58 protein-coding genes (2 of these 58 running past the window's edge) are annotated in these 54806 nt (G+C 72.5%); 36 read left to right on the top strand and 22 right to left on the bottom strand.

The window, feature by feature from the left end:
• Positions 1-1361, bottom strand: the 5' portion of a protein-coding gene (locus tag ACFHPP_RS14190; RefSeq protein WP_437163900.1) for a hypothetical protein. Its footprint begins 475 nt before the window's first position; the window shows 1361 of its 1836 coding nt (coding positions 1-1361); the start codon lies at positions 1359-1361; the stop codon falls past the left edge of the window.
• A 142-nt stretch (positions 1362-1503) separates the two neighbouring features.
• Here ACFHPP_RS14190 and ACFHPP_RS14185 point away from each other — a divergent pair, with 142 nt between their 5' ends.
• The gene (locus ACFHPP_RS14185) at positions 1504-2076 is read left to right on the top strand and encodes a D-sedoheptulose-7-phosphate isomerase (protein ID WP_437163899.1); all 573 of its coding nucleotides are present in this window, start codon (positions 1504-1506) and stop codon (positions 2074-2076) included.
• Positions 2069-2572 carry a D-glycero-alpha-D-manno-heptose-1,7-bisphosphate 7-phosphatase gene (locus ACFHPP_RS14180; protein ID WP_437163898.1) on the top strand — a complete coding sequence of 168 codons (504 nt, stop codon included), beginning with the start codon at positions 2069-2071 and terminating at the stop codon, positions 2570-2572. Before ACFHPP_RS14185 ends, ACFHPP_RS14180 begins: the two co-directional genes overlap by 8 nt.
• A 120-nt stretch (positions 2573-2692) precedes the next feature.
• Here the strand turns inward: ACFHPP_RS14180 and ACFHPP_RS14175 are convergent, their stop codons facing one another.
• Genes ACFHPP_RS14175 through ACFHPP_RS14165 form a run of 3 tightly spaced genes read right to left on the bottom strand, consistent with a single transcriptional unit; the run spans position 2693 to position 4976 of the window.
• Entirely contained in the window at positions 2693-3430 is a 738-nt protein-coding gene (locus ACFHPP_RS14175; protein WP_437163897.1) for an ABC transporter ATP-binding protein, read from the bottom strand.
• Between the two features lie 12 nt (positions 3431-3442).
• Positions 3443-4285 carry an ABC transporter permease gene (locus tag ACFHPP_RS14170; protein WP_437163896.1) on the bottom strand — a complete coding sequence of 281 codons (843 nt, stop codon included), beginning with the start codon at positions 4283-4285 and terminating at the stop codon, positions 3443-3445.
• A 46-nt stretch (positions 4286-4331) separates the two neighbouring features.
• A complete protein-coding gene (locus ACFHPP_RS14165) occupies positions 4332-4976 on the bottom strand; it encodes a glycine zipper 2TM domain-containing protein (protein ID WP_437163895.1) in 645 nt (214 codons plus the stop codon).
• Positions 4977-5274: 298 nt separating this feature from the next.
• On the opposite strand from ACFHPP_RS14165, the gene ACFHPP_RS14160 reads away from it, so the two are divergent.
• The 4 genes from ACFHPP_RS14160 (at position 5275) to ACFHPP_RS14145 (ending at position 8416) form a co-directional block, all read left to right on the top strand.
• Positions 5275-6873, top strand: coding sequence for a transglycosylase SLT domain-containing protein (locus ACFHPP_RS14160; protein WP_437163894.1), 1599 nt, complete (start codon positions 5275-5277; stop codon positions 6871-6873).
• A gap of 7 nt (positions 6874-6880) precedes the next feature.
• A complete protein-coding gene (locus ACFHPP_RS14155; protein ID WP_437163893.1) occupies positions 6881-7498 on the top strand; it encodes an acetyltransferase in 618 nt (205 codons plus the stop codon).
• A gap of 223 nt (positions 7499-7721) precedes the next feature.
• A complete protein-coding gene (locus ACFHPP_RS14150; protein ID WP_437163892.1) occupies positions 7722-8003 on the top strand; it encodes a hypothetical protein in 282 nt (93 codons plus the stop codon).
• A gap of 71 nt (positions 8004-8074) precedes the next feature.
• A complete protein-coding gene (locus ACFHPP_RS14145; RefSeq protein WP_437163891.1) occupies positions 8075-8416 on the top strand; it encodes a hypothetical protein in 342 nt (113 codons plus the stop codon).
• A 1-nt stretch (position 8417) separates the two neighbouring features.
• On the opposite strand, the gene ACFHPP_RS14140 is transcribed toward ACFHPP_RS14145, so the two are convergent.
• Positions 8418-10706, bottom strand: a complete 2289-nt coding sequence (locus ACFHPP_RS14140) for a xanthine dehydrogenase family protein molybdopterin-binding subunit (RefSeq protein ID WP_437163890.1) — start codon at positions 10704-10706, stop codon at positions 8418-8420.
• A 151-nt stretch (positions 10707-10857) separates the two neighbouring features.
• Between ACFHPP_RS14140 and ACFHPP_RS14135 the strand changes: the two genes are divergently transcribed.
• Positions 10858-11679: a polysaccharide deacetylase family protein gene (locus tag ACFHPP_RS14135; protein ID WP_437163889.1), complete on the top strand. Its 822-nt coding sequence runs from the start codon at positions 10858-10860 to the stop codon at positions 11677-11679.
• Here ACFHPP_RS14135 and ACFHPP_RS14130 read toward each other — a convergent pair.
• Entirely contained in the window at positions 11645-12412 is a 768-nt protein-coding gene (locus ACFHPP_RS14130) for a glycosyltransferase family 2 protein (protein ID WP_437163888.1), read from the bottom strand. The two genes, ACFHPP_RS14135 and ACFHPP_RS14130, sit on opposite strands and share 35 nt — an antisense overlap.
• Entirely contained in the window at positions 12412-13215 is an 804-nt protein-coding gene (locus ACFHPP_RS14125; protein ID WP_437163887.1) for a lysophospholipid acyltransferase family protein, read from the bottom strand. Before ACFHPP_RS14125 ends, ACFHPP_RS14130 begins: the two co-directional genes overlap by 1 nt.
• Positions 13216-13360: 145 nt before the next feature.
• On the opposite strand from ACFHPP_RS14125, the gene ACFHPP_RS14120 reads away from it, so the two are divergent.
• From ACFHPP_RS14120 to fabG, 14 genes are all read left to right on the top strand, one after another.
• Positions 13361-14026, top strand: coding sequence for a class I SAM-dependent methyltransferase (locus ACFHPP_RS14120; protein WP_437163886.1), 666 nt, complete (start codon positions 13361-13363; stop codon positions 14024-14026).
• Positions 14027-14034: 8 nt separating this feature from the next.
• Complete coding sequence (locus tag ACFHPP_RS14115) at positions 14035-14700, top strand: class I SAM-dependent methyltransferase (protein ID WP_437163885.1); 666 nt, start codon at positions 14035-14037, stop codon at positions 14698-14700.
• Positions 14691-15569, top strand: a complete 879-nt coding sequence (locus tag ACFHPP_RS14110; RefSeq protein ID WP_437163884.1) for a MipA/OmpV family protein — start codon at positions 14691-14693, stop codon at positions 15567-15569. Before ACFHPP_RS14115 ends, ACFHPP_RS14110 begins: the two co-directional genes overlap by 10 nt.
• Before the next feature lie 131 nt (positions 15570-15700).
• Positions 15701-15994: a phosphopantetheine-binding protein gene (locus tag ACFHPP_RS14105; RefSeq protein ID WP_437163883.1), complete on the top strand. Its 294-nt coding sequence runs from the start codon at positions 15701-15703 to the stop codon at positions 15992-15994.
• Between the two features lie 5 nt (positions 15995-15999).
• A complete protein-coding gene (locus ACFHPP_RS14100) occupies positions 16000-16479 on the top strand; it encodes a hypothetical protein (protein ID WP_437163882.1) in 480 nt (159 codons plus the stop codon).
• Positions 16469-17761, top strand: coding sequence for an AMP-binding protein (locus ACFHPP_RS14095; protein WP_437163881.1), 1293 nt, complete (start codon positions 16469-16471; stop codon positions 17759-17761). The genes ACFHPP_RS14100 and ACFHPP_RS14095 overlap by 11 nt, the downstream gene beginning before the upstream one ends.
• Positions 17758-18045, top strand: coding sequence for a hypothetical protein (locus tag ACFHPP_RS14090; RefSeq protein ID WP_437163880.1), 288 nt, complete (start codon positions 17758-17760; stop codon positions 18043-18045). The genes ACFHPP_RS14095 and ACFHPP_RS14090 overlap by 4 nt, the downstream gene beginning before the upstream one ends.
• Entirely contained in the window at positions 18027-18947 is a 921-nt protein-coding gene (locus tag ACFHPP_RS14085) for an LpxL/LpxP family acyltransferase (protein ID WP_437163879.1), read from the top strand. The genes ACFHPP_RS14090 and ACFHPP_RS14085 overlap by 19 nt, the downstream gene beginning before the upstream one ends.
• Positions 18944-19507 (top strand): LolA-related protein, encoded by a 564-nt coding sequence (locus ACFHPP_RS14080; protein WP_437163878.1) that lies wholly within the window; start codon positions 18944-18946, stop codon positions 19505-19507. The genes ACFHPP_RS14085 and ACFHPP_RS14080 overlap by 4 nt, the downstream gene beginning before the upstream one ends.
• Positions 19504-21789: an MMPL family transporter gene (locus tag ACFHPP_RS14075; protein WP_437163877.1), complete on the top strand. Its 2286-nt coding sequence runs from the start codon at positions 19504-19506 to the stop codon at positions 21787-21789. The genes ACFHPP_RS14080 and ACFHPP_RS14075 overlap by 4 nt, the downstream gene beginning before the upstream one ends.
• Entirely contained in the window at positions 21789-22973 is a 1185-nt protein-coding gene (locus tag ACFHPP_RS14070; protein ID WP_437163876.1) for a beta-ketoacyl-ACP synthase, read from the top strand. The genes ACFHPP_RS14075 and ACFHPP_RS14070 overlap by 1 nt, the downstream gene beginning before the upstream one ends.
• A 202-nt stretch (positions 22974-23175) precedes the next feature.
• Positions 23176-23961, top strand: a complete 786-nt coding sequence (locus tag ACFHPP_RS14065) for a beta-ketoacyl synthase chain length factor (protein ID WP_437163875.1) — start codon at positions 23176-23178, stop codon at positions 23959-23961.
• Complete coding sequence (locus ACFHPP_RS14060; RefSeq protein ID WP_437163874.1) at positions 23961-24386, top strand: phosphotransferase; 426 nt, start codon at positions 23961-23963, stop codon at positions 24384-24386. Before ACFHPP_RS14065 ends, ACFHPP_RS14060 begins: the two co-directional genes overlap by 1 nt.
• Positions 24383-25108: a 3-oxoacyl-ACP reductase FabG gene (fabG, locus tag ACFHPP_RS14055; protein WP_437163873.1), complete on the top strand. Its 726-nt coding sequence runs from the start codon at positions 24383-24385 to the stop codon at positions 25106-25108. Before ACFHPP_RS14060 ends, fabG begins: the two co-directional genes overlap by 4 nt.
• Positions 25109-25215: 107 nt before the next feature.
• Here the strand turns inward: fabG and ACFHPP_RS14050 are convergent, their stop codons facing one another.
• Positions 25216-25410 (bottom strand): hypothetical protein, encoded by a 195-nt coding sequence (locus ACFHPP_RS14050; protein WP_430670464.1) that lies wholly within the window; start codon positions 25408-25410, stop codon positions 25216-25218.
• A 43-nt stretch (positions 25411-25453) separates the two neighbouring features.
• A complete protein-coding gene (locus ACFHPP_RS14045; protein ID WP_437163872.1) occupies positions 25454-26761 on the bottom strand; it encodes an NAD(P)/FAD-dependent oxidoreductase in 1308 nt (435 codons plus the stop codon).
• Between the two features lie 77 nt (positions 26762-26838).
• On the opposite strand from ACFHPP_RS14045, the gene ACFHPP_RS14040 reads away from it, so the two are divergent.
• From ACFHPP_RS14040 to ACFHPP_RS14030, 3 genes are all read left to right on the top strand, one after another.
• Positions 26839-27189 carry a DUF3140 domain-containing protein gene (locus ACFHPP_RS14040; RefSeq protein WP_437163871.1) on the top strand — a complete coding sequence of 117 codons (351 nt, stop codon included), beginning with the start codon at positions 26839-26841 and terminating at the stop codon, positions 27187-27189.
• Positions 27190-27253: 64 nt separating this feature from the next.
• Positions 27254-28345 (top strand): acyltransferase family protein, encoded by a 1092-nt coding sequence (locus ACFHPP_RS14035; protein WP_437163870.1) that lies wholly within the window; start codon positions 27254-27256, stop codon positions 28343-28345.
• A gap of 92 nt (positions 28346-28437) precedes the next feature.
• Positions 28438-29559: an acyltransferase family protein gene (locus ACFHPP_RS14030; protein WP_437163869.1), complete on the top strand. Its 1122-nt coding sequence runs from the start codon at positions 28438-28440 to the stop codon at positions 29557-29559.
• A gap of 24 nt (positions 29560-29583) precedes the next feature.
• Here ACFHPP_RS14030 and ACFHPP_RS14025 read toward each other — a convergent pair whose 3' ends face one another.
• Positions 29584-30603, bottom strand: coding sequence for a YeiH family protein (locus tag ACFHPP_RS14025; RefSeq protein ID WP_437163868.1), 1020 nt, complete (start codon positions 30601-30603; stop codon positions 29584-29586).
• Between the two features lie 150 nt (positions 30604-30753).
• On the opposite strand from ACFHPP_RS14025, the gene ACFHPP_RS14020 reads away from it, so the two are divergent.
• A complete protein-coding gene (locus ACFHPP_RS14020) occupies positions 30754-31938 on the top strand; it encodes an MFS transporter (RefSeq protein ID WP_437163867.1) in 1185 nt (394 codons plus the stop codon).
• Between the two features lie 4 nt (positions 31939-31942).
• On the opposite strand, the gene ACFHPP_RS14015 is transcribed toward ACFHPP_RS14020, so the two are convergent.
• Positions 31943-32281, bottom strand: coding sequence for a winged helix-turn-helix domain-containing protein (locus ACFHPP_RS14015; RefSeq protein WP_437163866.1), 339 nt, complete (start codon positions 32279-32281; stop codon positions 31943-31945).
• A gap of 83 nt (positions 32282-32364) precedes the next feature.
• Between ACFHPP_RS14015 and modA the strand changes: the two genes are divergently transcribed.
• From modA to modC, 3 genes are read left to right on the top strand one after another with little or no spacing between them, the layout of a single operon-like run.
• Positions 32365-33135 carry a molybdate ABC transporter substrate-binding protein gene (gene modA / locus ACFHPP_RS14010; protein ID WP_437163865.1) on the top strand — a complete coding sequence of 257 codons (771 nt, stop codon included), beginning with the start codon at positions 32365-32367 and terminating at the stop codon, positions 33133-33135.
• 11 nt (positions 33136-33146) lie between these two features.
• Complete coding sequence (gene modB, locus ACFHPP_RS14005; RefSeq protein WP_437163864.1) at positions 33147-33833, top strand: molybdate ABC transporter permease subunit; 687 nt, start codon at positions 33147-33149, stop codon at positions 33831-33833.
• A 1-nt stretch (position 33834) separates the two neighbouring features.
• A complete protein-coding gene (gene modC / locus ACFHPP_RS14000) occupies positions 33835-34926 on the top strand; it encodes a molybdenum ABC transporter ATP-binding protein (protein ID WP_437163863.1) in 1092 nt (363 codons plus the stop codon).
• On the opposite strand, the gene ACFHPP_RS13995 is transcribed toward modC, so the two are convergent.
• The 6 genes from ACFHPP_RS13995 to ACFHPP_RS13970 all read right to left on the bottom strand — a co-directional run bounded on the left by ACFHPP_RS13995 (position 34923) and on the right by ACFHPP_RS13970 (position 42039).
• Positions 34923-35900, bottom strand: coding sequence for an ABC transporter ATP-binding protein (locus ACFHPP_RS13995; protein ID WP_437163862.1), 978 nt, complete (start codon positions 35898-35900; stop codon positions 34923-34925). The genes modC and ACFHPP_RS13995 overlap by 4 nt on opposite strands.
• Entirely contained in the window at positions 35897-36889 is a 993-nt protein-coding gene (locus ACFHPP_RS13990; RefSeq protein ID WP_437163861.1) for an ABC transporter ATP-binding protein, read from the bottom strand. Before ACFHPP_RS13990 ends, ACFHPP_RS13995 begins: the two co-directional genes overlap by 4 nt.
• A gap of 151 nt (positions 36890-37040) precedes the next feature.
• Positions 37041-37973 (bottom strand): ABC transporter permease, encoded by a 933-nt coding sequence (locus tag ACFHPP_RS13985; RefSeq protein ID WP_437163860.1) that lies wholly within the window; start codon positions 37971-37973, stop codon positions 37041-37043.
• Complete coding sequence (locus ACFHPP_RS13980) at positions 37939-38898, bottom strand: ABC transporter permease (RefSeq protein WP_430670450.1); 960 nt, start codon at positions 38896-38898, stop codon at positions 37939-37941. Before ACFHPP_RS13980 ends, ACFHPP_RS13985 begins: the two co-directional genes overlap by 35 nt.
• A gap of 12 nt (positions 38899-38910) precedes the next feature.
• Positions 38911-40701, bottom strand: a complete 1791-nt coding sequence (locus ACFHPP_RS13975; RefSeq protein WP_437163859.1) for a peptide ABC transporter substrate-binding protein — start codon at positions 40699-40701, stop codon at positions 38911-38913.
• A 126-nt stretch (positions 40702-40827) separates the two neighbouring features.
• On the bottom strand, positions 40828-42039 hold the full coding sequence (locus ACFHPP_RS13970; RefSeq protein WP_437163858.1) for a M20 aminoacylase family protein: 1212 nt from the start codon (positions 42037-42039) through the stop codon (positions 40828-40830).
• A 322-nt stretch (positions 42040-42361) separates the two neighbouring features.
• Between ACFHPP_RS13970 and ACFHPP_RS13965 the strand changes: the two genes are divergently transcribed.
• The 4 genes from ACFHPP_RS13965 to ACFHPP_RS13950 are packed head-to-tail and all read left to right on the top strand — an operon-like array spanning position 42362 to position 46476.
• A complete protein-coding gene (locus ACFHPP_RS13965; protein ID WP_437163857.1) occupies positions 42362-43417 on the top strand; it encodes an exopolysaccharide biosynthesis polyprenyl glycosylphosphotransferase in 1056 nt (351 codons plus the stop codon).
• 29 nt (positions 43418-43446) lie between these two features.
• Positions 43447-44232 (top strand): WecB/TagA/CpsF family glycosyltransferase, encoded by a 786-nt coding sequence (locus tag ACFHPP_RS13960; RefSeq protein WP_437163856.1) that lies wholly within the window; start codon positions 43447-43449, stop codon positions 44230-44232.
• 52 nt (positions 44233-44284) lie between these two features.
• Complete coding sequence (locus ACFHPP_RS13955; protein WP_437163855.1) at positions 44285-45541, top strand: hypothetical protein; 1257 nt, start codon at positions 44285-44287, stop codon at positions 45539-45541.
• Complete coding sequence (locus tag ACFHPP_RS13950) at positions 45538-46476, top strand: glycosyl hydrolase family 18 protein (protein WP_437163854.1); 939 nt, start codon at positions 45538-45540, stop codon at positions 46474-46476. Before ACFHPP_RS13955 ends, ACFHPP_RS13950 begins: the two co-directional genes overlap by 4 nt.
• Here ACFHPP_RS13950 and ACFHPP_RS13945 read toward each other — a convergent pair.
• The 4 genes from ACFHPP_RS13945 to ACFHPP_RS13930 form a co-directional block, all read right to left on the bottom strand.
• Positions 46473-47171 (bottom strand): polysaccharide biosynthesis/export family protein, encoded by a 699-nt coding sequence (locus tag ACFHPP_RS13945; RefSeq protein WP_437163853.1) that lies wholly within the window; start codon positions 47169-47171, stop codon positions 46473-46475. The genes ACFHPP_RS13950 and ACFHPP_RS13945 overlap by 4 nt on opposite strands.
• 8 nt (positions 47172-47179) lie before the next feature.
• Positions 47180-49384 carry a hypothetical protein gene (locus ACFHPP_RS13940; protein ID WP_437163852.1) on the bottom strand — a complete coding sequence of 735 codons (2205 nt, stop codon included), beginning with the start codon at positions 49382-49384 and terminating at the stop codon, positions 47180-47182.
• Between the two features lie 97 nt (positions 49385-49481).
• Complete coding sequence (locus ACFHPP_RS13935; RefSeq protein ID WP_437163851.1) at positions 49482-50450, bottom strand: bifunctional riboflavin kinase/FAD synthetase; 969 nt, start codon at positions 50448-50450, stop codon at positions 49482-49484.
• Positions 50447-51040 (bottom strand): TIGR00730 family Rossman fold protein, encoded by a 594-nt coding sequence (locus ACFHPP_RS13930; protein WP_437163850.1) that lies wholly within the window; start codon positions 51038-51040, stop codon positions 50447-50449. Before ACFHPP_RS13930 ends, ACFHPP_RS13935 begins: the two co-directional genes overlap by 4 nt.
• Before the next feature lie 114 nt (positions 51041-51154).
• On the opposite strand from ACFHPP_RS13930, the gene ACFHPP_RS13925 reads away from it, so the two are divergent.
• The 4 genes from ACFHPP_RS13925 (at position 51155) to ACFHPP_RS13910 (ending at position 54700) form a co-directional block, all read left to right on the top strand.
• Positions 51155-52282, top strand: coding sequence for a M20 family metallopeptidase (locus ACFHPP_RS13925; RefSeq protein WP_437163849.1), 1128 nt, complete (start codon positions 51155-51157; stop codon positions 52280-52282).
• Positions 52255-52605: a YnfA family protein gene (locus tag ACFHPP_RS13920; protein ID WP_437163848.1), complete on the top strand. Its 351-nt coding sequence runs from the start codon at positions 52255-52257 to the stop codon at positions 52603-52605. Before ACFHPP_RS13925 ends, ACFHPP_RS13920 begins: the two co-directional genes overlap by 28 nt.
• 9 nt (positions 52606-52614) lie before the next feature.
• A complete protein-coding gene (locus tag ACFHPP_RS13915; RefSeq protein ID WP_437163847.1) occupies positions 52615-53289 on the top strand; it encodes an SDR family NAD(P)-dependent oxidoreductase in 675 nt (224 codons plus the stop codon).
• Between the two features lie 67 nt (positions 53290-53356).
• Positions 53357-54700: a tetratricopeptide repeat protein gene (locus ACFHPP_RS13910; protein ID WP_437163846.1), complete on the top strand. Its 1344-nt coding sequence runs from the start codon at positions 53357-53359 to the stop codon at positions 54698-54700.
• On the opposite strand, the gene ACFHPP_RS13905 is transcribed toward ACFHPP_RS13910, so the two are convergent.
• Positions 54694-54806, bottom strand: partial view of a M20/M25/M40 family metallo-hydrolase gene (locus ACFHPP_RS13905; RefSeq protein ID WP_437163845.1) — the 3' portion only. The gene runs 994 nt beyond the window's last position; the window shows 113 of its 1107 coding nt (coding positions 995-1107); the start codon falls outside the window, past its right edge; its stop codon occupies positions 54694-54696. The genes ACFHPP_RS13910 and ACFHPP_RS13905 overlap by 7 nt on opposite strands.

The raw sequence follows: 54806 nt of genomic DNA, 5'->3' as shown, positions 1-54806 counted from the left end.
GGCTGCCCGCCCAGCGCGTGCCAGCTGTAGGTCGGCATCCAGGTCTCGGCGGAGGCGTCGAAATAGGCCGTGGTGAAGACCGTCCCGTGCCCCAGGCTGCCGGTCCAGCCGAAGGCGGCCTCGATGACGTAGCGGCCGGTGCCGGTCGGCTGGATGGAACCCACGGTGAGGTTGTCGAAATCCTCGATGACCCAGCCGAGATAGCGGTCCCCCGTGTTGGATTCGAAGCGCCACTGGAAGGCCGTGATGCGCTCGACCGAGGCGAGGTGCAGGCCGCCGCGCCCGAAATCATCCCATTCGTCGCCGTCCCAGGCCTGGTCGTATTCCGAGCCCAGCCCCGCACGGCCGCTCGGCGCGCCGCCGAGGACGGTGGCGGAGTAGCTCGGCAGAAGCTGGTTGGCGCTGGCGTCGAAATAGCCGGTGGTGGTCCACACCGTGCCATCCGCGATGACCTGCCCGCCAAGCGCGGCCGCGGTGGTGATGGTGTAGGCGCCATGCGCGGTGGCCAGCGTGTCGCCGGGCGCCCAGGCGGTGGAATGGCCGACCAGCCGGCCGGAATAGGTATCGCCGTTGGTGGCCTGGAAGGTCCAGTTGAAGATGCGATCCGGCAGCCGGTCCGCCTGCAAGGCGCCGCCCTGGCCCACCTGCACCCAGGCGCTGCCGGTCCAGGCGCGGTCCAGCTCGCTGCCCAGGCCGCCATGCCCGGTGGGCCCGGCGCCGCCGCTCTCCAACGGAAAATCGATGCGCGACTGGGCATCGCTGTAGCGGGTGGTGTGGACGGTGCCTTCCGCCCCGGCCTCGGCCAGGTCGCGGCCATAGGGGGTCTCCCCGGTGATGCGGTAGCTGCCATGCGCGGTGGCCAGCGTGTCGCCGATGTCCCAGTCCGCGGTGTCGGCCAGCAGCGTGCCGTACATCACGTCGCCGCTGGTGGCGGTGAAGGTCCAGGTGAACAGGCTGTCCGCCAGGTCGCCCGGGTCGGCCTGGTCGGCGCCGCCCTGGCCGAAGCTGTCCCAGCCCGTGCCGGTCCAGGCGGCGTCGCGCTCCGACCCCAGCCCCGCGCTGCCGGCGGCCGTGGCCTCTCCCAGTTCGGTCAGCATCCAGGCGCCGGTGCTGTCGCGGTACCAGCCGACCGAGATCCAGCCTTCCGCGAACCCCGCCCCGCCGAGGTCCACGCCCTGCGCCACCGCCCCGGTGATGGTGTAGCGGCCATGCGCGGTGGCCAGGATGGAGCCGATGACGTAGCGGCCGGTATCCTCCACCAGCGTGCCGCCCCAGATGTCGCCGCTGTTGGCGGTGAAGGTCCAGGTGAAGATGCTGTCGGTCACCTCCGCGGCGGCGGCCGAAGGCAGGATGAGGGTCAAGCGTGGCTCCATGGCCCTGGGCGGGGCGCCCCGATGATGCAGGAAGGGGGGTGAAACCGCCGTTAACCCGGGTGATGCGCTCGACCCTGCCGCGCCCGCAGGGTAACTGCGCCCGCCCCACCGGTCCGAAAGGTGCCCGCCGATGACCACCCTCGATGCCTGGCTGGCTGACGCCGAGACGGTTCTCGCCGCCACCCGCGCACGCCGGCTGGATGCGGTGATGGATGCGGCGGTGGAGGCCACCGTCGCGTCCCTGGCCGCCGGCCGCACCCTGCTCGCCTGCGGCAATGGCGGGTCCGCCGCCGATGCGGACCATATCGTGGGCGAACTGGTCGGCCGCTTCCTGCGCGAACGTCGCGCGCTGCGCGCCATCAGCCTGTCCGCCAACCCGGCCGTGCTGACCGCCTGGGCCAACGACTACAGCTACGAGACGATCTTCGCCCGCCAGGTCGAGGCCTATGGCGAGACGGGCGGCGTGCTGGTCGGCCTGTCCACCTCCGGCAATTCGCCGAACGTGGTGCGGGCCTTCGAGGCGGCGCGGCGGCTCGGCATGGTGACCATCGCCCTGACCGGGGAGGGTGGCGGCAGGCTGGCGGCGCTCAGCGACCACCTGTTCGCGGTGCCGTCGCGCTGCACGCCGGCGATCCAGCAGGTCCACCTGGCGCTGTACCACTGCTTCTGCGCGGCGGTGGAAGCGCGCATGGCGGATGCCTGAAGCCCGCCCCGCCGCCTTCCTCGATCGGGACGGCGTGCTGATCGAGGATACCGGCTTCCCGCACGACCCGGCCCGGGTGCGCTGGATCCCCGGCGCGGCCCGGGCGGTGCGGCGGCTGAATGCGGCGGGAATGCTGGTCTTCGTCGTCACCAACCAGTCCGGCGTGGCGCGCGGGTTCTATCCCGAGTCGCAGGTCCATGTGCTGCATGGCTGGATGCAGGGCGTCCTGGCCCGCGAAGGCGCCCGGATCGACGCCTTCGAACATTGCCCGCACCACCCGGAGGCGCCGCTGCCGGCCTTCCGCCGCGACTGCCGAAGGCGCAAGCCAAGGCCCGGCATGCTGCTGGACCTGATGGCGGCCTGGCCGGTGGACCCGGCGCGGTCCTTCCTGGTCGGCGACCGCGAGACGGACCTGCAGGCCGCCGCCGCCGCCGGCATCGCCGGGCATCTGTTCCCGGGCGGTGACCTGGACGCGTTCATCGCGCCCCTGGTGTAGGCCTCAGGCCAAATCCCGCAGATCGTGGCCGGCCCGCCCTCAAGTGCCGGCGCTGCGCTTGGCTCGCCGCAGTTGCGGCGGCGGCCGTTCGGCCGCAGGTTCCGATCAATGGGTCTGGTATCAGGCCGCGGCTTCCAGCCCCTCCAGTACCTCCTCGACCGGCCCATCGGCCAGGATGACGCCGCCCTCCAGCCGGATCGCGCGGTTGCACCAGCGCCGCACCACGCTGAAGTCGTGCGTGGCGACCACCAGGATGTCCGCTCCGCCCACCAGCTGCGCCAGCCGTTCCTCCGCCTTCTGCATGAAGGCGGCGTCGCCGGCCAGGAACCATTCATCCATCAGCAACACCTGCGGCTGCATCGCGGTCGCCATGGCGAAGGACAGGCGGATGCCCATGCCGGCGGAATAGGTGCGGATCGGCACGTCGAAGAATTCGCCGAGGCCGGCGAACTCCGCCACCTCCTCGATCAGGCGGGCACATTCGGATTCCGACAGGCCGCGGTACAGGCCGCGCAGCATGACGTTCTCCCGCCCCGTCGCCTCGCCGTCGATGCCCGCGGCCACGTCGATCAGCGCGCCGACCTGGCCCTGCACCGTCAGGCTGCCGGCCACCGGCTCGTATACGCCGGCGAGCGTCCGCAGCAGCGTGGTCTTGCCGGCGCCGTTCGGGCCGACCAGGGCCACGCGCTCGCCGACGCCGATGCGGAAGGACAGGTTGCGCAGCGCGGTGACGACGATGCGGTTGGACGGGTCCGTGTGCAGGCGGGCATTGCCCAGCAGCCGCTTCTTAAGCGACCGCGCGCCCAGGTGGTAGTAGGGAAAGTCGAGGCAGAGCCCCTTTGCTTCGATCAGCGCCACGGCACCGCCCCCCTAGACCCAGAAGGCCACGCGGCCGCGGAAGCGCACGAAGAAGGCGGCCGCCACCATTACCATCAGCGCCGTGTAGATGACCGCCGCCAGCCAGGCGAGCGGCGGGCCGCCACCTTCGACCAGCGGGCCGCGCACCGTCTCGAGGATGGCGAAGAACGGGTTCAGCGGCATCCAGGCCTCCCATTCACCGAGCAGCCTGGGCTTCCACAGGATCGGCGTCAGGAAGAAGGCCAGCTGCATCACGCTGCCGATGATCGGCCCGATGTCGCGGAAGCGCGCGCACAGCATGCCGAGGAACAGCGCCGCCGCCACCGCATTGATCGCGATCAGCACGAAGCCCGGGATGGCCAGCAGCGCCTCCGGTCCCGGCATGTGGCCGCACAGCAGGAACACCAGCAGGATCAGCGGGAAGTTGTGCGCCGCGACGATGCCGTTGCGCAGCACGCAGCGCAGCGAATGCACGGTGTAGGGCAGCGGCATCTGCCGGATGATGCCCTCCGACGCCGTCAGGCTGGCGGTGGCCTCGTTCACCATCTGGGAGATGGCGTTCCAGATCACCAGGCTGACCGCCAAGTGCGGCAGGTATTCCCGCAGCGGCATCTGGAACAGCGTGGAGTACAGCAGGCCGAGCCCGAGCAGCATCGCGCCGGTGCTGAGCGTCAGCCAGAACGGGCCGAGCACGGAGCCGCGATAGCGGTTGCGGATGTCGAGCCAGGCCAGGGTGGAGGCCAGGCGCCAGCGGCTGAGCCCCAGCCGTACATCCTCGATCGCCCGGCGGACCCGCTGCGGATTGGAGGCATCGACATGGTAGGCCGGTGTCGGCGCTGCGGTACGGTCGAGCATCGGCGCCTCATAGCCCGACCGGATCGGGCGAGCCAGTGGGCGGCGGCTACTTCGGCTCGCCCCGATAGCGGACCGGAGCCGAGTCGAAGCCTGCGGAGGGCGCGTAGCCCTGCGGGGCGTAGTCCCGGGGCGGGGCGTAACCCTGGGGCGGGGCGTAGGCTTGGGGCGGGGCGTAGGCCTGGGGCGGCGCGCCGTAGGGTGTCGCGGCGGGCGGGCCACCCGCGGCGCGCGACAGCCGCACCCGGTCGCCGCGCGTGATCACCACGCGGTCGCCCGCCTGCAGGGCCGACTCATTCGTCTGCACCACGGCGATGTCGCCGCCGCCATCCTCGCGCACGATGAATTCAATGGCATTGCCCTGGCTCAGCCCGCCTTCCACCGCCGTGCCGGCCAGGCCGCCGATCAGCGCTCCGCCGAGCCCGGCCAGCAGGTTTGACCGCACGTCGCCACCGATGAAGCTGCCGGCCAGCCCGCCGGCCACCGCGCCGGCGGCCGTGCCGATGCCGCCACCGCTGCCGGCCACCTGCACCGGCCGGGTGCCGACGATGGTGCCGTAGGACACGTAGGCGGCACTGCCCAGGGTGCGGGCGCCCACCGTGCTGCCGGTGGCACGCGGCGCGCAGCCGGGCAGCGCGGCCACCAGGGCCAGCGCCGCCACGGCGGGGATCAGGCGGTTGGTGAGGCGGATCATCGGATTATCCTCGGCGGCCGGCTTCGCGGCGATTCTGTTGGAGCGTGGCGATGCAGATAGGACCGGAGCTAAGGTTAATCCACCACCAAGGCACGATCACGGCAGCGACTGCCATGATCTCGTCCTTGCCTCCGACCCACGCTTTAGGTTAGGCGTTTGCAGGTCAGACTTGGCGCAAGACTTGAACGACGGGACGGAAGTCGGGGTTGGCCTGGGCCGGTGCATCGCATGGGGGCGAGGCACGGGCCGGGGGGGCAGGCCTCGGGATCGTCACCCGCAACCGACGGAGCATCCTCTCATGACCAGGTCCAGCGCTGCGGGCACGGCCCGGCCTCGGGACCCATCCTGGAGGCGTCCGGTCCTGGCCTGCCTGCTGCTCGGCGCGCTCGCCGCCTGCGGCCAGACCCCGCAGCGTCCCACGACGCATGCGGCGCGGATCTCCTCCGGCGACTACGCACGCCCCTCCACCTACGACGCGCCCGGCCCGTCGCACGACCCCTGGGGCCCCTACATCACCCAGGCCTCGCAGCGATTCGATATCCCGGAGCGCTGGATCCGGGAGGTGATGCGCCAGGAATCCGGCGGCCGCGTCAGCGCCACCTCCCGCGTCGGCGCCATGGGGCTGATGCAGGTGATGCCCGGCACCTACCGCGAATTGCAGTCGAAATACGGCCTCGGCCCGGACCCCTACCACCCCTGGGACAGCCTGATGGCCGGCACCGCCTACCTGCGCGAGATGTACGAGCTGTACGGCAACCCGGCCTTCCTCGCCGCCTACAATGCCGGCCCGCGGCGGCTGGAGGACTACCTCTGGTCGAGTCGCGGCCTGCCGGCCGAAACCCGCAACTACGTCGCCCGTATCGGCCCGCGCATCCAGGGCACCAGCCCGAACCGCCGCGCGGCGCCGGAGGTCTATGCCGCCGCCGAGATCCCGCTGAGCATCCCGGCCGGCCCGCGCCGCGGCGATACCGCGACCATGCTGGCGCTGCGCGAACAGCGCAACGCGGTCGATCCCGGCGTGCAGGTCGCCAGCCTGCCGCCCGGCCCGGTGGTGCGGATGGAGCCGATTCCGGACGGCAGCAGCCAAGCCTATTCCTATTCGGCGCCGACGCAGCTGGCTTCCGCCGGCGGCGGCTTCGTCTCGCAGGCCTCCGCCGCGGCGCCCGCCCGCCAGCAGGGCACCGTGATTGCCATGGCACCGGTCGCCAGCCTCGGCGATTTCCAGACCCGGATGGAGCCGATCACCAGCCCCGGCGACCTGCCGCAGGGTGGTGCCTATGTGCCGCCTGCGGCGACTCAATACGCGCCGCCAGCGGCGACTCAATACGCGCCGCCGGCAACGACCCAGCTGGCCATGGCGCCGATCACCAGCCCCGGAGACCCGGGCACCCCCGGCGCCGGCTTCCAGGTCGAATCGCTGCCAGCGCCGCCGGCTGAATTCGCCCGCTATGCATCAACCCGGGTTGCACCGGCCCGGGCCGAGCCGGCGCCTGCCGCCCCGCCCGCTTCCCGCACCGCCGCGGCGCAGCCCTTCGTGCCGGTGATGCCGCCGGGCTTCGCGCAGCCTTCGCCGCGTGGTTTTTCCATCATCGGCCAGGCCCAGGCCAGCACCCTGCCCGCGGCGACGCGGCAGGCCGCCGCACCCGCCCGGGCCGCCGGCAACTGGGGCATCCAGGTCGGCGCCTTCGCCTCGGCAAACCTCGCCCGTGCCGCGGCCGGGGAGGCGCGCAGCACGCTCCGCACCGCCGGCACCAGCGCCCAGGTGCAGCCGGCCTCGCAGGGCCGCAACATCCTGTACCGTGCCCGCGTCACCGGCCTCGCGGACCGGGACGCGGCGGAACAGGCCTGCCAGCGCATGCGCCGCGGTGCCTGCATGGTGGTCGCCCCCGGGGCCTGATGGCCCCGTGGCGATCCTGGTTCTCGGGGCCGGCGGCCACGCCCGCCCGGTGATCGAGGCGATCCGCGCCACGGGCGCCACGGTGGCGGGGCTGCTGGATGACGGGGGCGATCCCGGCCCGGTGCTCGGCTGCGCCTGGCTCGGCGGCACCGGCCAGCTCGCCGCGCTGCGCGCCCAGGGCCTGGCCGAGGCCGTGATCGCCATCGGCGACAACGCCGCCCGGCAGCGCCTCGGCGCGCTGTGCGAGGCCGCCGGCTTCACCCTGCCGCCGCTGCTGCACCCCGCTTCCCTAATCTCCCCCAGCGCCCGCATCGCCGCCGGCGCGCAGGTGATGGCACGCGCGGTGGTGGGGCCGGAGGCGGCGCTCGGCCGGCTGGCGCTGGTCAATACGGGCGCGATCGTCGAGCATGAATGCACCCTCGGCGAGGCCGCCCATCTCGGCCCCGGCGCGGTGCTCTGCGGCCGCGTGTCGCTGGGGGCGCGGGTGCTGGTGGCAGCCGGCGCGGTGGTGCGGCCCGGGGTCGCGATCGGGGAGGATGCGCTGGTGGCGCCTGGCGCGGCCGTTTCGGCGGCGGTTCCGCCCGGTGCGCGCCTTGGCGGAGTTCCGGCCCGCCCGCTCCGCTGAAGGCCGCTTCCTGAAGGACCCGAGGGTTGCATCGGCGGACGCCCCCTGCGCGCCCCGCTGTCTCACGCGTCTCGTCACCTGCCGCAGGCGCGCAGCGCCGGCGGACCGGATTACCGGACGTTGTGAACGACCTGCCGGCTCCCTTGTGCATATGTTACATTCCGAACTGCATACGACTTGCGGGTGGTGGATGAATGGGTGCGGCAGGACGATACTTGCCGGCATGATGACCGAAGCCCGAACCCCCGATGAGCCGCGCAGCCTGCTCGGGCTGCGGCCTCCCGCCGACCTCGCCTCCAGCCCACCGCCGGAGCCCGTCCCGCAACCTTCCCAGCCGGTGGCGCCAAGCCGGCCGGCGCGACCGGACTATCCCGTGGTGTCCTCCGGCTGGGACAGCGAGGATGGCGAGGCCACGTCGAAACGCGCCGACCTGATGACGGCGCTGCGGGCCGGGATCATGCTGCTGCTGGCCATGATCGGCCTGGGCCTGCTCATCACCGGCTGAGGCGCCGCGCCGCTTGACGCGGCGGAGGCTGGAGGCTCCGATCCGCCGCCACCCCCGGCACGGAGTTGCCCATGAACCTGGCCGCCCTCCTGGCCCTGCTCGCCACGCTCGCCCTCGGCATCGCGGCCGGGCTGCTGTGGCTGCAGCGCATCCGCAAGCCGCTGGTGGTGCGCGCACACCTGGTCCTGGCCCTCGCGGCGACCGGGCTGGTGCTGCTGCTGACCATCACCGCGCCCGCCGCCGAAACCGGCCCGCCGCGCGCCCTGCCGCTGCTGCTGGTGGGCCTCGCCGCCGCCGCGGGGTGGAGCGCCTTCCGCTATGCCCGGCGCGGCGCGAAGCTGGTCCTGGCGCTGCACGCCATCGTCGGCGTCGCCAGCTTCCTGGTCTTCATCGCCTGGATCCGCTCGGCCTGAGTCATCCGCTGTTCAGCGCCCGCCACACCCGCTCCGGCGTCATCGGCAGCGCGACCTGCGTGACGCCTTCCCCGGCCAATGCATCCAGCACCGCATTGGCCAGCGCCGCCGGTGCGCCGTTGGTCGGCAGTTCGCCCACACCCTTGATGCCGAGGCGGTTGTTGGGCGAGGGCACCGGCACCATGCCATGCGCAAAGCCCGGCACGGCGTCCGCCCGCGGCATCGCGTAGTCCATCAGCGTCGCGCTCAGCAGCTGGCCCTCGGCGTCGTAGTCGGCCTGCTCCATCAGCGCCTGGCCGATGCCGGCCGCCCAGCCGCCATGCAACTGCCCGGCGAGCAGCACCGGGTTCACCACGGTGCCCGCATCCACCGCGGCGGCGTAGCGGTCCAGCACCACCAGCCCGGTCTCCGGGTCCACCTCGACCTCCGCCACCGCGATGCCGGCGGGCCAGGTCTCGACCGTGTCGGCGAAATCCGCGCGACCCTCCAGCCCGCCCTGCCGCGCCGCGACCGCCGCCAGGCCGATCCGCCGGTCGGTGCCCACCACCTCGTAGGCGCCATCGCGCCAGGCGACATCGACGGAGGCCGCCTCCAGCAGCTCCGCCGCCGCGGCGCGGCCCTGCTCGATCGCGGCCTCCGCCGCCAGCACCAGCGTGGTGCCGGAGATGATGGTGGAGGAAGACCCGCCGGTGCCGCCGCCGCGCGGGATGCGGTCGCTGTCGCCCTGCTCCACGGTGATCCGCGCGGGATCGACGCCCAGCGTTGCCGCCAGCACCTGCGCATAGGCGGTGGCGTGGCCCTGCCCCTGGCTCTGCGTGCCGGTGCGCGCGGCGATGCGGCCATCCGGCAGCACCTCGACCAGCGAGGTCTCGTCGCCCCAGCCGCCGGAGCCATGCAGGTGGCAGGCGATGCCGCGGCCGCGCCGCAGGCCCTGTGCCGCACTGGCCGCGCGCCGGGCGGCGAAGCCGGCCGCGTCGGAAAGCCGCAGCGCCGCATCGAGCAGCGCCGGGTAGTCGCCGCTGTCGTAGCGGTAGCCGAGCGCCGTCCGGTACGGGAAGGCCTCCGACCGCAGCAGGTTCAGCCGCCGCAGGTCCACCGGGTCGCGCCCGGTCTGCCGCGCCGCCGCATCCACCAGGCCCTCCAGCAGCACCAGCGCCTCCGGCTTGCCGGCGCCGCGCACGGCATCCACCGGCGCGGTGTTGCTGAAGGCGCAGCGCAGCGCGATGTGCGCGGCGGGAATGTCGTAGAGCCCGCCCAGCACCTTCGCCATGCCGCCGGTCGGGATGCTGGGATTCACGGTGGAGACCCAGGCGCCGAAATTCGCCACGCCCCGCACCTCGATCGCCAGGAACCGCCCCGCCGCATCCAGCGCCAGCGCCGCATCCGCCACCAGGTCGCGGGCGTGCGTGTCCGCCAGGTGGTGTTCGGTGCGGTCCTGCACCCAGCGCACGTCGCGTTGCAGGCGGGCGGCGGCGAAGCAGGCCAGCGCCTGTTCGGGATAGGGCGGCAGCTTCGGCCCGAAGCCGCCGCCGACATCCGGCGTCACCACCCGCAGCCTCTCCCGCGGCCAGTGCAGGATGTGGTCGCACAGGATGCGATGCAGCAGGTGGACACCCTGGGAGGGCGTGGTCAGCGTGACGCGGCCGCTTGCCGCATCCCACTGCGCCAGCGCCGCGCGGGTTTCCAGGAAGCCGGCCAGGATGCGCGGCGAGCGGTGGTGCAGCCGGGCGATGTGGGCGGCGCCGGCGAAGGCGGCGGCGACCGCCGGGGCATCGCCGCGCTGCCAGTCGCAGACCAGGTTGCCGGGGGCATCGGCGTGCAGCAGCGGCGCGCCAGGTTCCAGCGCATCGTCGCCGCGCACCACGGCTTGCAGCGGCTCGTAGTCGACCTCGACCGCCTCCGCGCCGTCGCGCGCCGCGGCCAGCGTCTCGGCCAGCACCATCGCGACGATCTCGCCGACATGCCGCACGCGGTCCTGCGGAATCGGCAGCCGCCGCGGCTCCACATGGCGGCGGCCGGCGGCGTCGCGGATTTCCGTCACCGCCGGATTGTGCCCGAGCCCCGCCACGTCCGACCCGGTGATCACCGCGACCACGCCCGGCAGCGCCAGCGCCGCCGCCGTCGCCACGTGCCGGATGTGGGCATGTGCGTGCGGCGATCGCAGGAACACCGCCTGCAGGGCTCCCGGCGCCGTCAGCCCCGCGGTGAACCGGCCGCCGCCGGTCAGCAGGCGCGGATCCTCCAGCCGCCGCAGCGGCGCCCCAAGTCCCGGCAGCACATCGAACGCCATGCGATCTCCACCCGAAGCCGGTGCCAGTTGCCAGCAAGGCCCAGTTGCCAGCAAGGCACGGACTCCCGCAAGGCCGGCGCAGGGCGTCGACGCGGGGCGCCGGATCGCCTTAGATCGTGCGCGGCGTATCGGCGCCGCCGGAGGATACGGCGTGCGTCCCCCCAACCCCTCGGTCGTGGCGAGCCTGCGGGCCTGGCATCCCGCGCCGCTGCCACGGGCCTCGCTGTGGCTGCACGGGCTGGGCGCGGCGACGCTGGCGGTGCAGCCGGGGCTGTGGCCGCAGGTGCTGGGCGTGCTGGCCTGCAACCACGCGCTGCTGGCCGGCCTGATGCACCCGCGCGGCACCCTGCTCGGCCCCAACCTGGTGCGCCTGCCCGAATCCCATGGCGACGCCGTCGCGCTCACCTTCGACGATGGCCCGGACCCGGAGGTGACGCCGCGCGTGCTGGACCTGCTGGAGGCCGCCGGCGCCCGCGCCACCTTCTTCGTCATCGGCGCCCGCGCCGCGCGCCACCCGGCGCTGCTGCGGGAGATCGTGGCGCGCGGCCACAGCGTGGAGAACCACTCCCAGACCCACCCCGGCCATTTCGCCGCGCACGGGTTGTGGGCGCTGCGGCGGGAGGTTGCGGCGGCGCAGGACAGCATCGCCGGTATCACCGGCATAGCACCGCGCTGGTTCCGCGCGCCGATGGGCCTGCGCAGCCCGCTGCTGGACCCGGTGCTGGCCGGGCAGGGGCTGCGCCTGGCGGCCTGGACCCGCCGGGGCTACGACACCCGCATCCGCGACCCGCAGCGCGTGCTGCGCCGCCTGGCGGGCGGCCTGGCCGGCCGGGATATCCTGCTGCTGCATGACGGCAACGCGGCGCGCGACCCCTGGGGCCGGCCGGTGGTGCTGTCCGTGCTGCCGCCGCTGCTGGCCCGCATCCGCGCCGCGGGGCTCAGCGCCCTGTCCCTGACCACCGCCGCCGCATGAGCCAGGGCAGCCGCACCAGCATCCCGAGCACCAGCCGGATATGCATCGCCGTCAGCAGGACGTTGTCGCGGCCGTATTTGAAATGCGAGACGCCGCCCTCATCCGGCGCGAGGTAGCGCACCGCCGCCGGCAGGTTCACGATCGGCAGCCCGGCCCAGGCCAGCCGCACCGCCGCCTCCGGGTCGAAGTCGAAGCGCCGCATCCAGCGGTGGCCCTGCATCACCCGCAGCAGCGGCGCGATGGGATAGACGCGGAAGCCGAACAGCGAATCGCCGATGCCGGCGCCGAGCGTCTCGACATTGGCCCACCAGTTGGAAATCCGCCGCCCGCGCACCCGCAGCAGCGGCGCCTCCGGCCCGAACACCGGCCGGCCGAGGATCAGCGCCTCCGGCTGCGCCGCCGAGGCCTGCATGAAGCGGCCGATGCTGTCGGCGGGATGCTGGCCATCGGCATCCATCAGCAGCGCATGGGTGAAGCCGGCGGCGTGGGCCTGCACCAGACCGGCCAGCACCGCGGCACCCTTGCCGCCATTGGCGGGCAGGGAGAGGATTCGCAACATCGGGTCGCCGGCCATCGCCTGGCGCAGCAGCGCCTCGCTGCCATCGGTGCTGCCATCCACCACCACCCAGACCGGCGCCCAGGCGGCGCGCGCCGCCCGCACCGTCTCCACCAGCTTCGGGCCGGTGTTGTAGCTCGGGATCAGGACCAGCCGGTCGGAATCGGGGTCTTGCATCAGGCTGCGGGTGCCTGCGGCAGCTCGCGGCGGAAATGCTGTTCCAGCCGCGCCACGCCGGCATCCGCATCGGCCCCCACCTCGAAGCGCTCGCCGAGCCGGACCCGGTAGACCAGCGGCAGCACCGGCCGGCGGAACAGCGGCCAGCCGCGGCTGAGATAGGGGCTGTCCGCCTCGATCAGCACCGCCTGCACCGGCGCCCCGGCGGCGCGTGCCATCAGCGCGAAGCTGCGGTGCAGCCGGTCCACCGGCGGGCGCCCGGTGCGCGAGCCTTCCGGGAAGATCAGCAACTGGCTGCCGCCCCGCACCGCATCCGCGGCCCGCCTTATCATCGGCAGCGGCGCATCGTTCGGCATGTAGCCGGCCATGCGGATGCCGCCCCCCAGCGTCCAGCTGCCCCACAGCGAGGCCTTGGTGATGCACACCACGCGCGGCAGGCGGGAGATGATGAGCACCGCGTCCAGCATCGTCGGGTGGTTGGGCGCGATCACGATGCCGCCATCCCGCCGCAGCGCGTCCAGGGCGCCGAGGTCCACCCGCAGCACGCCCGTGGCCCGCATGACGAACAGGAACCAGCGGAACCCGGCCATGATCATGAACTGCCCGATGCGCTCCCCCGGCCGCCGCGGCACGATGCGCACCAGAAGCGAGGCCGGCAGGCTCCAGGCCAGGCAGCTCAGCAGCCAGACCAGCACGCAGACATAGAATGCGACGCGGTAATAGGCGGCGAGCCACCAGCCCTGTTTCGGCCTCGGCTCGGGTCGCGCCGGGGCCGGTTGGACGCCGGCCTCCGTCTTTGTCATTGTCATGCCGCCGCGTGATGAAGTCGGGACCGAAGTTTACAGGATGGCCGGTGAACCAGTCCAGCAACCCCGGATGAACAAGCCGGTCCCGCCCCACGCGCCACTGTTGAATTATTACGAAGCTCCTGCGGAACGTTCCGATTTCGTGCGGAACTTGTTCAACCGCACCGCCGAATCCTATGATGGCATCAACGCCGCCTTCGCGCTCGGCTCCGGCCCGTGGTACCGCCGCCGCGCCCTGCGCCAGGCCGGCCTCGCCCCCGGCGCACGGATGCTGGATGTCGCCATCGGCACCGGGCTTGTGGCGCGGGAGGCGGCCGCAATCCTCGGCGGCACGCGGGACCTGGTCGGCCTCGACCTCAGCGAGGGCATGCTGGCGGTGGCCCGCCGGCAGCTCGGCCTGACCCTGGTGCAGGCGCGGGCGGAGGCGCTGCCCTTTGCCGATTCCAGCTTCGACTTCGTCAGCATGGGCTACGCGCTGCGCCATGTGGCGGACCTGTCCGCGCTGTTCGGCGAATTCCGCCGCGTGCTGCGCCCCGGCGGCCGGGTGCTGGTGCTGGAGATCGCCCGGCCGGAGGGCCGCCTCGCCCATGCCCTGCTGCGTGGCTACATGGGCGCCGTGGTGCCGGCGCTGAGCCGCCTGTCGGGCCGCGAGTCGGCCACGCTGATGCGCTACTACTGGGACACGATCGAGGCCTGCGTGCCGCCCGCCGAGATCATCGCCCGCCTGGGCGAGGCCGGGCTGGCGCAGGTGGGCTGCGCCACCGAACTCGGCATGATGCGCGCCTATTCGGCCCGGTGCCCCGGGTGATGTCCGGGATGAACCAGCCGGGCCTCCTGGCACTGACCGGGCAGGTGGCGGCGCGCTACGACGGCGCCTCCCGCTACGCCCGCAACTTCGTCCGCGGCAAGCTGCTGACCGACCCGGCGACGCCGGCCATCCTGCGCCTGGCACGGCAGGCCGGCGGCTTCGGCGTGGTGGCCGACCTCGGCTGCGGCCGCGGCCAGGTGGGCCTGGCGCTGCTGGAGGCGGGGCTGGCGCAGGCGGTGCACGGCCTGGATCTCGACCCCGGCAAGATCGCCGATGCCCGCCGCGCCGGCGCCGGACTGCCGGCGGATTTCGCGGTGGCCGATCTCGGCCGCGCCGCCGTGCCGGACTGCGACACCGCGCTGATCTTCGACGTGCTGCTGCAAATGCCGGAGGAGGCGCAGCGTGGCCTGATCGGCCGCATGGCCGAGGCTGCCCGCCGCCGCATCGTCATCCGCGCCTTCGACCCGGAGTGCGGCTGGCGCGCCGGGCTGGGCCGCGCCATGGAGGAAGCCGGCCGCCGCCTGCGCCGGGACGGTTCCGCCTTCCGCCCACTGCCGCTGGCGGCCATCGCCGGTCCGTTGCGAGAGTGTAATTTTCGCGTCAGTGTCGCGCCCTGCTGGGGCTGGACGCCCCTGCCCAACGTGATGCTGCTGGCGGAGCGCGAATGTCCCTGAAACACCTGCTGATCGTCACCTGTCTGGTCGCCACCCTACCGGTTTCGGCGCAGGAGGTCCGCCGCCCGCTGCTGGAGGCCGGCGCCTTCGCCGGCGTCGGCCTGCTGCCGGACTACCCGGCCTCCGACCGTGCCGAGCCGCGCGCCCTGGCGCTGCCCTGGCTGATCTATCGCGGCGAAATATTGCAGAGCGACGAGCGCGGCCTGCGCGGCCGGCTGCTCCGCAGCGCCGATTTCGAGCTGACCTTCAACGCCAACGGCGCCCTCGGCAGCCGGTCCTCCGGCGGTGCCCGCGCCGGGATGGACGACCTGGACCCCATGGGCGAGGTCGGGCCCTCGCTGCGCTGGGTCGCCTGGCGTGACACCGCGCGGCTGACGCGCCTGGTGCTGGAGGCGCCGGTGCGCGCCGCCTTCACCACCGACTTCTCCCGCATCCGCCACCGCGGCTTCGTCTTCGCACCCGAGATTTCGCTGGAACGCACCGGGTTGTTCCAGGGGCTGTTCCAGGGGCTGCTCCGGACGGAGGGCGGCGCGGACCGCGCCCGCATCGGCCTCGGCCCGGTGTTTGCCACCGGCGGGGTGATGGATGACTGGTACCGGGTCCGGCCGAGCGAGGCGCGGCCGGGCCGCCCGGCCTACGAAGCCGAGGGCGGCTTTCTCGGGATGCGCCTGCAATTCTCCTACCGCGTGCCGGTGACGGACCGCATCTCGCTCACCACCGGCGGGCGGGTGGAGAATTTCGCCGGCGCCGCCAATGCCGAAAGCCCGCTGTCGCGGTCCGAATGGAACGCCACGCTGGTCGGCGGCATCTCCGTCTCGCTGTACCGAAGCACTGCCACAGTTGCATCCGGTGCGGAGCCCTATGACTGAACGTCAGCTTGTCCGGTTGTCGGCACCCCTGCTATCTCAGCCTGCTGCATCAATTGCGGATTTGTGTTCCTGATCGTTTGGAAGACTGATCCATAATTCGAGTTCAATCTTCTCTGGGGGAGGCAATCGGGATGAGCATGGTTGGCAGTTCGGCCGTGGCGGAGCCCGATCTGGCGCTGGAAGCCGACCTGGCGCGGCTGATCGTCAGCGCCCTGTCGCTCGAGACGACGGCGGAGGAGATCGCACCGGAGGCGCCTTTGTTCGGGGCCGGCCTCGGCCTCGATTCCATCGATGCGCTGGAACTCGCCCTCGCCGTGTCCAAGGCCTATGGCGTGCAGCTTCGCTCGGACGATGAGCGCAACCACCGCATCTTCGCCTCGCTGCGCAGCCTCGCCGCGCATATCGCCGGGCACCGGACCCGCTGAGCCGGATGGCGTCCGGCACGCGGCGGCTGCTGTCCGGGTCGGCGGTCTGGCTGCTGGCCGTGGCGGCGGAGATCCTGGCGGGCGGCGTGCTGGTCTGGTGGGCCGGGCAACAGGGGCCGGCGCTGGTCGCCGTGCTGGTGAACCTGGCGGTGGCGCTGCGCTTCGCCCTGACACTGCGCCCGGGCCAGGTGCCGCTGATCACCCGCTACGCCCGGTGCGACGTGGCCGGGCTTCCCCAGCATGGGGAGGGCTACACGCGCGCGCTGACCGCCTTCTGGGGATGGGTCCTGGCCGGCTTCGCGCTGCTGCACGCGCTTGCCATGCTCGGCTGGTGGACCACCGCCGCGCTGTCGCTGTGGCAATCCGTCGCCTGCCTCGCGCTGTTCCTCGGCGAACACGCGCTGCGCAGCCGCCGCCTGCCGGAACTCGGCCGCGCCACGCCCTGGCGCACCTGCCGCGCCGTGCTGGCCTACCATGCCGCCTGACCTGCTGACCTCCCGCGACGCGACGGAGATCATTTGCCATCGCGACGGCGAGGCGGTGACGGTGGGCCGGTTCCTGGCGCAGGCGGCCACGCTCGCCGCGCGTCTGCCGGAGAACGGCCAGGCGGTGAACATCTGCGCCGACCGCTACGCCGCCCTGGTCGGCTTCGCCGCGGCGCTGTGGCGCGGCCACCCGACGCTGCTCGGCGCCCGGCCCGGCGCGGCGACGCAGGCCGAAGGCGCCTACCTGCTGGCCGATGCGCCGCAGCCCGAGGCCGCGCTGCCGGTGGTCCTGGTGGACCTCGCATGCGGCTCCGGCGAGGTTCGCGCGCCCGCCATCCCGGCCGACCGCATCGCCGCCATCGCCTTCACCTCCGGCTCCACGGGTGCGCCGACCGCGCATCCGAAACCCTGGGGCTCGCTGGTGCTGGGTGCCGCTGCCGCCGCCGCGCGCTTCGGGTTGCGCGCGCAGGATGGCCCGCCCGCCAGCCTGGTCGCGACGGTGCCGCCGCAGCACATGTACGGCTTCGAGACCACGCTGATGCTGCCGCTGCACGCCCATGTCGCCATCCATGCCGGCGCCAGCTTCTTCCCCGGCGACGTGCTGGCCGCGCTGGAAGCGGTGCCGCCGCGCCGCATCCTGGTCACCACGCCGCTGCACCTGCGCGTTCTGCTGGCCGAGGGCCGCCGCCCGCCGGACCTCTCGGCCGTCATCTCCGCCACCGCGCCGCTGTCGCGGGAGATGGCGGAGGCGGTGGAGCGGGACTGGGGCGCGCCGATGCTGGAGATCTACGGTGCGACGGAAGCCGGTTCCATGGCCAGCCGCCGCAGCGCCACCGAGGACGACTGGCTGCCCTACGAGGGCATCACCATCCGGCCCGGCTTTGCCGAGATTCCCGGCCTGGGCCTCATTCCCCTGTCGGATGCGCTGGAGCCGGTGGGGGAGGGGCGCTTCCGCCTGCTCGGCCGGGTCGCGGACCTGGTGAAGCTGGGCGGCAAGCGGGCCTCCCTGGCCGAGCTCAACCGCGTGCTCGCCGCCGTGCCGGGGGTGCAGGACGGCGTCTTCCTCGCGCCGCGCGACCTGGAGCGCAATCCGGCGGCGCGGCTGGCTGCCATCGTCGTCGCCCCCGGCCGGTCGGCCGCCGACATCCTGGGCGCGTTGCGCGGCCGGCTCGACCCGGCCTTCCTGCCGCGCCGGCTGGAGATGGTCGATGCCCTGCCGCGCGACAGTTTGGGAAAACTGCCGCGCGAGGCGCTGGCCCGGCTGGTGCAGGAGGAGCCGTGATCTTCCGCGTCCCGCCCGACCATCCGGCCCTGCCCGGGCATTTCCCGGGGCGGCCCATCGTGCCCGGCGTGATGCTGCTGGATGCAGTGCTGCGGGCCGTGGCGGACACGGGAAGAACCGCACCGACGCGGCTGCTGCGCGCCAAGTTCCCGGCGCCGGTCCTGCCGGGGCAGGAGGTCGAAGTCACGCTCGACCCGCGCGGCCCCGATCGCCTCGCCTTCACCTGCCGATGCGCCGGCACCACCGTGCTGCTGGGGGAGCTGGGATGGCCGACGCCGCCCTGAACCCGGCGCCAGATTGGGTGCGCGCCCCCGAACGCGGGAACAACTTCTGGCTGCGGGTGATGATCGGCATCACCCGCGCCCTCGGCTGGCAGGCCGGCCATGTGCTGCTGTATCCGATCACCGCCTATTTCCTGGCCTTCTCGCCGCGGCAGCGGGCGTCGGCGCGGCAGTATCTGGGCCGCGCGCTGGGGCGGCGGGCGCGCCTCGCCGATCTGTGGCGGCTGTACTTCACCTTCGCCGCGACGATCCTGGACCGCGTCTGGCTCGCCTCCGGCCGCACCCGGGATTTCGCCATCACCGTGCACGGGCTCGATGCGCTGCGTGCCCGTGTCGAGGCCGGGCAAGGCTGCCTGCTGTTCGGCGCGCATCTCGGCAGCTTCGAGGCGCTGCGCGCCATCGCCGATGCCGGCTGCCCGGTCGAAGTGTCTGTGCTGATGCATGAGGCGAATGCGGCGCGGGTGAAGGCGGTGTTCGACGCGCTGGGCGGTCCCGGCCGCGCCGCCGCCATCATCCCGCTCGGCACGCCCGAATCGATGCTGCGGGTGCGGGAGGTGCTGGAACGCGGCGGCCTGGTCGGGCTGCTGGCGGACCGGGCCCCGGCCGGGCAGCGGCTGCACCGGGCAATCTTCCTCGGCCACCCCGCGCCGCTGCCGACCGGCCCGCATGTGCTGGCGGCGGTGCTCGGCGTGCCGGTGATGCTCGCCTTCGGCCTCCGCACCGGCAAGCGCCGCTACGAGGTGCATTTCCGCGAGTTTGCCGAGCGCGTCGCCCCCGCCGGCCGCGCCGGCCGCGATGCCGCCGTGGCCGCCTCCGTCGAGGCCTATGCGCGGGAGCTGGAGGCGATGTGCCGCGCGCATCCCACCAACTGGTTCAACTTCTACCCGTTCTGGCACGACGCATGAGGGCCGGCCGCCGCGCCCTGCTGCTGCTGCCTTTGGCCGGCCCGGCCCTGGCCCAGGACGCGCTGGCGGAGGTGATGCGCGCCCTGGCCGCCGTGCGCGAACGGCGATCCCGCTTCACCGAGGAGAAGCTGATCCCGGAACTCGACATCGGCCTGCCCAACGAGGGCACGCTGCTGTGGGTGGCGCCCGACCGGCTGGAGAAGCACACCACCTGGCCGATCGACGAGGTCCTGGCCGTGCAGGACGGCCAGCTGCGCTACGAGCGGCGCGACCGCGGCGTGCAGCGCGACTTCGCCCTGGCGGAGCAGCCCGAGATGGCCGCGCTGGTGGAGGCGATCCGCGCCACGCTGGCCGGCGACCTGCCCGCCCTGCGCCGCCACTACGATGTCGCGTTCCGCGGCCCCCCCGCCGCCTGGACCCTGGTGCTGACGCCCGACGCGCTGCGCCTGCGCGGCGCGGTACAGCGTATCACCATCACCGGGGAGGGCGCGGAGTTGCGCGGCGTGGACACCGAGGGCGGCGGCGGCGTCACCCGCATGCGGATCACGCCCAGCCCGTGACCCGCATCCTGGCCGTCCTGCTGCTGCTGGCGGGCCTGACCGGCGCGCTGGCCTGGGTCGCGCCGCCGCGCGCCGACCTCGCCGAGTTCCTGCCGCCGGGCGAGACGCCCGCAACCCGCTTCCTGTTCCGCGAGCTGCAATCCGGCGCCGCCACCACCCTGCTGCTGGCCGCCATCGAGGGCGCCCCCCGCCCCGAACTGGCCCGGGTCTCCCGCGAGACGGCTGCCGGCCTGCGCGAATCGGGCCGGTTTGCCTTCGTGGGCGATGGGTCCGTAGCGCTGGGCGAGGCGGAGCAGGATTTCCTGTTCCGCCACCGCTACCTGCTGGCCGAGGCCGATTTCACCGCCGCCGGCCTGCGGCCGAAGCTGGAGGCGCTGCTGGACGGGCTGCGTTCCGCCGCATCGCCGCTGCTGGCGCGCTTCGGCTTCGCCGACCCGAACGGCGCCTTCCTCGGCCTGGCCGCCACCTGGCTGGGCGAATCCCGCGTCGCCACGGTGGATGGAGCGTGGTTCGCGCCCCAGGATCCCCCACGCGCCCTGCTGGTGGCGCGCGGCCAGGGTGCCGGGCTGGATGCGCCGGCACAGCGGGAGGCGATGGCCGCCTTCCACGCCGCCTTCGCCGCCGCCAACCCGCCCCCCGGGGCCCGCCTGCTGCTCAGCGGTCCCGGCGTCTTCGCGGCGGAGGCGGCGGAGAGCATCGAGCGTGACGTGACGCGCGTCAGCCTCGCCGCGACGCTGCTGCTGGCGGGGTTCCTGTTCTGGCGCTTCCGGTCCGGCGTGCTGCTGGCGCTGGTCGCGGTGCCGCTGCTGGCGGCGCTGCTGGCGGGCTATGCGGCGACGGTTGCGATCCATGGCCATGTCCATGCCATCGCGCTCGGCTTCGGCGTCACCATGCTGGGCGTCGCGGTGGACTACCCGCTGCTGCTGCTGACGCTGCGCCGGCCCGACGAATCGCTGGGCGCGGCCGCCGCGCGCATCTGGCCGACGCTGCGGCTGGCGGCGGCCGCCGCCGCGGCGGGGCTGCTGGCGATGCTGGGCTCCGGCCTGCCGGGCCTGGTGCAGACGGCGGTGTTCGGCGGCGTCGGCCTGCTGGCCGCGGCGGCCACCACGCGCTGGCTGCTGCCGCGCCTGGTGCCGGCGGAGGCGAGGATGCTGGCGCGGCCGTTGCCGGAGGCGCTGCAATCCGCGCTGGCCGCCCTGCGCGGCCGCCGCAGCCTTGCCTGGGCCTTGCTGGGCGCTGCCCTGGTCGTTCTGCTCGCCACCGGCGGCCCGGCGGCGCAAAGCGACCTCGCCGCGCTCAGCCCGGTGCCCGCCGCGCAGCAGGCGCTGGATGGCGCGTTGCGGCGGCAGCTCGGCGCGCCGGATGTGCGCAGCCTGTTCGTCATCGGCCCCGCCGCATCGGAGGCCGACATGCTGCGCCTGTCGGAGGCGCTGGCCACCGCCGTGCAGCCGCTGGTGGCCCAGGGCCTGCTGACCGGCCTCGACCTGCCCAGCCGCTACCTGCCCAGCCCGGCCACCCAGCTTGCCCGCCAGGCCGCGCTGCCGGAGGCCGCGAGCCTGGACGCCGCGCTGCGCGAGGCCGCCGCCGGGCTGCCCTTCCGCGACACCGCCTTCCGCCGCTTCACCGAGGCGGTGGACGCGACCCGCGCCTTGCCGGTGCTGGACATCGCCGCGCTCGCCGCCGGCGCGCCCACCATCGCCGCGCGGCTCGACCCGCTCATCACCCGGCACGGCGCCGAGGTCTGGGGCATCGCGCCGGCCACCGGCGTCACCGATCCGCTCGCCCTGGAACGGGCCGCCGCCGCACTGCGCCTGCCCGGCGTGCTGTTCCTCGACGTGAAGCTGGAGATGGAGCGCCTGCTGGCGGGCTACGGCCGCGCCACGCTGGGCTGGGCGCTGGCCGGGGGCGTGCTGGTGGCCGGGCTGCTGGCACTCGGCCTCGGCAGCGTCCGCCGCGCGGTGCCCGTGGCGGCGCCGATCGCGGGCGCGGTGCTGGTGGCGCTGGCGGTGCTGACGCTGGCGGGGGAGGCGATCAGCCTGTTCCACCTGGCCGCCCTGCTGTTGCTCGCGGGTCTGGCCATCGACTATGCCCTGTTCGTCGCGTCCGAAGATGAATCCGCAGGAGCCGTCTTGAACTGCGCCGTGTCCACGCTCCTCACCTTCGGCCTGCTGTCCCTGTGCGCCACGCCGGTGCTGCACGGCATCGGCCTGACCGTCGCCGCCGGCGTCGCCGCCGCCTTCCTGCTGGCGCTGGCGCTGGCACCCCGGGTTGGGCGCGCCTGATGTTTCCCTTGAGGATCAGCGCCGGCACCGCCGTCTCGGCACTCGGCGCCGGCATCGCGCCGATGCGCGCGGCGCTGCAGGACCGGCGCGGCGGGCTGGCGCCCAACACGTTCCCGGGCGCGCCGCCGGGCATCTGGACCGGTGGCGTTGCCGGGCTGGACCAGGCCGCGCCGCCGGCGGACCTCGCTGGCTTTGATTGCCGCAACAACCGCCTGGCGGAACTCGCACTGCGCAGCGATGGCTTTGCCGAGGCGGTCGCCGGCGCGGTGCGGCGCCATGGCGCGACGCGCATCGCGGTGGTGGTCGGCACCAGCACCGCCGGAATCGAGCGCACCGAGCAGGCCTTTTGCGCCCGCGTTTCCGGCACGTCGGAACTGCCGGCCGATTTCGACTATGCCCGCACCCACGACCTGCAGGCGCTGCCGGCCTATCTGCGCGCCCGGCTCGGCCTGCGCGGCCCGGCGCTGTGCGTTTCCACCGCCTGCACCTCCGGCGCCCGGTCGCTGATGGAAGCCGCGAGCCTGATCGCCGCGGGGGTGGTGGATGCGGCGGTGGCCGGCGGCGTGGACAGCCTGTGCCGCCTGACGCTGCACGGCTTCGCCTCGCTCGAACTGCTCAGCGCCGGGCCCTGCCGGCCCTGCGCCGGGGATCGCGACGGCATCAGCATCGGCGAGGCGGCCGGCCTGGTGCTGCTGGAACGTGCCGACGCGGCAGCCGACGGCCCGTTGCTGCTGGGCGCCGGCGCCAGCAGCGACGGCCACCACATGTCCTCCCCGCACCCCGAGGGCCTCGGCGCGGTCGGGGCCATGCGGGCGGCGCTGGAGGCCGCGGGGCTGGCCCCCGGCGAGATCGACTACGTCAACCTGCACGGCACCGGCACGCGGGCCAACGACGCCATGGAGGACCGTGCCCTGCACCATGTCTTCGGCACCGGCGTGCCCTGTTCCTCGACCAAGGGCTGGACCGGCCACGCCCTCGGCGCCTCCGGCGCCATCGAGGCGCTGGTCGCCGCCATCTGCCTGGAGGAGGGCCTGGTGCCCGGCTGCCTCGGCATCGAGGCCGCCGACCCCGAGTTCCGCAGCGACGTCGCGACCACGAACCGCCGCACCACGGTGCGCCGGGTGATGAGCAATTCCTTCGGCTTCGGCGGCAGCAATTGCAGCCTGGTGATCGGCCGCGGATGACGGATTCGATGCAGTCCGAAAAGCCCTCTCCCCCCATCGGGGGGAGAGGGTTGGGTGAGGGGGGCTTTCGGCGAAGCGGCCGAGGTCGGAAAGGCAAGTACCTCCGGCTCCCAGATACCCGGACCGCCCCAGGCGTCACGGCCCCCCTCACCCCACCCTCTCCCCCCGTTGGGGGTAGAGGGCTTTCCGCCCTCGCCCAGCCATGAAGTGCTTCCTCGGTGCCGTCTCCGTCTTCGGCCCCGGCCTGCCCGGCTGGGCCGCCAGCCGCGCCATCCTGGCCGGGACACAACCCTGGGCGATGGCCGAGGCGCTGCCGCCCGCCCCGGCCATCGTTGCCCCCGGCGACCGCCGCCGCGCCGGCGCCACCACCCGCTTCGCCCTGGCCGCGGCCTCCGAGGCCACCGAGGCCGAGCCGGACCGCGCCGCCCTGGAAACCTTCTTCGCCAGTGGCAACGGCGACGGCGCCGTGGTCGGCGGCATCCTGGACGCGCTGCATGATGCGCAGGGCGTCGTCTCCCCGACGCAGTTCCACAATTCCGTGCACAACGCGGCGGCCGGCTACTGGCACATCGCGGTGGGGTCCACGATGCCCTCCGTCAGCCTCGGCGGGCATGACGGCGCCTTCGCGGCGGGGCTGCTGGCGGCGATGGGCGCGGTGGCGACGCGCGGGCGCGCCGTGCTGCTGGTGGCCTACGACACGCCGATGACCGCGCCGCTGTCCGGCGTGCGGACCACCGCCTTCCCCTTCGCCACCGCCTGCCTGCTGCGCCCGGCGGCGGAGGGTGCGCAGGCGATGCTGGAGTTGCGCTACGTCGCCGAACCGGCGCCGGAGACGACCCCCGCCGATGCGCTGGACGCGCTCGCCCCCGGCAACCCCGCCGCCCGCGCCCTGCCGCTGCTGCGCGCGGTCGCCGCGGGCCGTCCGGCGCAGATCCGCCTGCCGCTGCTGCCCGACGCGCATCTGGACCTGCGCGTGACCCCATGCTGATGCCGGACCATGCGGCCATCGCGCGGCTGGTGCCGCACCAGGGCGCCATGTGCCTGCTCGACCGCGCGCTGTCCTGGGATGCCACGACCATCCTCTGCGAGACCGACCGCCACCGCGACACAGCCAACCCGCTGCGCCGCGACGGCATCCTGCCGGCCATCTGCGGCGTCGAATTCGCCCTCCAGGCCATGGCGCTGCACGGCGCGCTGACGGCCGGCGCCAGGCAGCCGCTCGGCTTCGTCAGCAGCCTGCGGGAGGTGGCGCTGGACGCCACGCGGCTGGACCACCTGACCGGCCCGCTGCGCATCGAGGCCGAGGCGCTGGTCGCCGAATCGGGCGGCTTCATCTACCGCTTCGCCATCTCCCACGCCGGCGCGGCCCTGCTGCACGGCCAGGCGGCCATCATCCTGAGCACGCCCGCATGATGCCCCGCCGCGCCCTGGTGACCGGCGGCGCCAGCCCGATCGGTGCCGCCATCTGCCGCCGCCTCGCGGCCGAAGGGCACGAGGTGCTGGTCCACGCCCATGCCGGCCTGCCCCGGGCCGAGGCGCTGGCCGCCGCGATCCAGGCCGGCGGCGGCCAGGCGCGTGCCTTCGCCTGCGACCTGACGGACATGCCCGCCACCGGCACCTGCCTCGAAGCGTTGCTGGTCGCCGGCCCGGTGCAGATCCTGGTCCACAATGCCGGCACGCATGACGACGTGCCGCTGGCCGGCATGTCGGAACAGCAATGGCGCAGCGTGGTGGATGTCTCCCTGAACGGCTTCTTCGCCGCGCTGCGCCCGCTGATCCTGCCGATGATCGCGACGCGCTGGGGCCGCGTGGTCGCGATCTCCTCCATCTCCGGCCTTCTTGGCAATCGCGGCCAGGCGAACTACGCGGCGGCGAAGGCGGGGCTGATCGGCGCGGTGAAGTCGGTGTCGCTGGAATATGCCTCCCGCGGCGTCACCGCGAATGTCGTGGCGCCGGGCATCATCGAAAGCCCGGCCGTGGCCAGCGCCATGACGCCGGCGCGCATCGCGGAGCTGGTGCCGGCGCGGCGGGCCGGGCGGCCGGAGGATGTGGCGGAACTGGTGGGCTTCCTCGCCTCCGACCGCGCCGGCTACATCAGCGGCCAGACCATCGCGGTAAGTGGCGGGCTGGGCTGAAGCTGGAGCGTGATGACTTGAGGCCGCTACGGCCGAAAAGTCTGAATCACACGACCGGACAATGGCAATGAAGCCTGGTGCGTGAGCGAAGCTCAGCGCACCGGGCTTCATTGCGTGCGGTTGCGCACCCAGTCGCCGGCGCGGCCGACCGCGGCGCCGGTATCGTTGGCGGCGCGGCCCACGGCCTCGCCCGTGCGGCTGCCGGCACGGTCCAGCGCCTCTCCGGTCCGTGCCATCGGGCGGCTTCTTTCGCAGGCCGCCAGCGTCACCAGGCAGAGGGTGGCGAGCAGGATGGGGCGCATGGTGCTGGAGTCTCCGTGAGGGGTGGTGGCCTGACCCGCCGCTTCACTCGGCCGCGACGGCAACGGGCGTCGGCGCCGGCCGCTTCTCCGGCATCTCCGGGCCCAGCCCGAAGCGGTGCAGCGCGGACAGCACGTGGAACACGGCCTTGAAGGACAGGATCGGCACCACCGCCCGCAGGTCGACACGCAGGTTTCCGGCCAGCATGTTGATGATGCCGTCGCGCATCCACAGCGTGTTGCGCGGCGCCATGAACAGGGACCGCATCACCGGGTCGTTGATCCGGTAGATCAGCCAGCCGATCCGGTCCATCGCGCGGGCCAGTTCGCGGTTGGTGCGTGCCGCAAGCTTCCGGCCACGCACCGGGTCATCCAACCAGGCATCGGCGGCCTCCGCGCCCAGCTCGCCGGCCGTCATCGCCATCAGCACGCCGGTCGAGAACATCGGGTCGACGAAGCCGAAGGCGTCGCCGATCATCAGGAAGCCCTCGCCATGGCCCTGCCGCGCCCGGTAGCTGTAGTTGCCGGTGCTGTAGACCTCGGAGACCATCTCGGCGCCGCGCGCCCGTGGGGCCACGGTCGGGCTGCCGGCGATGCGGGCGGCGAACAGCTGGGCGGCGGTGCCGCTTCGGCCTTTCCAGGCATCCTGGTTGCCGACGAAGCCGATGCTCATCAGCCCGTCCGGCAGCGGGATCAGCCAGAACCAGCCATCCTCCGCCAGGTGGATGCTGATATAGCCGTCCAGCTCCCCCTCCCGCCGCTGCACGCCGCGGAAATGCGCGTAGGCGGCGGCGGTGTTGTTGTACTTGTTGGTCTCCTTCAACCGCATCCGCCCGGCCAGGAAGGTGTCGCGGCCCGAGGCATCCAGCACGTAGCGCGGGCGAAACTGCACAGCAGCACCCGATGCATCCTGCGCGGTGACGGTGGCACGCTCGCCCGCTGCGCCGAAGGCGACCTCGGTGACCTTGGTGTTCTCCAGCGCCGTCGCGCCGCGCCTGCGCGCATTCGCGAACAGCAGCGCATCGAAATCCGCCCGCTTCACCTGCCAGGCATGGGTGCGGGCCTTGTTCAGCGCCTGCGCGAAGGGAAACGCCGCGCTGCGGCCGGTGCGGTCGGAGACGAATTCGGCGCCCGGCTTGTGCACGCCGATCCGCCGCACCTCCTCCAGCACGCCGAGGCGCTCCAGCACGTCGAGGTTGCGTGGCAGCAGGCTCTCGCCGATGTGAAAGCGCGGATGCGCCTCCTTCTCCAGCAGCACCACCTGGCGGCCCGCCATCGCAAGGTGCGTGGCCGCGGTCGACCCGGCCGGGCCGCCGCCGATGACGAGGACATCCGTTTCGTGCGCGTCGTGCATGCGCCGCAGCCTCCCTGTCCGCGCATCCCGCGTCAACATGCGGTGGAACCCGCGCGCGGCTGGGGCTTTTCGCCGGCATGACCCAGCAGCCCGACCCGGACACCATCCGCCGCGACTTCCGCGAGGCGGTGAACATGACGCCGGCCGAACTGGAACGCTGGCTGGCCACGGAGCAAAGCCAGTCCGTCGGCTGGCAGCACGAGGGCGAAGCGGAATCCGTCGGCCACCAGTCCGGCCGCCGCATCGTCGAGATCCTGCGCTGCCGCCAGGCGGAGCTGACGGAGGACGACCTCGCCCATATGCGCAAGCTCACCGGCTACGTGCATCGCCACCGGACCCAGGGCGGACCGGCGGAGGGGGTCGAATCCTCCCGCTGGCGCTACAGCCTGATGAACTGGGGTCACGACCCGTTGAAGAAACGCAACTAATGTAAAGACGTTCATTCCGCCCAGGATCGGCAAACCGCGGCGCCTCGTGGCCCGTTGGCGGCTGATGAAGCTCGCCACGCCACACGCCGCGCCGCGACCTCCTGCCCGAGCCAACGCGACCTTCAGCGCCAATCTCGATGCCTGGCGCTTCATCCTGATCGTGCTGGTCGTCCTGAACCACGTCCTCATCATGCAGGAGGATGTCCGGGCCGAGGGCTCGGCGCTGGAGCGTGGCATGGTGGCGCTGACACGGGCCGCGGTGCCGGCGCTGAGTGTCCTGTCGGGCTACCTGCTGGCCAGTTCGCGCCGAGTGCGGCTGCTGGACCTGGTGGGCCGCAAGGCCCGCAGCCTGATCCTGCCCTTCCTGGTCTGGAACACGGCCGCCGTCCTGCTGCTGCTGGCCGCGAACGAGGTCTGGCATTTCTGGCCGGACTGGGATCTGGCCCGGCAGAGCACCTACCGGCTGGTCAACAGCCTGACCGCCTTCCATGGCGCACCAGGCAATGCACCGCTGTATTTCCTGCGCGACCTGTTCCTGTGCTTCCTGGCCTTCACCCTGCTGCGCCGCGTCGTCGCCACCCCGGCCGGCTATTCCCTGGTGTTCGCCCTGGTGCTGGGCAACTACGCCTTTGGCCTCGACGGCCGCATCATCCTACGCGACACCATTCCGCTGTTCTTCCTGATCGGGATCGGCCTGCATCTGTTTCCGGCCGTGCTGGCCGCCTGCGCCCGCTGGACGTTGCCGCTGGCGATCGGCGCCCTGGCGGTGCTGCCGGCCTGGGCCTTCGGCGGCACCTGGTGGGGCGAGCCGTCCCTGCTCGAGATCGGCACGCTGACGGTCTTCGCCGCCCTGGTGGTCGGCCTGGCGCAGCGGCTGCGGCCGGAAGCCTGGCTGTCCGATTGGGGGCGCGGCTACAGCTTCATGATCTTCCTGTCGCATTGGTGGACGCTGCGGCTGCTGGACCAGGGGCTTCGCGCCGTGGGCGCGCCCGATGCCGTCTTCGATGCGCTGGCCGCGCCGCTTGCGGTGCTGGTCGGGATTGTCCTGGCGCAGCTGGTGACGCTGCTGCCGGGTTCCGTCGCCGCCGCGGTGTCCGGCGGCCGTGTCGCACCCGGCCGCGCCTGGTGGCCCCGCCTACACGAGGCGCGGAGCTAGCGCCTTCGTGCATAGGCCGCGCCTGCTTTCAATGATCCGTTTGGTGCGCCGGCTTTCGCTTTCGTCAGATTTCACGAGGTTACCCCCCGCGAATGGCAGATCAGCATCCCGCATCCCCGCATTCCTCCCCGCGCATCGGCGAACTCGATGCCCTGCGCGGCATCGCCGCCCTGGCCGTCGTGCTGTTCCACTACCTCGACCGCTACGACGAGTTGCACAGCCATGTGACGGAGCCGCTGTTCTACATCCCCTGGGGTGCGCGCGGCGTGCAGCTGTTCTTCGTCATCAGCGGCTTCGTCATCTTCATGACGCTGCAGCGGGCGCAGCGGCCGATGGATTTCGTCGTATCGCGCTTCTCCCGCCTGTATCCGGGCTACTGGGTCGCGATCCTGGTGACGACGTTCACGGTGCAGGCGCTGGAGGTCGGCTACTACCAGCGGCCGATGCTGGACGTGGTGCTGAACTTCACCATGCTGCAGAAGCTGTCCGTCATCCCGGCCGACGACATCGAGGGGGCCTACTGGACCCTGTATGTCGAGCTCTGGTTCTACGTCGCCATGCTGGCGCTGTTCACGCTCGGCCTGCTGCGCCACATCGAGGCGTTCCTGCTGCTGGGGCTCGGCATGGCGCTGGTCTGGTGGGCCGGGGAGGAATGGGGCGGCGGCGGCTTCTGGGGCTGGAACCTGACCACCACCTTCGAGCTGGTTTTCAACCAGATCCCGTTCTTCGTCATCGGCATCGGCCTTTATCGCATCCACGTGGGCGAACGCCCGCGGATGGCGATGCTGATCATCCTGGCGGCGCTGGCCTGCATCACGGTGCTGCATCCGCTGGAGTACCTGGGCGCCGCCCTGGTCTCCATCGCAGCCTTCGCCCTGGTCCTGACCGGGCGGGCCGGCTTCCTGCGCCAGCCCGTGCTGATCTGGCTCGGCGCCATCTCCTACAGCCTGTACCTGGTGCACAATTTCGCCGGCCGCGCGCTGATCCTGCGGTTGCAGGAGGATGCGGGCTGGACGGCCAATGCCTCCGTCGGCGCGGCGCTGGCGGCGTCCCTGCTGATCGCGACCGTGCTGACCTGGGGGGTGGAACGCCCGGCGCAGCGGCTGATCCGGCGCGGCTACGCCGCCTGGCGCGGCCGGGCCGGGCGGGCGCAGCCTGATCTTGCCAAGGTTGGGGCCAAGGTTGGGGCCAAGGTTGGGGCCAAGGCCGGCTGAGGCCCGCTCAGGGCCGGCCTGCGGTCAAAGCAGGCTGACGCCGGCCAGTGCCACCGCCGCGATCAGCAGCGACAGCACCACGCCGAGCCCGAGCGGCCGCAGCCCACGCCGGCCCAGCGCCCGCAGGTCGGTCGCCAGGCCCAGCGCGGCGACGCTCGCCGCCATCAGCAGCGGCACCAGCCAGTGCGACGCATCGGTGGCCAGCGCCGGCACCAGCCCGGTGGAGGCCAGCCCGACCATGCCGAGGAAGCCGAAGGCGAACCACGGCACCTGCACCTTGGTGGCGGTGCCCTGCGCCGCCGCGCCGCGCGCCACCCACCAGCCCAGCGCCATGATGGCCGGCGCCAGCAGCATCACGCGCGCCAGCTTGGTGACGGTGCCGGCCTGCGCCGCCTCCGGCCCGCCCGCCGCGGCGGCGCCGACGGCCTGCACCACCTCATGCAGGGCAGCCCCGGCCCAGATGCCGTATTGCGGCGCGGTGAGGCCCAGCGGCGCCGCCAGCACCGGCAGCAGCACCAGCCCGACCGATCCGCACAGGGTGATGACCGCCAGCGCGTAGGTCACGTCCTCGTCCTTCGCGCGCACCACCTGGTTGGCGGCGACGATGGCGGAGGCGCCACAGATGCCGGTGCCCATGCCGAGCAGCATGGCCAGCCCCGGCTGCACCCCCATCCTTGCGCCGAGCCACACCGCCGCCGGCACCGTCACCCCCACCACGGTGACGGCCAGCGCGAGCGCCCCCGGCCCGAGCGCCAGGACCTCCGCCAGCGTCACCTGCAGGCCGAGGATCACGATGGCGAAGCGCAGCATCGGCCGGATGGCGAAGGACAGGCCGGGTTCGAGCCGCTTCTGTTGGCCCCAGGCCGCGCGGATCGCAAGTCCCGCCAGCAGCGCCAGCACCACCGGGTTTAGGGCTGCGATGCCGGAGGCGCGGCGCAGCCAGACGGCGACGACGGCAATGCCGAGGCACAGCGCCAGGCCCGGAAGTTTCGGCCGAAGATTCGCAAGATGCGAGGCGGGCCGCGGTGGTGCAGTGCCGTCCACGAGGATACTCCAAGCCCAGTACCAGCCTTGGAGCCAGGAAGGGACGCGATGCCGGCCGGTATAGGCCCGCCCCCCCGGCCGGCCAACCCGGCGGCGATGGACTCGGCCCCGATTTCCCGGCATGCCCAGGCCACCCGGACCAGCGTGGCGATGAGGCAACAGGACCAACCCGATCCCGCCGCCCTGCTGCCCGCCGCGGTCGGCGTCACCCTCGGCGCGCAGGCGCTGGTGGTGCTGGCGTCCCTGGTGCTGCCGGTGATCGGCGCGCTGGTGCTGCCGGCGATGGGGCTGCCGCAATCCGCGCTGGGCTGGTACGCCGCCGCCCTGTTCGGTGCCGGCGCCGTCTCCACCCTGCTGACGCCACCGCTGGTGGCGCGCCTCGGGCCGGTGCGGGTGCACCAGGCGATGCTGGCCTTCGCGGGATCGGGGCTGCTGGCGATCGCCTCCGGCCAGGCCGCGGCGCTGCTGCCCGGGGCGGTGCTGATCGGCCTCGCCTACGGCCCGGCCAATCCGGCGAGTTCCGCCCTGCTGGCCAGGCTGGCGCCGGCGCGGCTGCGCAACCGGGTGTTCTCGATCAAGCAGGTGGCGGTGCCGATCGGCGGTGCGGCGGCCGGGGTGCTGGTGCCGGTGCTGGCGGCGGCCTTCGGCTGGCAGGCGAGCGTCGCTGGGCTGGGCCTGCTGCTGGGCATCGCGGCGCTGGTGATCCAGGCCTGGCGCCGGCGGCTGGATGCCGGCGCCGGCGCCACCACCGGGCCGCGCCTCGCCCTTTGGGCGCCGCTGACGGCGCTGGCCGAGGGCGGCGCGCCGCTGCGACTCGGCGCCACGGGGCTGTGCTTCGCCTGCGTGCAGTTCAGCTTCTCCGCCTTCCTCGTCATCGTGCTGGTCGGCGTCGCGGGGTGGACCATCGCCGCCGCCGGGGTGGTGCTGACCACCGGCCTGCTGGTCAGCATCGCCGCCCGGCTGGCGTTGGGCTGGGTGGCGGACCGGGTGGCGCCGGCGCGGGTGCTGGCCGGGCTGGGCGTGGCGATGGCGGCGGCCTGCCTGTCCGGCCTCGCGCTCGGGCCCGGCACGCCGGCGCTGGCGGTACATCTGGTGGCCGGGGTGTTCGGCTTTGCCGCCTTCGGCTGGAACGGCATCTGCCTGGCGGAGGCGGCGCGGATGGCGCCGGCCGGGCAGGTCGCCGCCGCGACCTCCGGCACCATGACGATGATCTATGGCGGCGCCTGCCTCGGCCCGGCGCTGTTCGGCGCGGCGCTGGCCGGCGGCGGAGGCGCGACCTGGGGGCTGCTGATCCTGGCGGGCTTCGCGCTGGCGCCGCTGGCCTGGCTGCGCTGACGCGTCAGGCGAGCTGGCTGCGCAGCCAGGCGAGCTTCCCGGCGCAGGCCACCTCCGCCGCCGCCTCCACCTCCCGGTAGGCGGCGAGGACCTCGGCGCCGAAGGGGGTCAGGGCGCTGCCGCCGCCGCGCGCGCCACCCTTGGCGGGTGTCACCACCGGCTCCCGGAAATGCCCGTTCATCGCCGTCACCAGGTCCCAGGCGCGCTGGTAGGACATGCCGAGCTGGCGGCCGGCCGCGGCGATGGAGCCGGTGTCGCGGATCGCCTCCAGCAGGTCGGCCTTGCCGGGGCCGAAGGGCAGGCCCTCGGCCAGCAGCAGGCGGATGCGGAGATCGGCGGACATGGCGGCAGGGAACCACGGATGGGCGGCTTGATCTATCCGCCACGGACGATATCGTTGGCGCCAGATAACGCCCGGGTCCGCCGATGCATCGCCGCCTGATCCTCGCCGCGCCCGCCCTGCTGCTGGGTGGTGGCGCCGCTGCGCAGCAGCCGGCTACCGTCTTCGCCGCGGCCAGCCTGACGGATGCGCTGCGCGCCCTGGCGCGGGACTGGGCGGCGCGGGGCCACCCGGCGCCCCGCCTGTCCTTCGCCGCCTCCTCCGCCCTGGCGCGCCAGATCGCGCAGGGGGCGGGGGCCGACCTGTTCCTGTCGGCGGACGAGCCGTGGATGGACGACCTCCAGGCCCGCGACCTGATCCGGCCGGAAAGCCGCGTCAGCCCGGTCGGCAATGCGCTGGTGCTGGTCGCCCCCGCCACGCCTGCCCGCCCGCCCGTGACGCTGGCGCGCGACACGGACCTGCTGGCGCTGGCCGCCGGCGGCCGCATCGCCACCGGCGACCCGGCGCATGTGCCGGCCGGCCGCTACGCCCGGGCGGCGCTGGAGTGGATGGGCCAGTGGCAGGCGGTCTCCCCGCGCCTGGCCCGCGCCGACAACGTGCGCTCCGCCCTGCTGCTGGTGGAACGGGGGGAGGTGCCGCTCGGCATCGTCTATGCGACCGACGCGGCCGCTTCCCTTGGCGCCTCGACGGGCGTTGTCGTGCTTGGCACCTTCCCGGCCGAGAGCCACCCGCCCATCACCTACCCCTTCGCCCTGACCCGCCGCGCCGGCGCCGAGGCCGCGGCATTGCACGCCTTCCTGACGGGGCCGGAGGCGGCCGCCACCTGGCAGCGCTTCGGCTTCACCCTGGCGCGCTGAGGCCAAGGGGCATGGATGCCGAGGCCTGGCAGGCGGTCCGGCTGAGCCTGGAGGTCGCCTCGCGCTCCGTCCTGCTGGGCCTGGTGCCGGCTGTCGCGGTCGCGGTGCTGCTGTCGCGCGGACGGTTCCGGGGGCGTTTCGTACTGGATGCGCTGGTGCACCTGCCGCTGGTGGTGCCGCCGGTGGTGGTGGGCTGGGCCCTGCTGATGCTGTTCGGCCTGCGCGGCCCGATCGGCGCGCCGCTGCACGAGTGGTTCGGCATCCGGCTGGTCTTCACCACCGAAGGCGCCGCACTGGCCACCGCCGTGATGTCCTTCCCGCTGATCGTCCGGGCGGTTCGCCTGGGGCTGGAGAATGTGGACCCAGGCCTGGAGGCCGCCGCCCGCACCCTCGGCGCCGGGCGCTGGGACTGTTTCCGCAGCATCACCCTGCCGTTGATGACGCCCGGCATCCTGGCCGGCGCCGTCACCGCCTTCGCCGCGGGATTGGGCGAGTTCGGTGCCGTGATCACCTTCGCCTCCAACATCCCCGGCGAGACGCAGACCCTGCCGCTGGCGATCTACACCGCGACGCAGACCCCGGGCGGGGAAGCGCTGGCGGCGCGGCTGGCCGGCATCTCCCTGGCGCTCGCGGTGGTCCTGCTGCTGCTGGCCGAGTTCATCGCGCGACGCATGCACCTGCTGCTCGGCCGCGCCTGAGATGCTGGATGTGGCCCTGCGGCACCGCTTCGGGCGGGACGGCTTCGCGCTGGATGCGGCGTTCCGGCTGCCGGAGGCCGGCGTCACCGCGCTGTTCGGCCCCTCCGGCTGCGGCAAATCCACCATCCTGGCCGCGGTCGCGGGCCTGCTGCGGCCGGATCGGGGGCGGGTCGCGCTGGAAGGGACCGTGCTGCTGGACACCGCACGCGGCGTCGACCTGCCGCCGGAGCGCCGGCGCTGCGGCGTGGTGTTCCAGGATGCGCGGCTGTTCCCGCATCTCAGCATCGAGACCAACCTGCGCTACGGCCTGCGCCGCGCCCCCGCCGGCGCCGAGGGCCCCGGCTTCGAGGAGGTGGTGGACCTGCTCGGCATCGCGCCCCTGCTGGCGCGTCGCCCCGCCGGGCTTTCGGGTGGCGAGCGCCAGCGCGTGGCGCTGGGCCGCGCCCTGCTCGCCCGGCCGCGCCTGCTGCTGATGGACGAGCCGCTGGCGGCGCTGGATGCGGCACGACGCGCGGAGGTGCTGCCCTTCCTCGCCCGCCTGCGCGACGCGACGCGCCTGCCCATCCTGTACGTGACCCACGCGCTGGAGGAGGTGGACGCGCTGGCCGACCGCCTGGTGCTGCTGCGCGACGGGCGCGTGCTGGCCGAGGGCGCGGTGGAGGACCTCTCCGCCCGCACCGACCTGCCGCTGGCGGCGCGGCGCGATGCCGGCGTGCTGCTGCCCTGCACCGTGGCAGCGCATGACTTGGCCGGCGGCCTGACCCGCCTGGAGTTTGCCGGCGGCACGCTGGTGGCGACATCCCGGCCCGAGCCCCTCGGCACCCGGCTTCGCATCCGCATCCGCGCGCGCGACGTGGCGGTGGCGACGGAGGAACCGCGCGGCCTGTCCACCCGCAACATCCTGCCCGCGACGCTCGGGCAAATCAGCCCCGGCAGCGGCCCGCAGGAGCGCTTCCTGCACCTGTCCATCGGCCCCAGCATCGTGCTGGCGCGGGTGACGCAGGACAGCGTCTCGCGCCTGGGATTGGTGCCGGGGATGCCGGTGTGGGCCCTGCTGAAGGCGGTGACCTTCGACCACCTGGGGGGTCGCTAACCCCGCCAGTGGCACGCCACCCGATGCCCCGGCGCCACCTCCCGCAGTTCCGGCACCACCTCCTGGCACGCCCCCGGCCTGGCGATCGGGCAGCGGGTGTGGAAGTGGCAGCCGCTCGGCGGGTTCAGCGGGCTCGGCACGTCGCCCTTCAGCATGATGCGCTGGCGCTTCACCGTCGGGTCCGGGATCGGCACGGCGGAAAGCAGCGCTTCCGTGTAGGGGTGCAGCGGGTTGGTGTAGAGGTCGCGCGCCGTCGCGATCTCCACGATCCGGCCGAGATACATCACCGCCACCCGGTCGCTGGTGTGTTCCACCACGGACAGGTCATGCGCGATGAACAGGTAGGTCAGGCCGAATTTCTGCTGCAGGTCCTCCAGCAGGTTCACCACCTGCGCCTGGATCGAGACGTCCAGCGCGGAGACCGGCTCATCGCAGACGACGAGCTTCGGCGAGACCGCCAGCGCGCGGGCGATGCCGATGCGCTGCCGCTGCCCGCCGGAGAATTCATGTGGGAAGCGCCGCATCTGGTCGGCGTTCAGGCCCACCGTCTCCAGCAGGTCCACCACCCGATCCTCGCGTTCCTGCCGCGTCCGGCCGAGTTTGTGGATCACCAGCGCCTCGCCGATGATCGCACCCACCGTCATGCGCGGGTTCAGGCTCGCGAAGGGGTCCTGGAAGATGATCTGCATGTCGCGCCGCAGCGTGCCGAGCTGGTTGCGGTCCAGCGCCGTGACGTCGCGACCTTCAAACCATACCTTGCCGCCGCTGGGCTCGATCAGCCGCAGGATCAGGCGACCGGTGGTGGATTTGCCGCAGCCGGATTCACCGACCAGGCCGAGGGTCTCGCCCGGCGCGATGTCGAAGCTGACGCCGGAGACGGCGTGCACCTCCTCGATCGTGCGGCGCAGCAGCCCGCCCTTCACGGCGAAGCGCTTTTCCAGGTTCTGCACGCTGAGCAGCGGTTCCGTGCTCATGCGACCGGCTCCGGCGTCAGGATGCAGGCGGCCTTGTGGCCCGGCGCCACTTCGCGCAAGGCGGGTTCCGCCGCGGTGCAGTCCGGTATGGCGTGGCGGCAGCGCGCGGCGAAGCGGCAGCCGACCGGCGGGTTGAGCAGGGAGGGCACGGTGCCCGGAATCGCCTCCAGCCGCCGATGCGTGGTCGCCGCCAGGTCGATGCGCGGGATCGAGCGGATCAGGCCCTGGGTGTAGGGGTGGCGGGGGTTCGCGAACAATTCCTCCACCGTCGCTTCCTCGACCACCTTGCCGGCGTACATCACGACGACGCGCTGCGCGGTTTCCGCCACCACGCCCATCGCGTGCGTGATCAGCAGCACCGCCATGCCGAGGCGCTGCTTCATCTCGTTCAGCAATTCCAGGATCTGCGCCTGGATGGTGACGTCGAGCGCCGTGGTGGGTTCGTCCGCGATCAGCAGCTTCGGATTGCAGGACAGCGCCATGGCGATCATCACGCGCTGGCGCATGCCGCCGGAGAACTGGTGCGGATAGTCATCCACGCGGCGCTGCGGGTTCGGGATGTTGACCAGCCGCAGCATCTCCGCCGCCCGGTCCATCGCGGCGCGGCGGGACAGGCCCTCGTGCTGGCGCACCGTCTCCGCGATCTGGTGGCCGACGGTGTAGACCGGGTTCAGCGAGGTCATCGGTTCCTGGAAGACGAAGCCGATCTCCTTCGAGCGGATCTTCTGCATCTCGGACGGCGGCAGCGGCACCAGGTCCCGGCCCTGGAAGCGGATCTGCCCCGCCGCGATGCGGCCGGGCGGCATCGCCACCAGCTTCAGGATGGTCATGGCGGTGACGGTCTTGCCGCAGCCGGATTCGCCGACGACGCACAGCGTCTCGCCACGATCCACGGCAAGGTCGACGCCATCGACGGCGCGGACGATGCCGTCATCGGTCTTGAAGTGAACCTTGAGGCCTTCGACCTCGAGCAGACGCACCTCGGTCATCCAATAATTCCTGCGGCCGGCGCAGCCGGCCGGGGCGCCGAATGGTGCCCGCCGCTTATGCGTGATGCCGCAGGCATGCCTTCGGCATGTTCACGGCACTGCCGTGAAGCCACGGCCACGGAGTGGACGCCTGGCGCTTGAGGGCAAAGATTCACGTGATGCGCCTCGGGTCCAAGGCATCGCGCAGTCCGTCGCCGATGAAGTTGATGGTCAGCACGGTGAGGAAGATGGCGAGCCCCGGGAACAGCGCCCAATGCGGCGCGAAATCGAGGTTGTCCTTGGCATCGAACAGCAGCCGGCCCCAGGTCGGGATATCCGGCGGGAAGCCGAGGCCGAGGAAGGACAGCGTGCTTTCGGCGATGATCGCCGCCGCCACGTCGATGGTCGCCGCCACGATCACCGGCCCCAGCGCATTCGGCAGGATGTGCCGCACCACCAGCCGGGAGCGGGAGGCGCCGAGCGCCCGCGCGGCCTCGACGAATTCCTTCTCCCGCAGCGAGAAGAACTGCGCCCGCACCAGGCGCGCCACCGGCATCCAGCGGAAGCCGCCGATGACGACGACGATCATGATGAAGACGCCGGTCTCGGGCCCCACGATGGCGGCCAGGCCGTCGCGGAACAGGTAGATGATCAGCAGCAGCAGCGGCAATTCGGGCAGCGACAGGAACAGGTCCGTCAGCCACATCAGCGCCGCGTCCACCCGCCCGCGTGACATGCCGGCGATGGCGCCGACCAGCACGCCGACGAACACCGCGACCAGCATGGCCGCGACGCCCACGGCCAGCGAGATTCGCCCGCCATGCAGCACGCGCGCCAGGATGTCCTGGCCCAGATCATCCGTGCCGAAGGGATGCGCCCAGCTTGGCCCCTGAAGGCGCGCCGAAAAATCGATCTCGTCGATCGGCAGCGTCCAGACCATCGGCCCGAACACCAGCGACAGCACCAGCAGGCTGAGCACGGCAAGGCTGACCACCGCCAGCTTGTGCTTGCGGAAGCGTCGCCACGCCTCGCCGCCCGGCGTCACCCGCGCCCGCGGTGTGGCGGGGACGCTAGCTGTAGCTGATGCGAGGGTCGAGCCAGCCATAGATCACATCCGCCAACAGGTTGAAGAAAATGACGAGGCAGGCGAAGACGAAGGTCACCGCCATGATCACCGGCGTGTCGTTCGCCAGGATGGCGCTGATCAGCAGCGACCCGATGCCAGGGATGCGGAAGATCTGCTCCGTCACGATGGCGCCGCCGAACACGGTGGGCATCTGCAACGCCACCAGCGTCACCACCGGGATCAGCGCGTTGCGCACCACGTGGCGGGTGGTGATGCGCCCCTCCGGCAGGCCTTTCGCGCGCGCCGTGGTCACATGGTCGAGGCGTACGACATCCAGGACGGCGGACCGCACGAAGCGCGTCCAGGCGGCGCCCTGGAACAGGCCGAGCACCGCGATCGGCATGATGGATTGCCGTGCCTGCTCCCACAGCCAGGTGAAGCCGGTGGAACTGAGATCGGCGCGATAGACGAAGGGCAGCCAGTCCAGCGTGATGGAGAACAGCAGGATCAGCAGCAGGCCGGAGAAGAAGGTGGGCAGCGAGAAGCCGATGAAGGCCAGCGTGTTCGCCACCTGGTCGAACACCGAATAGGGCCGCGTCGCCGCCATCACGCCGACCGGAAGCGCGATGGCCAGCGCCAGCAGCTGCGACAGCCCGATGATGGCGAGCGTGGTCGGCAGCCGCGCCAGGATGAGCTGGTCGACATTCACGCGGCTGACGAAGGAGAAGCCCCAGTCGCCGCGCAGCATGGCGGTCAGCCAGCTGAAGTAGCGGGTCCAGACCGGGTCATCCATCCCCAGGCTGGCCCGCAGCGCCGCCCGCACGTCGGGCGGGATGGCCGGGTTGCTCGCCAGTTCCTCGAACGGGTCACCGGGCGCGAGCGCGAGCACGGTGAACAGGATGAGGCTGATCCCGAGCAGGCTCGGGATCGCGATCAGCAGGCGGCGAACGACGTAATTCGTCACGTCCGGCGACGATCAGGCGGCGCGGTGCCAGTCGTGCAGGAAGCCGAAGGTCAGGTCCCAGGCGCTCAGCTTGTGGCTCAGCGTGTTCAGGCTGGCGGAGACGGTGGGCCGCCCGACCAGCGGGATGACATGGTTCGACCCCACGATCAGGTCGTTCATCTTGATGAACAGCGCGGCCCGCTTCACGGGGTCCAGCTCGCCTTCCGCGGCGCGGTAGGCGGCATCGTATTCGTCGTTCTTCCAGCGGACGATGTTGCGGCCCTGCCAGGAATTCGCCTTGGTCGACATCTCCCACGACACGTACTGGTTCATGAAGAGCTGCGGGTCGGCCTGCGGCATCGTCGTGGTGTACATCTGGATGTCGGTCCAGAACTTCGTGTAGGTGTCCGGGTTCGCGACGTCCGAGGAGAAGAAGACGGAGGCGGTGACGGCCTTCACCTCGATGTCGATGCCGGCCCGCTGCGCCGCCTGCTTGATGACGGCCTGGGTGCGCTGGCGCGGCGTGTTGATCGAGGTCTGGTAGACGAACTTCAGCCGCTTGCCGTCCTTGGCGCGGATGCCGTCGCGCGCACGGACCCATCCGGCGGCGTCGAGAATTTCGTTCGCCTTGGCGATGGAGAACTCGAACTTCATGTTCTCCGACCGGAAGCGCGGCGGGTTGTTCAGGAAGTTCGCCGTCGCCGGGCCGCCGCGGCCATAGATGAACTGCTCAAGCGCATTGCGGTCGCACAGCAGGGAAATGGCCTGCCGCACCGCGGGGTCGGACAGCGTCGGGTGGGTGGTGCTGATATGCGCGCGCTCCCCCTCCACCTCGGTCCAGGGATCGCGGGTGTGGAGCTGGATGAACTCGATGCCGCCGCCAGGCACGATGTTCACCTTGCCGCGGCCATTGGCTTCCAGCCGCTTGAGGATCTCATCCTCCACCTGCATGTTCCAGGCGTAGTCGAACTCGCCGGTCTGCATCACGGCGCGCGCGGCGGAGACCGCATCGCCGCCGCCCTTCACCTCCAGCGTGTCGAAGAACGGCCGGTTCGGCATGTGGTAGTTCGGGTTCGCCTCGCCGCGCACCATGTCGCCCGGCTGGAAGTCCGTGAACTTGTAGCCGCTGGTGCCGACCGGGCGCAGGTTGGCCGGGGCGTCGCGGGACTTGGCGCCGGTGTAGTCCTTGAACAGATGCTTCGGGATCATCATCCCGCGGGAGCCGACGAAAGCATCCGCCCAGAACGGCGTCGGCCGCGTGAATTCCACCCGCACCGTGTGGTCGTCCACCTTCACCACGTTGACGTCGCGGTAGCTGCCGGTGGTGACGGAGGCGGTGGCCGGGTCCTTGGCGTATTCCCAGTTGAACACGACGTCGTCGGCCGAGAAATCCTGGCCGTCATGCCACTTCACGCCGCGCTTCAGCTTCCAGGTGACGGAACGGCCATCCTCGGCCAGCCCGCCATTCTCCCGCGAGGGAATCTCGGCGGCGAGCACCGGCTCCAGCGTACCGTCCTGCGCCCAGCCGGCGAGCGGTTCGTAGAAGACGCGGCTGCCATCCTGGTCCTTGGTGCCGACGGCGAAGTGCGGGTTCAGCAGCGTGGCACCCTGCCAGTACAGCACCTTCAACGCACCGCCGCCACGCTGGGCCGGATAGGCCGAAGCCGTCTGCGCCGCGGCCGGCGCGGCACCGGCCATGGCCAGAAGCTGCGTCGCCATCGGCGCCGTCAGCCCCACCGCCGCCATGCGCTTGACGAAGCCGCGGCGCGAGAGGCTGCCGCGCTGCACGCGCCCGATCAGTTGGCGCAGGTTGTCTTCATTCATCCCGAAACTCTCCCGTAAGCCGAATCGCCCACCTGGCACCGGGTCTGTTGCGACCGCCCGGCTGCCCGCGAACCCCTGTGGCGTTGACGCTAGCGCATTGCAGAGGGATGCCGCACCCCCTTTTCTTCAGCTTCCCCCAACCGGCCGCTGCAGGCCCAGCTCCTGGTCCACCACGCTGACCCAATAGGCGACGCCCATCGGGATGATCGCGTCGTTGAAGTCGAAATGCGGGGTGTGCAGGTTGGGGGAGGTGCCGTCGGGGCCCTTGCCGCCGCCGATGAACATGAAGGCGCCGGGCCGCGCCTCCAGCATCAGCGCGAAATCCTCGCCGCCCGTCACCGGCGGGAACTGCGCATCCACCGCGGCCTCGCCGACCAGCCTCGCAGCCGCGGCCACCGCCAAATCGGTCTGCTCGGCATGGTTGACCAGCGCCGGCACGCCGCGGCGGTAGGCGACCTCCGCCGTGCAGCCATGCGCCGCGGCCAGCCCGGTGGCGAGTTCGCCGATCCGCCGCTCCAGCAGGTCCCGCACCTTGGGCGCGTAGCTGCGTGAGGTCCCGGTGACGACAAGCTCGGCCGGCATGACGTTGGGCGAGACCGGCGAGCCGCCCTGGATCGAGCCGACGCTGAGGACGGCCGCCTCCACCGCCGGCACGTTGCGCCCGACGATGGTCTGCAGGGCCAGCACGAAATGCGCCTGCACGATGGTGATGTCGGTGGCCAGATGCGGCGTCGACCCGCCATGCCCGCCGGTGCCGCGGAAGGTCACGGCGAAGCTGTCGGTCGCCGCCAGCGCCGGGCCCTTGCGGGTCGCGAACTGCCCGGCCGCGAGCGTCGGCTTGTTGTGCAGGCCGTAGACGGCATCGCAGGGAAACCGCTCGAACAGCCCATCCGCCAGCATCGCCCGCGCGCCGCCGCGGCCTTCCTCGGCCGGCTGGAAGATCAGGTGGACGGTGCCGGCAAAATCCCGGTTCTCCGCCAGGTACTTCGCGGCGCCGAGCAGCATGGTGGTGTGGCCGTCATGCCCGCAGGCATGCATCACGCCGGGGTTGGTGGAGGCATAGGGCACCCCGGTCGCCTCCGGGATCTGCAACGCGTCCATGTCCGCACGCAGGCCGATCACGCGCTGGCCGGGGCGGGTGCCGCGGATGGTGCCGACGACGCCGAGCCGGCCCACGCCCTCCGCCACCTCCACGCCCCAGTCGCGCAGCCGTGCGGCGACCAGCGCCGCGGTCCGGTGTTCCTCCATCCCCATTTCGGGATGGGCATGGATGTCCTGCCGGATGGCGGCCAGTTCCGGCTGCCAGGCCTGCACGGCGGCGATCACGTCCTGGGTCATGGTGGTCGATCCCTTGCTGTCCGGCGCCAGAGTGGCCCGGGACGATCGGGCTGGCGAGCCTGGCGGGCGGGGCATCGGCCGCGTCGTATCGCCCGGGGCCGCACCACCGGGATCATCCAGAAATGTCTCTGGCGTCTCTAAATTCAACTATAACATAAATTATTGACAGCCTCTTACCGCAAGAGTACACGCACGGCGCCGCAATGTTCTGGCGGTGTCATGGTGCCCGGGATCCTGCCGGGTGCCGGATTGGTCATCAATCTCCATGCGAGTGCAGCAGGCCAGCCCCAACGGCCCTCCCTTCCCTGCAGAGGCGTTCTCGATGTTGCGCAGGATGGACGCGGCCTGGAACACGCTCCGGCGATCCGTCGCCGTGCCGCAGCGCGTGGCCATCGTCTGCGCCAACCACCTGGCGGACCGCCTGGCGCAGAAGCTGGTGTTCGAGTCCAGGCGCCCGGTGGAACTGCTCGGCATCTTCGACGATCGCAACGGGCGGCGGGAGAACGACGCGCAGTTCACCATCAGCGGCCGGGTCGACGACCTGATCGCCTATGCGCGGGAGAACCCGCTGGACCACATCATCCTGGCGCTGCCCTCCAGCGCCACCGGCCGGATCAGCGAGCTGACGGCGCGGCTGCGGTCCCTGCCGGTCGACATCGTCATCCTGAACGAATCGGCCTTCGAGCCGGTGGCCCGGCCCCTGCCTGGGTCCGGCGATGCGATCTGGCTGGCCGGCGCGCATCTGTCCCGCCTGGTCGAACGGCCGATGTCCCGCTTCGGCAAGGCGGCCAAGCGCGCGATGGACATCGCCCTGGCGCTGGTGATCCTCACCCTCGGCGCGCCCTTCCTGGCGCTGATCGCCCTGGCCATCTTGCTGGACAGCCCGGGCGGCGTGCTGTTCCGCCAGCAGCGCATCGGATTCAACAACCGGGTCTTCGGCGTGCTGAAGTTCCGCACGATGACGAACGATGCGCCGGACCAGGAAGGCGTCGGCGGCACCCTGCCGGATGACCCGCGCGTCACCCGCGTCGGCCGCGTGCTGCGCCGCTTCAGCCTGGACGAGTTGCCGCAACTGCTGAACGTGCTGAAGGGCGACATGTCCCTGGTCGGCCCGCGGCCACAGGCGGTGAACATGCGCGTCGGCGACCGCCGCTATGCGGACGCCGTGACGCAGTACATCGAGCGCCACAAGGTGAAGCCCGGCATGACGGGCTGGGCGCAGGTCAATGGCTCCCGCGGTGGAATCCGCACGCTGGACAAGGCGGCCTGGGCGGTGTCCATGGACCTCGAGTATATCCAGAACTGGTCGATCCGCCTGGACCTGCTCATCATCTGGCGGACCATCGGCATGCTGCTGTCGGGCCGCGACGCCGTCTGAGCCGCCCGCCGGCCATCCCAGGGTTCCCCATGCTGGCGACAGCCACCATCCCCGCCACCGCAGCACCACCCCGCCGCCGCGTCTTCGGCGTGGATTTTTCTCCATTTGGGCTGGAGGAGGTGCTGGCCCTGGCCGGCAGCCGCGAACCCGCGGCGCCCTTTGCGTTCATCGTCACGCCCAATGCGCAGCACGTGGTGCTGCTGAACCGCGCGCCGGCGGAATGGGCGCCGATCTACCATCGCGACTCCTGGCTCTGCACCTGCGACAGCCAGGTGGTGCGTCGCCTCGCGGCGCTGGCCGGGCAGGACCTGCCGCTCTGTGCCGGCAGCGACCTGACGGCGGCGCTGTTCGCCCGCGTGCTGCAACCGGGCGACCGCATCACCGTCATCGGCTGCGAGCCGGAGGTGATCGAACGCCTGCGCGCGCGCTTCCCGCGCCTCGGCATCGCGCACCACAACCCGCCCATGGGCCTGGCCGCGAACCCCGCGGCGATGCAGGCCTGCCTCGACTTCGCGCTCCGTCACCCGGCGCGCTTCACCTTCCTCGCGACCGGATCGCCGCAGAGCGAAAGGCTCGCCGCCGCCATCTCGGCGGTCGGCGGCGCCACCGGCATCGGCCTGTGCATCGGCAGTTCGCTGCATTTCATCACCGGCGCCCGGCGCCGCGCGCCCGCCTGGATGCGCCGTGCCGGGCTGGAATGGCTGCACCGCCTGGTGCAGGAACCGCGCCGCATGTGGCGCCGCGTCTTCGTGGAATCGCTGCCGCTGCTGGCGCTGGCTGCGCCCGACATCGCGCGGCGGGCCTGGCGCCGATGAGCGGCGCCCGGTCCAGCCCGGCCCGCCCGCGCCGCGCGCCCGGCCCGGTGCGGTGATCAGCTTCGGCACCGCCGGCGCCCGCGCCGCGCCGCGTCCGGCGGAGGCCAGCCGGACCGGTACGCTCGCCGTTCTGCTGCTGCTGCTGCCGCTGTACCTGCAGAGCTTCCACTACGTCACCGACATCTACCCGCTGTACGTCCTGTCCAAGGCCTGGCCGCTGCTGACCCTGCCGATCGCGCTGCTCGGGCTGCTGCAGCGGCCGCGCTACGCGGGGCTGCTGGTGGCCGTGCTGGCCTACACCGTGCTGGTCGCGCCGCTGTTCGGCATGATCTACTTCGACCAGGGCTACCCCTCCGCCATCACCGCCACGCTGAAGGTGCTGCCCTTCACCTACTATTTTTCCATCCTGTGGCTGCTCGGCTGGCTGCGGCCGCGGCCGGAGGATCTGGCACGCGCCTTCACCCTGCTCGGCGGCGCCAGCTTCCTGCTGCTGGCCGTGCTGTGGGTGGTGATGCCGGAGACCGCCTATCGCACCAATGCCCCGGGCGAGGCGGCCTCCCTGCTGTTCCTCTGGGATGTCGAGCGCGGCAACCGCATCGTGCTGCCGCTGATCTTCGGCATCCTGTTCCTGTTCCTCCAGGCCCGGCTGGCGATGCGGCGCGGGGAGATGCTGCGGCTGGTGGTGGTGGTGCTGGGCGTGCTGCTGCTGCTGGTCGCCTACAAGCAGCGCACCGTCATCCTGTGCCTGATCGCCGTGCTCGGCTGGATCCTGTTCAGCGAGGCGCGCCTGGCGCTGCGCGTGGTGCTTGGCTATGGCGCCGCCGTCGCCGGCACGGTGCTGGCCGGGGTCCTGGCGATGCGGGAGGGCGGTCTCAGCCTCGACTTCCTGGGCGGGTCGCTTTCGGTGCGCGAATTGACGCTGGAACTCGCTGTCGGCTTCCTGAACCAGAATCCGCTGGGCTGGCTGCTGGGCCTCGGGGCGCTGACGCGGGCGAGCGACATCAGCTTCCAGGAATTCTTCAACCACGCCAATTTCTACCTCGCCGACCTCGGCTGGTTCGGCATCGTCTTCGAATACGGGCTGCTCGGCGCGGTGCTGATCCTGGCCGTCTATCTCGCCGCGCTGCGGGAGGGGCTGCGCACGCCCTCCGCGCCGCGGGACGCGCTGGTGCCGGCGCTGACGGATGGGCTGCGCTACATGCTGCTGGCCTCCCCGGTCCTGTCGGCGATCTGGGCGCCGGGCGAGGTCTGCGCGCTGCTCGCCATCTTCGTTTATCTGCAACGCCAGGCCCGGACCGCGCCGGCGTGATCCGGCTGCTGTTGGCCCTGCTGCTGGTGCCCCTGGCCGCCGCCGCCGAGCCTCCGCGCTTCGCCGGCTACCACGAGACCTGGGCGGAGGCCGCCACCACGGACCCGGACGCGACGCGCCTGGCCCGGCTTCCCGGCGGCCTGGACCTGGTGATGCTGGCCTTCGCGCGGCCGGACCTCGCCTATGCCGGCGGCCTCGATCTGCGCGGCACCGGCCTCGGCTTCCCCTTCGCCGGCGCCGTGGCGCGGGATGCCGTGGCGGCGCTGCGGCTGCGCTCGCCGCGGACGAAGGTGCTGCTCTCGGTCGGCGGCGCCACCTACCCGAACTGGCCCGCGCTGGACGTGGCGGCGGTGGCGCGGCTGGTGCGCGACCTTGGCCTCGATGGCGTCGACGTGGATTTCGAGCCGCCCGACCCGGCCTGCCGCCTGTCCGCCGGCCGCATCCGCTGCGCCTCCGACGCCCGCTTCATCGCCATCGTCGAGGCGTTCCGCCTGGCCCTGCCGCGCCCCGCCTTGCTGACGGTGGCGCTGTGGAGCGTCGGGGCCTATGGCGAGGGCGCGTGGCGCGACGCCCGCCCCGGCAGCCCCTACACCGGCATGGCGCTGGCGCTGCTGCGGTCGCCGGCGGCGCGCGAGATCGACCTGGTGTCCATCATGGCCTACGACGCCGGCCCCCGCTACGACCCCGCCGAGGCCTTCGGCGCCTACCGCGCCGTCTTTCCCGGCCCGCTGCTGCTCGGCGTCTCGGTGCAGGGCTCGGCGCTGCCGCCCAGCCAGCGCCTGGCGCAGGTCGAGGGGCTGGCGCGGCGCGCGGCGCGGGAGGGCGGCGGGATGATGCTCTACAGCCTGCAGATGGCCTCCCCGCACGACCGCCGCGGCGCGCCCTTCGTCGCGGCGATGGCCGGCGCCATCTGCCGCGGGTTAAGGTCCTGCTAGAATCCGTTCACGCGCCCCGAATTGATCGCGTAGCCGAAGCTCCGGCTGAACGGCAGCATCCGGTTGATGTTCTGGTCGACCCACAGGTTCGCCTCCGCCACGCGGCTGCGCGGCACGAAGACGATGTCACTGGGCAGCACCGGGACGTCGCCCGTGGTGTCGCCGCCCTGGACGAAGTTGCGCACGTCGATGGTGCGGACCATCGGCCGGTCGCCCGGGCCACGGCGGATCAGCACCACCTCCTCCATCCGCGCCTCCGCATCGAAGCCGCCAGCCAGCAGGATCAGTTCCAGCGCGCCGCGCCGCCCGGCCAGCGGATAGGCGCCGGGCCGGTTCACCGACCCGCCGACCATCACCAGCGACCCGCTGGCTTCCTCCAGCGACGCCGTGACCACCGGCGCGATCAGCACGCGCTGGGATGCGGTGGCGACGGCCGCCTGCAAGTCTTCCGCCGTCATCCCCGCGGCCTGCACCCGGCCGGCGGCGCGCAGGCCGATGGCGCCGTCGGGCGCGACCAGGGCCACCTCGTTCATCTCCGGCGTGCGCAGGAACTGCACGCGCACCTTGTCGCCGGGCGCGAAGCGATAGGCCGGCGCCGCGTCCGACCAGGGCTGGAATTCCACCGCGCGGTGCGGCACCGGCGTGATGCGCGCGGAACTGCACCCGGCGAGCGCCACCAGCCCCAACAGAACCACCCGGCGGATCACAGCAGCCGCCCGAGGGCGGCGGGCACAAGCTGGCGCTGTTCGGTCACCACGAAGCCGAGCAGGTGGCCGCCCGCATCCTGCACGAAGTCCCGCGCCGCGCGCGCCGCCTGCACATTGGTCTGTTCGGATCGCAGCAGCATGACGTTCGCATCCACCAGCGCACTCAGCCGGGCCATGGCGTAGGTATCCTCCCCGCCATCCGGCCCCAGCACCATCACCACGTCGAAGGCATCCCGCAGCTGCGCCGCCAGCAGCTCCACCTGCTCCCGCGACGCCTGCGGGTCGAGCAGCCGCGAGTCGCGCGCCTCGTAGGAGACCCAGAGGTTCGGGATCACGGTGCTGAAGGTCAGCACCTGGCCTGGGATCCGTTCCACCTCCAGCGGGCTGGACCCCAGCGCCGCCAGGTGCCCGCGGCCATCCGATTGCAAATCCACCAGCAATGTCTGCAGGCCGCGGTTGCGGGCGAATTCCACCGCCAGCATGCGCAGCGCGGCGCCTTCGTCCACCGTGCCGGCCGGCGCCACGAAGCGGATGATCTGCGGGCGATGCGCACCGACCCGTGCATCCAGCAGCAGCGCCGCGAGGTCCGCCGCCTCCGGCCGGGTGATGATCCGCGCCGGCGCCGTCTCCAGCCGGCCGAACACGCCGAGTGCCGGCAGCCGCAGCCCACGCTCGGCCTCGGAGGGAGTCGCCAGGCTGCGGCGGCTGAGCGTCAGCGCGATCAGCACGCCGGCGGCGAACATCAGCCCGGCGACAACGCCGCCGAGCGCCAGCATCAGCCGTGGGCTCTGCCCCTGCCATGGTGCGGTCGGCGCCTGCACGGTCCGCACGCTGGGCGGCTGTTCCCGCCCGGCCGATTCGTCCAGCCGCGTGCCGGCCTCCCGCGCCACGAATTGCCGCGTCACCGCTTCCAGCGACCCGCGCTCGCGTTCCAGCGCGCGCAGCCGCCGCTCGGCTTCCAGCAGCGCCAGGCGCCGTGCCTCCAAATCCGCCCTCTGGCGCTGCAATTCGGCGGATTGCGCGCGCCAGGCATCGGTTTCCACTTCCAGCACCGCGACGCGGCCGGCCAGCAGCTCCACCGTCGGGTTGCGCACCTGGCGGCGGGTGAACAGGTTGGTGCGGGCGGCGCTTTCCACCGTGCTGCGCGCCACCTCGATGCGCCGCTCCAGCTCGCGCAGCGGCGCGTAGTCGGGCTGGTAGTTGCTGGCCATCTGCCGCTGTTCCAGCAGCAGCCGGGTCAGCTGGTTGCGGGCGTCGTCGTTCGGCAGGACGTTGGTGGTATCCTCGGAGGCCAGCACCCGGCCGGGCTGCGCCGCCAGCCGTGTCCGCGCCGCGGCAAGCTGCGCGGCGGAGGTCGCCTGCTGTTCGCGCGCCCGGTCCTCCCGCTGCCCCAGCCCATCCAGCCGCGCCGCCGTCAGGGTGATCTCCTGGCCGATGTCGAGCACGCCGAATTCGGTCTTCACCTGCTGGATCCGCGTCTCCAGCGCCCGCAGCGTCTCGTCGCGGCGGGCGAGTTCGGCGCCGACCAGCCGCGCGCCATCCTCGGCGAAGGTTTCGCGTCGGCGTTCGTAGTAGGCGGCCAGCAACGCCTCCAGCGCCTCCACCGCCAGGGCGCGGTCGGGGAAGGGGAAGCTGACGCGCAGCACGTTGCTGCCGGTCTCCGTGTCGATCCGCAGGTTGCGCGCGAAGCGTTCGGCGGCCAGCGCCACCCGTTCCGCCTCGCCGGCCGCCGGCCGCAGCCAGGACAGCGGCCCGCCTTCGCCGATGCCGGGATACAGCCGCGCGGCGCCGACCGCCGCGACCGCATCCTGCACCACCGGCACGCTGCGCAGGATCTCGGCCTCGGAGCGCACCGCCTTCGTGATTTCGACCGCGACCACGGAAGGCCCGAAGCCGGAAAGGCCCTGCGTCCCGGCCCCCTCCCGCGCCGTCAGCGCCACCAGGACAGCCTGGGCGTTGAAGCGCGTCTCGACCAGCGCTGCGGCCGCCAGGCCCGCCAGGCAGGGCAGCAGGAACGCGCCGGCCAGAAGCCGCTTGCGCAGCAGGGCAGTGACCACGAAATCGATCGGCCGCAACCCGGCGTCGTCCGGTGCCAGCGGGGCGGCGCTGGGCGCGATCGCCCGTGCGGCGACGCGGCGTGGCCGTCCACGCGCCGCGACGAGGGAGCCGAAGACCGGCCCGGCGGAGGGCTCCGCCCTCACGGCCCAGGCAGTTCCAGGGTTGCCGCGCGAAGCACTCCCCCTACTGCACCAGACCGTTCCAAGATCACGTATCCCGTCAACCGAATTGGGACTACGCTTAGCGCAACTGGACCGCTGCGCCAACCTTTTGCGTGTGTTGCGTCGCCAGAACTCGCCGCGCCTCCGCCGCATCCGCCGCAATGGCCGCCTTCAGTTCGTCGAGGCCAGCGAAGGTCGCATCCGCCCGGAGGAAATGCGCCAGCCGCACCCCGATTTCCTGGCCGTACAGGTCGCCGGCGAAGTCGAAGATGTGGGTTTCGAGCCGCGTCACCGGGTCGCCGCCCAGCGTCGGCCGGCGGCCGACATTGGCGACGCCGGTCAGCACCCGGCCATCGGCCAGCGCGACGCGCACCGCATAGACGCCGCGCGCCGGCTCCAGGTGCCGGCCGAGCAGGATGTTTGCGGTCGGCCAGCCCAGCTCGCGCCCCAGCTTGTCGCCATGGAACACCTCCCCGCGCACCTCCCAGTCGCGGCCGAGCTCGGTGGCGGCACGGTCCGGATAGCCGTCCTGCAGGGCGCGGCGGATGCGGGTGGAGGAGATCGGCCCGCCCTCATCCACCACCGGCGGCACCACGCTCAGCCCGATGCCGCGCGCCTCCGCCTGATGCGCCAGGAAGGCCACGTCGCCGCCGCGCCTGTGGCCGAAGGCGAAGTCGGCGCCGCAGGCCAGGTGCAGGGCACCGATCTCGCGGTGCAGGACCTGTTCCACGAACTCCTCCGCCGGCATCGCCGCAAGCCTTGCGTCGAAGGGCAGCGCGAACACCTGGCGCACCCCCGCCGCGCCCAGCGCCGCCGCCTTGGCGGGCAGCAGGGTCAGGCGGAAGGGCGGGTCCTCCGGCCGGAAATGCTCGCGCGGATGCGGCTCGAAGGTCAGGGCGGCGAGCGGCAGGTCGGGCCGGGCCGCATGGGCGGCGCGCAGCACGGCCAGGTGGCCCAAATGCACGCCATCGAAATTGCCCAGCGCCACCGTGGCACCGCGCAGCCCGGGCGCGATGCCGTGCCAGTCCTCGATCAGGATGGGTGTCACGCCTGTTCCGGCCGCAGCCAGGGCTGTGTCCCGGGTGGCGGTGCAAAAGCGGACAACTTGTCCAGCGCCTCCGCCACCGTGCCCGCGCGCATCGCCAGCGGCCGCTGCGTCTCCCGCACGAAACCCTCGGCCAGCATGAAGTCCAGCACGTCCAGGAACGGGGTCCAGAAGCCCTCGGTGTCCAGGAACACCACGCCCTTGGCCTGGATGCCAAGCTGCGCCCAGGTCAGCGCCTCCACCGCTTCCTCCAGCGTGCCGAAGCCGCCGGGCAGCACGATGAAGCCATCCGACAGGTCGGCCATCAGCGCCTTGCGCTCATGCATGGTGTCGACGACGTGCATCTCGACCCCGCCGCCATGGCCGACCTCGCGCTTCAGCAGCCCGTGCGGGATCACGCCGATCACCTCCGCGCCGGCGGACAGCGCCGCATCGGCGGCGATGCCCATCAGCCCGACGGCGCCGCCGCCATAGACCAGCCCGAGGCCGCGCCGCGCGACCTCCCGCCCCAGCTCCCGCGCCGCCTCGGCATATTCCGGCCGGGCGCCCACCATGGAGCCGCAGAACACGCACACCCGCTTCGGTCTGGTCACGAAATCTCCCCCGGTTGCTGCGCTGCGACAAGGCTGCGTTAGCCGTGCCCCGCCGGATCGACAAGGCCCGTCCCGCTTGCCACAACGGCCCTCTCAAAGCGCATGGAACCCGATATGCCCGCAACGAAGATCGGCAGCCCGGAACGGCTTCTGGAAGAACTGCGCTTCTGGGTGGAGCAGGAAACGCCGACGACCGATGCCGGCGCCGTCAACAGGCTGATGGACCGTTGCGAGACCGACCTGCGCGCCGTGGGCGGCGCCGTCACGCGGATGCCGGGACGCGATGGCTATGGCGACACGCTGCTGTGCCGCACGCCCGGCGAGGGTGCGCCGGTGGTGGTCGCCGGCCACCTGGACACGGTGTGGGACCATGGCACGCTGGCGTCCTCGATGCCGTTCCGCGTGGATGGCGACAAGGCCTATGGCCCCGGCATCTACGACATGAAGGCCGGCAGCTTCATGGCCTTCCATTCGGTGCGGGAGATCCTGCGCCAGAAGACCCCGACGAAGCGCCCGCTCGCCCTGCTGCTGACGCCGGATGAGGAAGTCGGCAGCCCGACCAGCCGCGATATCATCGAGGCGACGGCGAGGGGTGCCCGCGCCGTGCTGATCCCGGAACCGGCCGGGGCCGGCGGCGCCTGCGTCACGGCGCGCAAGGGCGTCGGCCGCTTCGAGATCAAGATCCAGGGCATCTCCTCCCACGCCGGCGGCAACTGGGCGGAGGGCCGCAGCGCCGTCGTCGCCCTGTCCCGCCTGGTGCTGCGCATCCACGAGCTGACGGATTTGCAGGCCGGCATCACCACCAATGTCGCGCCGGTCTGGGGCGGCACCCGCCCCAACGTCATCCCGCCGGATGCCGGCGCGGAGGTCGACCTGCGCGTGCCGACCATCGCGGAAGGGGAGCGGCTGGAGAAGCTGATCCTCGGCCTGGCCGGTGAGCAGGACGGCATTTTCGTCAGCATCACCGGCGGGATGAACCGGCCGCCCTTCGCCGAATCGGCCGACATCCTCGGCCTCTACGACCGGGCGAAGGCCCTGGCCGCGGCGGCGGGCTATGATCTGCCGAAGCAGCATCGCGGCGGCGGATCGGATGGCAACTTTACCGCGGCCCTGGGCATCCCGACGCTGGACGGCCTGGGCTGCACCGGCGCCGGGGCGCATGCGCCGCACGAGCACATCCTGTGGCGCGACCTTTCGGCGCGCTGCACCACGCTGTGCGGCCTGCTGGAGAGCATCGACTGAGCAGCCTCGGCCTGTACGCCCTGGCGGCACTGGCCGAGATCGCCGGCTGCTTCGCCGCCTGGGCGGTGCTGCGGGACGGGCGCAGCGCCTGGTGGCTGCTGCCGGGGCTGGCGTGCCTCGCGGCCTTCGCCTGGCTGCTGACCCGGATCGACAGCCCCTTCGCCGGCCGCGCCTTCGCCGCCTATGGCGGCATCTACATCGCCGCCTCGCTCGGCTGGATGTGGGTGGTGGAGGGCGCGCGGCCGGATCGCTACGATGCGCTCGGCATGCTGATATGCCTTGCGGGCGCGGGCCTCATCCTGTTCGCGCCACGGCCGGGATAGGACACGAAGATGCAGCGAGCCTTGATCGTCGGCGCCGGACCCGGCTTCTCCGCCAGCTTCGCCCGCCTGCTGGCGGCGGAGGGCTATGCCGTGGCCCTGGCCGCGCGGGATACCGCCAAGCTCGCGGACCTGGCCGCCGAGACCGGCGCCAGCCTGAATGCCTGCGACGCCAGCGACCCGGCCCAGGTCGCCGCCCTGTTCGCGGCGCCGGAGGCCTCGGAGGCCGAGGTGGTGCTGTACAACCCCTCCTTCCGCGTCCGTGGCCCGCTGGTGGAACTGGAGCCGGAGGATGTGCGCCGGACGCTGGAGGTCTGCGCCTTCGGCGCCTTCGTGGTGGCGCAGCAGGCCGCCCGCCACATGCTGCGGCGCGGGTCCGGCACCATCCTGCTGACCGGGGCCTCCGCCGGGGTGAAGGGCTTCGCCCGATCCGCCCCCTTCGCCATGGGAAAATTCGCGCTGCGCGGGCTGGGCCAGTCGCTCGCCCGTGAATTGCACCCGCAGGGCGTCCATGTCGTGCATATCGTGGTCGATGGCGGCATCCGCAGCCCGCGGCGGCCGGAGACCAAGCAGGACAGCCTGCTCGACCCCGACGCCATCGCCACCGCGGCGCTCGCCGCCATCCGCCAGCCCCGCAGCGCCTGGTCCGCCGAGATCGAGCTGCGGCCCTGGGTCGAGACTTTTTGAGCGTCCGATCGTCGGAGGGCCGCAGGTCCGAAGGCGTGAATCGGCCGCTCTAGCAGAGGAACCACCGATGTATCAGGACGCCCAGGGCAACGCCCTCACCGTCGCCTCCGCCGAAGCCGCGCGGGCCTACGACCACGTCATCGAGGGGTTCCTGAAGTACCGCTTCGACACCGGCCTGCGGCTGAAGGCCTTCCTGACGCTGGACCCAACCGCGCCGCTCGGCCAGGTGATGGCGGGCAGCTTCGCCATGCTGGCCTACGACCAGGGCATGCTCGCCCGCGCCACCACCTGCCTCTCGCGCGCCGAGGCACTCGGCGGCACCACGCGCGAACGCGCGCACATGGCAGCGCTTGCCGCCTGGATCGACGGACGCCCGGACCGCGCGCTGGCGATCTGGGAGGGCATCAACGCCGAGGCGCCGCGCGACCTGCTGGCCTTCCGGCTGCATCATTTCTGCGCCTTCTGGATGGGCGCCCCCGGCCGCATGGTCGGATCGGTGGAACGGGTGATGCCGGGCTGGTCGCCCGAGATCCCGGGCTGGGGCAGCGTGCTCGCCTGCCTCTGCTTCGCGCATGAGGAGGCCGGGCTCTACACCACCGCGGAGGCCGCCGGCCGCGCCGCCATCGACATCGACCCGGGCGACCTGTGGGCCGCGCATGGCGTGGCGCATGTGCTGGAAATGCAGGGCCGCCGCAGCGAGGGCCTGGACTGGATCGCGGCGCTGGAGCCGAACTGGGATGGCGGGAACAACCTGATGCACCACCTCTGGTGGCACCAGGCGCTGTTCCACCTGGAGAACCGCGATTTCGACGCGGTGCTGGGGCTGTACGACCGGCGCTTCCGCGACCCGCTGTCCAAGGTGACGCAGGCGCAGCCGGACCTCTACATCGACATGCAGAACGCCGCGTCCATGCTGTTCCGGCTGGAGCTGCGCGGCATCGCCGTGGGCGACCGCTGGCGGGAGCTGGCGGACAAGGCGGAAGCGCGCATCGGCGACACGCTGTCCGCCTTCACCCAGCCGCACTGGATGATGGCGCTGGCCGCCACCGGGCGCGGCGAGGCGGCGAAGCGCCACCTGGCGGCGCTGGAGGAAGCGGCGCGCGGCAACACGCCGCACGCCGCCGTGCTGCGCGACGCGGCCCTGCCCGCCACCCGCGCCGTCGCGCTGCATGCCGAACACCGCTACGACGAGGCCTGCGCCGTGCTGCGCCCCGCACTCGGCACGCTGCACCGCCTGGGCGGCAGCCACGCGCAGCAGGATGTGCTGGAACAGCTTTTCGTCGACAGCGCCATGAAGGCCGGGCGGCTCGGCGATGCGAAGCTGGCGCTGGAGCGCGCCGCCGGGCGGTCCCCGGTGCCGCCGGCGCGACGTGTCGGCTTCGCGGAGGCGGCGCTGGCGGTGGCCTACTGAACCGTCGCCGCGAACACCCGCCCGAACACCGGCACCGCATCCAGCAGGTCCTGCGCGCGGACGCATTCATGCGGCGTATGCGCCGTGCCGATATCGCCGGGACCCA

It is taken from the genome of Falsiroseomonas sp. E2-1-a20, from assembly GCF_051433195.1.
Taxonomy (GTDB): Bacteria; Pseudomonadota; Alphaproteobacteria; order Acetobacterales; family Acetobacteraceae; genus Falsiroseomonas.
The sequence above is the reverse complement of the archived record's forward strand: the minus strand, read 5'-3'. Positions and strand labels throughout refer to the sequence as shown.

Coding starts and splice junctions, on each gene's coding strand:
- ACFHPP_RS14185 (WP_437163899.1), top strand. CDS start 1,504: ATGACCACCCTCGATGCCTGGCTGGCTGACGCCGAGACGGTTCTCGCC.
- ACFHPP_RS14180 (WP_437163898.1), top strand. CDS start 2,069: ATGCCTGAAGCCCGCCCCGCCGCCTTCCTCGATCGGGACGGCGTGCTG.
- ACFHPP_RS14170 (WP_437163896.1), bottom strand. CDS start 4,285: ATGCTCGACCGTACCGCAGCGCCGACACCGGCCTACCATGTCGATGCC.
- ACFHPP_RS14165 (WP_437163895.1), bottom strand. CDS start 4,976: ATGATCCGCCTCACCAACCGCCTGATCCCCGCCGTGGCGGCGCTGGCC.
- ACFHPP_RS14160 (WP_437163894.1), top strand. CDS start 5,275: ATGACCAGGTCCAGCGCTGCGGGCACGGCCCGGCCTCGGGACCCATCC.
- ACFHPP_RS14150 (WP_437163892.1), top strand. CDS start 7,722: ATGATGACCGAAGCCCGAACCCCCGATGAGCCGCGCAGCCTGCTCGGG.
- ACFHPP_RS14145 (WP_437163891.1), top strand. CDS start 8,075: ATGAACCTGGCCGCCCTCCTGGCCCTGCTCGCCACGCTCGCCCTCGGC.
- ACFHPP_RS14140 (WP_437163890.1), bottom strand. CDS start 10,706: ATGGCGTTCGATGTGCTGCCGGGACTTGGGGCGCCGCTGCGGCGGCTG.
- ACFHPP_RS14130 (WP_437163888.1), bottom strand. CDS start 12,412: ATGCAAGACCCCGATTCCGACCGGCTGGTCCTGATCCCGAGCTACAAC.
- ACFHPP_RS14125 (WP_437163887.1), bottom strand. CDS start 13,215: ATGACAAAGACGGAGGCCGGCGTCCAACCGGCCCCGGCGCGACCCGAG.
- ACFHPP_RS14115 (WP_437163885.1), top strand. CDS start 14,035: ATGAACCAGCCGGGCCTCCTGGCACTGACCGGGCAGGTGGCGGCGCGC.
- ACFHPP_RS14110 (WP_437163884.1), top strand. CDS start 14,691: ATGTCCCTGAAACACCTGCTGATCGTCACCTGTCTGGTCGCCACCCTA.
- ACFHPP_RS14105 (WP_437163883.1), top strand. CDS start 15,701: ATGAGCATGGTTGGCAGTTCGGCCGTGGCGGAGCCCGATCTGGCGCTG.
- ACFHPP_RS14100 (WP_437163882.1), top strand. CDS start 16,000: ATGGCGTCCGGCACGCGGCGGCTGCTGTCCGGGTCGGCGGTCTGGCTG.
- ACFHPP_RS14095 (WP_437163881.1), top strand. CDS start 16,469: ATGCCGCCTGACCTGCTGACCTCCCGCGACGCGACGGAGATCATTTGC.
- ACFHPP_RS14085 (WP_437163879.1), top strand. CDS start 18,027: ATGGCCGACGCCGCCCTGAACCCGGCGCCAGATTGGGTGCGCGCCCCC.
- ACFHPP_RS14080 (WP_437163878.1), top strand. CDS start 18,944: ATGAGGGCCGGCCGCCGCGCCCTGCTGCTGCTGCCTTTGGCCGGCCCG.
- ACFHPP_RS14070 (WP_437163876.1), top strand. CDS start 21,789: ATGTTTCCCTTGAGGATCAGCGCCGGCACCGCCGTCTCGGCACTCGGC.
- ACFHPP_RS14065 (WP_437163875.1), top strand. CDS start 23,176: ATGAAGTGCTTCCTCGGTGCCGTCTCCGTCTTCGGCCCCGGCCTGCCC.
- ACFHPP_RS14060 (WP_437163874.1), top strand. CDS start 23,961: ATGCCGGACCATGCGGCCATCGCGCGGCTGGTGCCGCACCAGGGCGCC.
- fabG (WP_437163873.1), top strand. CDS start 24,383: ATGATGCCCCGCCGCGCCCTGGTGACCGGCGGCGCCAGCCCGATCGGT.
- ACFHPP_RS14050 (WP_430670464.1), bottom strand. CDS start 25,410: ATGCGCCCCATCCTGCTCGCCACCCTCTGCCTGGTGACGCTGGCGGCC.
- ACFHPP_RS14045 (WP_437163872.1), bottom strand. CDS start 26,761: ATGCACGACGCGCACGAAACGGATGTCCTCGTCATCGGCGGCGGCCCG.
- ACFHPP_RS14040 (WP_437163871.1), top strand. CDS start 26,839: ATGACCCAGCAGCCCGACCCGGACACCATCCGCCGCGACTTCCGCGAG.
- ACFHPP_RS14035 (WP_437163870.1), top strand. CDS start 27,254: ATGAAGCTCGCCACGCCACACGCCGCGCCGCGACCTCCTGCCCGAGCC.
- ACFHPP_RS14030 (WP_437163869.1), top strand. CDS start 28,438: ATGGCAGATCAGCATCCCGCATCCCCGCATTCCTCCCCGCGCATCGGC.
- ACFHPP_RS14020 (WP_437163867.1), top strand. CDS start 30,754: ATGAGGCAACAGGACCAACCCGATCCCGCCGCCCTGCTGCCCGCCGCG.
- ACFHPP_RS14015 (WP_437163866.1), bottom strand. CDS start 32,281: ATGTCCGCCGATCTCCGCATCCGCCTGCTGCTGGCCGAGGGCCTGCCC.
- modA (WP_437163865.1), top strand. CDS start 32,365: ATGCATCGCCGCCTGATCCTCGCCGCGCCCGCCCTGCTGCTGGGTGGT.
- modB (WP_437163864.1), top strand. CDS start 33,147: ATGGATGCCGAGGCCTGGCAGGCGGTCCGGCTGAGCCTGGAGGTCGCC.
- modC (WP_437163863.1), top strand. CDS start 33,835: ATGCTGGATGTGGCCCTGCGGCACCGCTTCGGGCGGGACGGCTTCGCG.
- ACFHPP_RS13995 (WP_437163862.1), bottom strand. CDS start 35,900: ATGAGCACGGAACCGCTGCTCAGCGTGCAGAACCTGGAAAAGCGCTTC.
- ACFHPP_RS13990 (WP_437163861.1), bottom strand. CDS start 36,889: ATGACCGAGGTGCGTCTGCTCGAGGTCGAAGGCCTCAAGGTTCACTTC.
- ACFHPP_RS13985 (WP_437163860.1), bottom strand. CDS start 37,973: ATGGCTGGCTCGACCCTCGCATCAGCTACAGCTAGCGTCCCCGCCACA.
- ACFHPP_RS13975 (WP_437163859.1), bottom strand. CDS start 40,701: ATGAATGAAGACAACCTGCGCCAACTGATCGGGCGCGTGCAGCGCGGC.
- ACFHPP_RS13970 (WP_437163858.1), bottom strand. CDS start 42,039: ATGACCCAGGACGTGATCGCCGCCGTGCAGGCCTGGCAGCCGGAACTG.
- ACFHPP_RS13965 (WP_437163857.1), top strand. CDS start 42,362: ATGTTGCGCAGGATGGACGCGGCCTGGAACACGCTCCGGCGATCCGTC.
- ACFHPP_RS13960 (WP_437163856.1), top strand. CDS start 43,447: ATGCTGGCGACAGCCACCATCCCCGCCACCGCAGCACCACCCCGCCGC.
- ACFHPP_RS13925 (WP_437163849.1), top strand. CDS start 51,155: ATGCCCGCAACGAAGATCGGCAGCCCGGAACGGCTTCTGGAAGAACTG.
- ACFHPP_RS13915 (WP_437163847.1), top strand. CDS start 52,615: ATGCAGCGAGCCTTGATCGTCGGCGCCGGACCCGGCTTCTCCGCCAGC.
- ACFHPP_RS13910 (WP_437163846.1), top strand. CDS start 53,357: ATGTATCAGGACGCCCAGGGCAACGCCCTCACCGTCGCCTCCGCCGAA.